The organism is Aeromonas sp. s1(2024) (genome assembly GCF_040908005.1).
Taxonomy (GTDB): domain Bacteria; phylum Pseudomonadota; class Gammaproteobacteria; order Enterobacterales; family Aeromonadaceae; genus Aeromonas; species Aeromonas caviae.
In genome coordinates this window covers 1-56,455 of the sequence record NZ_JBFOCW010000025.1, presented here as the reverse complement: position 1 = coordinate 56,455, position 56,455 = coordinate 1, and the positions used below count along the sequence as shown (strand labels likewise).

At 62.4% G+C, this 56,455-nt stretch carries 47 protein-coding genes, 2 tRNA genes, 2 pseudogenes and 1 other annotated feature (1 of these 52 cut by a window edge); of the genes and pseudogenes, 27 read left to right on the top strand and 24 right to left on the bottom strand.

Annotation, left to right across the window (positions count from 1 at the left end; genetic code table 11):
* The 3 genes from ptsI to cysK all read right to left on the bottom strand — a co-directional run.
* Positions 1-1,611, bottom strand: the 5' portion of a protein-coding gene (gene ptsI, locus AB5Y70_RS06400) for a phosphoenolpyruvate-protein phosphotransferase PtsI (protein ID WP_041213301.1). 117 nt of this gene lie to the left of the window's left edge; 1,611 of the gene's 1,728 nt are visible here — the first part of the coding sequence; the start codon lies at positions 1,609-1,611; its stop codon lies beyond the left edge, outside the window.
* 44 nt (positions 1,612-1,655) lie between these two features.
* The gene (locus AB5Y70_RS06395) at positions 1,656-1,913 is read right to left on the bottom strand and encodes an HPr family phosphocarrier protein (protein WP_005303128.1); all 258 of its coding nucleotides are present in this window, start codon (positions 1,911-1,913) and stop codon (positions 1,656-1,658) included.
* A 443-nt stretch (positions 1,914-2,356) separates the two neighbouring features.
* Positions 2,357-3,325 carry a cysteine synthase A gene (cysK, locus tag AB5Y70_RS06390; protein WP_010673571.1) on the bottom strand — a complete coding sequence of 323 codons (969 nt, stop codon included), beginning with the start codon at positions 3,323-3,325 and terminating at the stop codon, positions 2,357-2,359.
* 163 nt (positions 3,326-3,488) lie between these two features.
* Between cysK and AB5Y70_RS06385 the strand changes: the two genes are divergently transcribed.
* The 3 genes from AB5Y70_RS06385 to AB5Y70_RS06375 are packed head-to-tail and all read left to right on the top strand — an operon-like array spanning position 3,489 to position 6,675.
* Complete coding sequence (locus tag AB5Y70_RS06385; RefSeq protein ID WP_049636619.1) at positions 3,489-4,331, top strand: MoxR family ATPase; 843 nt, start codon at positions 3,489-3,491, stop codon at positions 4,329-4,331.
* A 3-nt stretch (positions 4,332-4,334) separates the two neighbouring features.
* Complete coding sequence (locus tag AB5Y70_RS06380) at positions 4,335-5,498, top strand: VWA domain-containing protein (RefSeq protein WP_049636620.1); 1,164 nt, start codon at positions 4,335-4,337, stop codon at positions 5,496-5,498.
* Positions 5,499-5,553: 55 nt separating this feature from the next.
* Entirely contained in the window at positions 5,554-6,675 is a 1,122-nt protein-coding gene (locus tag AB5Y70_RS06375; RefSeq protein WP_039039348.1) for a beta-ketoacyl-ACP synthase III, read from the top strand.
* Positions 6,676-6,744: 69 nt separating this feature from the next.
* Here the strand turns inward: AB5Y70_RS06375 and tsaA are convergent, their stop codons facing one another.
* Positions 6,745-7,449: a tRNA (N6-threonylcarbamoyladenosine(37)-N6)-methyltransferase TrmO gene (gene tsaA / locus AB5Y70_RS06370; RefSeq protein ID WP_041214760.1), complete on the bottom strand. Its 705-nt coding sequence runs from the start codon at positions 7,447-7,449 to the stop codon at positions 6,745-6,747.
* 315 nt (positions 7,450-7,764) lie between these two features.
* Here tsaA and AB5Y70_RS06365 point away from each other — a divergent pair, with 315 nt between their 5' ends.
* Positions 7,765-8,760: an NAD-dependent epimerase/dehydratase family protein gene (locus AB5Y70_RS06365; RefSeq protein ID WP_049636621.1), complete on the top strand. Its 996-nt coding sequence runs from the start codon at positions 7,765-7,767 to the stop codon at positions 8,758-8,760.
* A gap of 71 nt (positions 8,761-8,831) precedes the next feature.
* Here AB5Y70_RS06365 and AB5Y70_RS06360 read toward each other — a convergent pair whose 3' ends face one another.
* The 4 genes from AB5Y70_RS06360 to cydD form a co-directional block, all read right to left on the bottom strand.
* Positions 8,832-9,218 (bottom strand): DUF488 domain-containing protein, encoded by a 387-nt coding sequence (locus AB5Y70_RS06360; protein ID WP_201890194.1) that lies wholly within the window; start codon positions 9,216-9,218, stop codon positions 8,832-8,834.
* Positions 9,219-9,226: 8 nt separating this feature from the next.
* Positions 9,227-9,598, bottom strand: coding sequence for an Rcs stress response system protein RcsF (gene rcsF / locus AB5Y70_RS06355; protein ID WP_010673578.1), 372 nt, complete (start codon positions 9,596-9,598; stop codon positions 9,227-9,229).
* Between the two features lie 107 nt (positions 9,599-9,705).
* The gene (cydC, locus tag AB5Y70_RS06350) at positions 9,706-11,451 is read right to left on the bottom strand and encodes a cysteine/glutathione ABC transporter ATP-binding protein/permease CydC (RefSeq protein WP_202007341.1); all 1,746 of its coding nucleotides are present in this window, start codon (positions 11,449-11,451) and stop codon (positions 9,706-9,708) included.
* A complete protein-coding gene (gene cydD, locus AB5Y70_RS06345; protein WP_128313645.1) occupies positions 11,444-13,219 on the bottom strand; it encodes a cysteine/glutathione ABC transporter permease/ATP-binding protein CydD in 1,776 nt (591 codons plus the stop codon). The genes cydC and cydD overlap by 8 nt, the downstream gene beginning before the upstream one ends.
* A gap of 201 nt (positions 13,220-13,420) precedes the next feature.
* Between cydD and AB5Y70_RS06340 the strand changes: the two genes are divergently transcribed.
* Positions 13,421-13,494, top strand: a tRNA-Gly gene (locus tag AB5Y70_RS06340).
* Positions 13,495-13,588: 94 nt separating this feature from the next.
* Positions 13,589-13,663 (top strand) — tRNA-Gly (locus AB5Y70_RS06335).
* 147 nt (positions 13,664-13,810) lie between these two features.
* On the opposite strand, the gene arcA is transcribed toward AB5Y70_RS06335, so the two are convergent.
* A complete protein-coding gene (gene arcA / locus AB5Y70_RS06330; RefSeq protein WP_010673581.1) occupies positions 13,811-14,530 on the bottom strand; it encodes a two-component system response regulator ArcA in 720 nt (239 codons plus the stop codon).
* Positions 14,531-14,915: 385 nt separating this feature from the next.
* On the opposite strand from arcA, the gene AB5Y70_RS06325 reads away from it, so the two are divergent.
* Positions 14,916-15,308: a DUF3293 domain-containing protein gene (locus tag AB5Y70_RS06325; RefSeq protein ID WP_080988637.1), complete on the top strand. Its 393-nt coding sequence runs from the start codon at positions 14,916-14,918 to the stop codon at positions 15,306-15,308.
* A gap of 113 nt (positions 15,309-15,421) precedes the next feature.
* Complete coding sequence (locus AB5Y70_RS06320; RefSeq protein WP_048208766.1) at positions 15,422-15,901, top strand: putative 4-hydroxy-4-methyl-2-oxoglutarate aldolase; 480 nt, start codon at positions 15,422-15,424, stop codon at positions 15,899-15,901.
* A 3-nt stretch (positions 15,902-15,904) separates the two neighbouring features.
* On the opposite strand, the gene AB5Y70_RS06315 is transcribed toward AB5Y70_RS06320, so the two are convergent.
* Complete coding sequence (locus tag AB5Y70_RS06315; RefSeq protein ID WP_039039355.1) at positions 15,905-16,381, bottom strand: hypothetical protein; 477 nt, start codon at positions 16,379-16,381, stop codon at positions 15,905-15,907.
* A 166-nt stretch (positions 16,382-16,547) separates the two neighbouring features.
* On the opposite strand from AB5Y70_RS06315, the gene AB5Y70_RS06310 reads away from it, so the two are divergent.
* Entirely contained in the window at positions 16,548-16,937 is a 390-nt protein-coding gene (locus AB5Y70_RS06310; RefSeq protein ID WP_049636626.1) for an META domain-containing protein, read from the top strand.
* Between the two features lie 102 nt (positions 16,938-17,039).
* Here AB5Y70_RS06310 and aceK read toward each other — a convergent pair whose 3' ends face one another.
* Positions 17,040-18,767: a bifunctional isocitrate dehydrogenase kinase/phosphatase gene (gene aceK / locus AB5Y70_RS06305; RefSeq protein WP_128313646.1), complete on the bottom strand. Its 1,728-nt coding sequence runs from the start codon at positions 18,765-18,767 to the stop codon at positions 17,040-17,042.
* A 195-nt stretch (positions 18,768-18,962) separates the two neighbouring features.
* Between aceK and AB5Y70_RS06300 the strand changes: the two genes are divergently transcribed.
* From AB5Y70_RS06300 to AB5Y70_RS06275, 6 genes are all read left to right on the top strand, one after another.
* Positions 18,963-19,670 carry a tRNA/rRNA methyltransferase gene (locus AB5Y70_RS06300; RefSeq protein ID WP_319882057.1) on the top strand — a complete coding sequence of 236 codons (708 nt, stop codon included), beginning with the start codon at positions 18,963-18,965 and terminating at the stop codon, positions 19,668-19,670.
* Positions 19,671-19,742: 72 nt separating this feature from the next.
* Positions 19,743-19,873: a sequence feature (Thr leader region), on the top strand.
* A 57-nt stretch (positions 19,874-19,930) separates the two neighbouring features.
* Positions 19,931-22,390 carry a bifunctional aspartate kinase/homoserine dehydrogenase I gene (gene thrA, locus AB5Y70_RS06295; RefSeq protein WP_049636629.1) on the top strand — a complete coding sequence of 820 codons (2,460 nt, stop codon included), beginning with the start codon at positions 19,931-19,933 and terminating at the stop codon, positions 22,388-22,390.
* A 1-nt stretch (position 22,391) separates the two neighbouring features.
* Complete coding sequence (gene thrB, locus AB5Y70_RS06290; protein ID WP_029314022.1) at positions 22,392-23,384, top strand: homoserine kinase; 993 nt, start codon at positions 22,392-22,394, stop codon at positions 23,382-23,384.
* Entirely contained in the window at positions 23,381-24,655 is a 1,275-nt protein-coding gene (gene thrC / locus AB5Y70_RS06285; protein WP_128313648.1) for a threonine synthase, read from the top strand. Before thrB ends, thrC begins: the two co-directional genes overlap by 4 nt.
* Positions 24,656-24,779: 124 nt before the next feature.
* A complete protein-coding gene (locus AB5Y70_RS06280; protein WP_128313649.1) occupies positions 24,780-25,202 on the top strand; it encodes a DUF4440 domain-containing protein in 423 nt (140 codons plus the stop codon).
* 483 nt (positions 25,203-25,685) lie between these two features.
* Positions 25,686-25,952: a hypothetical protein gene (locus tag AB5Y70_RS06275; RefSeq protein WP_128313650.1), complete on the top strand. Its 267-nt coding sequence runs from the start codon at positions 25,686-25,688 to the stop codon at positions 25,950-25,952.
* Between the two features lie 332 nt (positions 25,953-26,284).
* Here the strand turns inward: AB5Y70_RS06275 and AB5Y70_RS06270 are convergent, their stop codons facing one another.
* Entirely contained in the window at positions 26,285-27,688 is a 1,404-nt protein-coding gene (locus AB5Y70_RS06270; protein ID WP_202007343.1) for a hypothetical protein, read from the bottom strand.
* Positions 27,689-28,151: 463 nt separating this feature from the next.
* Between AB5Y70_RS06270 and AB5Y70_RS06265 the strand changes: the two genes are divergently transcribed.
* Positions 28,152-28,532, top strand: coding sequence for a hypothetical protein (locus AB5Y70_RS06265; RefSeq protein ID WP_045523943.1), 381 nt, complete (start codon positions 28,152-28,154; stop codon positions 28,530-28,532).
* Positions 28,533-28,693: 161 nt separating this feature from the next.
* Here the strand turns inward: AB5Y70_RS06265 and AB5Y70_RS06260 are convergent, their stop codons facing one another.
* On the bottom strand, positions 28,694-30,718 hold the full coding sequence (locus AB5Y70_RS06260; protein ID WP_202007344.1) for a BCCT family transporter: 2,025 nt from the start codon (positions 30,716-30,718) through the stop codon (positions 28,694-28,696).
* A gap of 298 nt (positions 30,719-31,016) precedes the next feature.
* Here AB5Y70_RS06260 and AB5Y70_RS06255 point away from each other — a divergent pair, with 298 nt between their 5' ends.
* From AB5Y70_RS06255 to AB5Y70_RS06220, 8 genes are all read left to right on the top strand, one after another.
* The gene (locus AB5Y70_RS06255) at positions 31,017-31,280 is read left to right on the top strand and encodes a DUF2282 domain-containing protein (RefSeq protein ID WP_010673595.1); all 264 of its coding nucleotides are present in this window, start codon (positions 31,017-31,019) and stop codon (positions 31,278-31,280) included.
* A 59-nt stretch (positions 31,281-31,339) separates the two neighbouring features.
* Positions 31,340-32,182, top strand: coding sequence for a DUF692 domain-containing protein (locus AB5Y70_RS06250; protein WP_102948730.1), 843 nt, complete (start codon positions 31,340-31,342; stop codon positions 32,180-32,182).
* A gap of 53 nt (positions 32,183-32,235) precedes the next feature.
* A complete protein-coding gene (locus AB5Y70_RS06245) occupies positions 32,236-32,988 on the top strand; it encodes a DNA-binding domain-containing protein (RefSeq protein WP_049636637.1) in 753 nt (250 codons plus the stop codon).
* Complete coding sequence (locus tag AB5Y70_RS06240; RefSeq protein WP_049636638.1) at positions 32,985-33,440, top strand: DoxX family protein; 456 nt, start codon at positions 32,985-32,987, stop codon at positions 33,438-33,440. Before AB5Y70_RS06245 ends, AB5Y70_RS06240 begins: the two co-directional genes overlap by 4 nt.
* 60 nt (positions 33,441-33,500) lie before the next feature.
* The gene (locus tag AB5Y70_RS06235; RefSeq protein ID WP_042864187.1) at positions 33,501-33,965 is read left to right on the top strand and encodes a GNAT family N-acetyltransferase; all 465 of its coding nucleotides are present in this window, start codon (positions 33,501-33,503) and stop codon (positions 33,963-33,965) included.
* 200 nt (positions 33,966-34,165) lie between these two features.
* The gene (locus tag AB5Y70_RS06230; RefSeq protein WP_128314234.1) at positions 34,166-35,461 is read left to right on the top strand and encodes a PAS domain-containing methyl-accepting chemotaxis protein; all 1,296 of its coding nucleotides are present in this window, start codon (positions 34,166-34,168) and stop codon (positions 35,459-35,461) included.
* A 144-nt stretch (positions 35,462-35,605) separates the two neighbouring features.
* Positions 35,606-36,163 carry a DUF3332 domain-containing protein gene (locus tag AB5Y70_RS06225; RefSeq protein WP_102948725.1) on the top strand — a complete coding sequence of 186 codons (558 nt, stop codon included), beginning with the start codon at positions 35,606-35,608 and terminating at the stop codon, positions 36,161-36,163.
* Positions 36,164-36,247: 84 nt separating this feature from the next.
* Positions 36,248-37,621 carry an HD-GYP domain-containing protein gene (locus AB5Y70_RS06220; protein ID WP_104451706.1) on the top strand — a complete coding sequence of 458 codons (1,374 nt, stop codon included), beginning with the start codon at positions 36,248-36,250 and terminating at the stop codon, positions 37,619-37,621.
* 69 nt (positions 37,622-37,690) lie between these two features.
* On the opposite strand, the gene AB5Y70_RS06215 is transcribed toward AB5Y70_RS06220, so the two are convergent.
* The 3 genes and pseudogenes from AB5Y70_RS06215 to mobA form a co-directional block, all read right to left on the bottom strand.
* A complete protein-coding gene (locus AB5Y70_RS06215; RefSeq protein WP_045523960.1) occupies positions 37,691-38,770 on the bottom strand; it encodes an FUSC family protein in 1,080 nt (359 codons plus the stop codon).
* A gap of 345 nt (positions 38,771-39,115) precedes the next feature.
* A pseudogene (gene mobB / locus AB5Y70_RS06210) lies at positions 39,116-39,601 on the bottom strand (molybdopterin-guanine dinucleotide biosynthesis protein B); the annotation flags it as partial.
* Positions 39,598-40,212 carry a molybdenum cofactor guanylyltransferase MobA gene (gene mobA, locus AB5Y70_RS06205; RefSeq protein WP_045523963.1) on the bottom strand — a complete coding sequence of 205 codons (615 nt, stop codon included), beginning with the start codon at positions 40,210-40,212 and terminating at the stop codon, positions 39,598-39,600. The pseudogene mobB and the gene mobA, both read right to left, overlap by 4 nt.
* Before the next feature lie 221 nt (positions 40,213-40,433).
* Between mobA and AB5Y70_RS06200 the strand changes: the two genes are divergently transcribed.
* Positions 40,434-42,143 (top strand): NAD-dependent malic enzyme, encoded by a 1,710-nt coding sequence (locus tag AB5Y70_RS06200; RefSeq protein WP_010673606.1) that lies wholly within the window; start codon positions 40,434-40,436, stop codon positions 42,141-42,143.
* 121 nt (positions 42,144-42,264) lie between these two features.
* Here the strand turns inward: AB5Y70_RS06200 and AB5Y70_RS06195 are convergent.
* Positions 42,265-43,476 (bottom strand): annotated as a pseudogene (locus AB5Y70_RS06195) (Hint domain-containing protein).
* A 317-nt stretch (positions 43,477-43,793) separates the two neighbouring features.
* Between AB5Y70_RS06195 and AB5Y70_RS06190 the strand changes: the two are divergent.
* Positions 43,794-45,032, top strand: a complete 1,239-nt coding sequence (locus AB5Y70_RS06190) for a uracil-xanthine permease family protein (RefSeq protein WP_041213272.1) — start codon at positions 43,794-43,796, stop codon at positions 45,030-45,032.
* A 145-nt stretch (positions 45,033-45,177) separates the two neighbouring features.
* Positions 45,178-45,918, top strand: coding sequence for a dienelactone hydrolase family protein (locus AB5Y70_RS06185; protein ID WP_161653701.1), 741 nt, complete (start codon positions 45,178-45,180; stop codon positions 45,916-45,918).
* Positions 45,919-45,981: 63 nt separating this feature from the next.
* Here the strand turns inward: AB5Y70_RS06185 and AB5Y70_RS06180 are convergent, their stop codons facing one another.
* The 7 genes from AB5Y70_RS06180 to hflD all read right to left on the bottom strand — a co-directional run bounded on the left by AB5Y70_RS06180 (position 45,982) and on the right by hflD (position 56,345).
* Positions 45,982-46,980 carry a beta-propeller fold lactonase family protein gene (locus AB5Y70_RS06180; RefSeq protein WP_128313954.1) on the bottom strand — a complete coding sequence of 333 codons (999 nt, stop codon included), beginning with the start codon at positions 46,978-46,980 and terminating at the stop codon, positions 45,982-45,984.
* Between the two features lie 57 nt (positions 46,981-47,037).
* Positions 47,038-47,646: a LysE family translocator gene (locus tag AB5Y70_RS06175; protein ID WP_010673613.1), complete on the bottom strand. Its 609-nt coding sequence runs from the start codon at positions 47,644-47,646 to the stop codon at positions 47,038-47,040.
* 120 nt (positions 47,647-47,766) lie between these two features.
* Positions 47,767-51,084, bottom strand: coding sequence for a mechanosensitive channel MscK (gene mscK / locus AB5Y70_RS06170; RefSeq protein ID WP_319882056.1), 3,318 nt, complete (start codon positions 51,082-51,084; stop codon positions 47,767-47,769).
* Positions 51,085-51,233: 149 nt separating this feature from the next.
* Positions 51,234-52,646 carry a pyruvate kinase PykF gene (gene pykF, locus AB5Y70_RS06165; RefSeq protein ID WP_010673615.1) on the bottom strand — a complete coding sequence of 471 codons (1,413 nt, stop codon included), beginning with the start codon at positions 52,644-52,646 and terminating at the stop codon, positions 51,234-51,236.
* A gap of 403 nt (positions 52,647-53,049) precedes the next feature.
* Entirely contained in the window at positions 53,050-54,180 is a 1,131-nt protein-coding gene (locus AB5Y70_RS06160) for a cupin domain-containing protein (protein ID WP_010673616.1), read from the bottom strand.
* 152 nt (positions 54,181-54,332) lie between these two features.
* Positions 54,333-55,703, bottom strand: a complete 1,371-nt coding sequence (purB, locus tag AB5Y70_RS06155) for an adenylosuccinate lyase (RefSeq protein ID WP_010673617.1) — start codon at positions 55,701-55,703, stop codon at positions 54,333-54,335.
* Positions 55,704-55,733: 30 nt separating this feature from the next.
* Positions 55,734-56,345, bottom strand: coding sequence for a high frequency lysogenization protein HflD (gene hflD, locus AB5Y70_RS06150; RefSeq protein WP_010673618.1), 612 nt, complete (start codon positions 56,343-56,345; stop codon positions 55,734-55,736).
* Positions 56,346-56,455 lie beyond the last annotated feature (110 nt).

Sequence of the window (56,455 nt, the reverse complement as noted above, 5' to 3'; positions counted from 1 at the left end):
GATAAGCTTCTTGATACGCGGTACAGAGATGGCGCTCATGGAGAACTCATCCAGACCCATACCCAGCAGCAGCAGGGTGGCGCGTTCGTCACCAGCCAGTTCACCGCACATACCGGTCCACTTGCCATTGTCATGGGAAGCGTCGATCACCATCTTGATCAGGGTCAGGACGGAGGGTGACAGCGGGTTGTACATGGCGGAAATCATCTCGTTACCACGGTCGACAGCCAGGGTGTACTGGGTCAGGTCGTTGGTACCGATACTGAAGAAATCCACTTCCTTGGCCAGATGATGAGCCATCACGGCCGCGGCCGGGGTCTCGATCATGATACCCACTTCAATGGATTCATCAAAGGCTTTGCCTTCGGCACGCAGTTCGGCTTTCAGCGTCTCCACGGTAGCCTTCAGGCTGCGGAACTCTTCGACGGAGATGATCATCGGGAACATGATGCGCAGTTTGCCGAAGGCAGACGCACGCAGGATGGCCCGCAGCTGGGCGTGCATGATGTCGGTGCGATCGAAGAAGATACGCACGGCACGCCAGCCCAGGAAGGGGTTCATCTCTTTCGGGAAATTCATGTAGGGCAGTTCTTTGTCGCCGCCGATGTCCATGGTACGGACGATAATCGGTTGATCCGGCATGGCTTCGGCCACTTCTTTGTAAGCCTTGAACTGCTCGTCTTCGGTCGGCAGAGCGTCACGGTCCATGAACAGGAACTCGGTACGGTACAGACCCACGCCTTCGGCGCCGTTGCGAATGGCACCCTCGGTATCCTTGACGGTCCCGATGTTGGCGCACACTTCGACCTGGTGGCCATCCAGAGTGATGGCAGGCAGGTCTTTGAGCTTGGCCAGCTCGTCCTTCTCGGCCTGGAACTGGGCCTGGAACTTCTTGGCTTCGTTCAACTGGTCGGCGGTCGGGTTGATGATGACCTGGTTGTTGATCGCATCCAGCACCAGCATGTCACCGTTCTTGACGCGCTCGGTGATGTCGTTGGTGCCCACAACGGCCGGCAGCTCCAGGGAGCGGGCCATGATGGAGGTGTGGGAGGTACGGCCACCGATGTCGGTGACGAAGCCCAGCACGTATTTCAGGTTGATCTGAGCGGTTTCAGACGGGGTCAGGTCTTTGGCGACCAGGATGACCTCTTCGTCGATGGTGCTCAGGTTGACAACGGCGATGCCCAGTACGTTCTTGACCAGACGGGTGCCGATGTCACGGAAGTCGGTGGCGCGCTCACGCAGATAGGGGTCATCCAGATCGGCCATCATCTTGGCGTACTGTTCGATCACCTCGTGAACGGCTCTGTCGGCAGAGGCCTTGTGTTCTTTGATGAAGGATCTGATATCCCCTTCCAGCTCTTCATCTTCGAGCAGCATGATGTGGCCTTCGAAGATGGCCTCTTTTTCTTCACCGAAGGTGCGACCGGCCATCTCTTTGATGGCTTCCAGCTGTGCGGCTGACTTGGTGCGGGCTTCGAGGAAGCGGTTGATCTCGGCATCAATCTGTTCGGCGGGAATCTTGCCCTGATTGATAACGATTTCATCTTCTTTCAGAAGAAGCGCCTTGCCGAATGCGATACCGGGGGACGCAAGAATGCCAGATATCATAATCCTTCCTATTAAAACGACTGTGGGGGAGGAATAAAGCTGGATTACTCCAGCTCGTCCATCAGGGCAACCAGCTTCTCAACGGCTTTCTGAGCGTCCGGGCCGTCAGCCTGGATGGTCACGTTGGTGCCTTTGGTCAGACCCAGGGTCTGGAGCTTGAACAGGCTCTTGGCGCTGGCGGATTTGCCACCGGAGACCACAGTGATCTCGCTTTGGAATTCTTTGGCTTCTTTCACGAACTGAGCTGCAGGACGGGTGTGCAGGCCGTTTTCAGCAGTAATAACAACAGACTTCTCGTACATGGTTTCACCCCATATTATTGATATTGTTTGGAGAGATGGTCGCCAATGAGGCTTCCTGTCTCACCGTGTCAGTATGGATATGTTGTAAAGTAACGAAATCAGACCTGCAATGGTTTAATCCAGGTCAATTTTCTGTGCAGTATTCGGCGTCGTGGCCAGGTATTTTTTCGCTATCAGGCTGCAAGCCGCGTCAGGACTGGCCTGAAATTATTTTATAACGAAAAATAACACTTTGTTACCTTGTGATACCTTGCCAGCAAACACCTCGTGACGCCGCACAGGATATGAGATTTATCACAGAATGTCTGCTTTTTTTGTCATATCCAAGTTTGTTATTTTACCCCAAAAAATAAGGGGCCGAGTGGCACTGGTGGCTAGAGAGTTTAGCGCATAATGAAAACGGCGCTCCTCGGAGCGCCGTCGTTTTGGTGTTGGCTGATCAACTACTGCTGCAATTCCTGCTCGCTGAACACACCGGCGAAGAGGGCGCTGGAGAGGTAACGCTCGGCGGCGCTCGGCAGGATGACGACAATCGTTTTCCCTTCGAACTCCGGCTGCTCGGCCAGACGGTTGGCAGCGACCACGGCAGCGCCGGAGCTGATACCGGCCAGGATCCCTTCCTCTTCCATCAGGCGGCGGGCCATCTCGATGGCTTCGTCACTGCTCACCTGCTCGACGCGGTCCAGCAGGCTCAAATCCAGGTTGCCCGGGATGAAGCCGGCGCCGATGCCCTGGATCTTGTGGGGACCGGGCTTTATCTCTTCACCCGCCAGTTTCTGGCTGATGACGGGGGATTCGCTGGGCTCGACCGCCACGGAGACGATGGCCTTGCCCTTGGTCTTCTTGATGTAGCGGGAGACCCCGGTGATGGTGCCGCCGGTACCGACGCCCGCCACGAACACATCCACCTCGCCATCGGTGGCGTCCCAGATCTCGGGGCCAGTGGTCTGCTCGTGGATTTCCGGGTTGGCCGGGTTTTCAAACTGTTGCAGCAGCACGTACTTGCCCGGTTCGGATTCGAGGATCTCGTTGGCCTTGGCGATGGCGCCCTTCATGCCGAGGGGGCCTTCGGTCAGCACCAGGTTGGCACCCAGGGCCTTGAGCAGTTTGCGGCGCTCCAGGCTCATGGTGGCCGGCATGGTCAGGGTGATGGGATAGCCGCGGGCCGCAGCCACGAATGCCAGGGCAATGCCCGTGTTGCCGCTGGTGGGCTCAATGATCTCCTTGCCCTTGGTCAGCACGCCGCGTTTCTCGGCATCCCAGATGAGGTTGGCACCGATCCGGCACTTGACGCTGAAGCTCGGGTTGCGGCTCTCGATCTTGGCCAGCACGCGGCCCTTGGTAACACGGTTGAGACGAACAAGCGGGGTGTTGCCTATGGTCTGGCTGTTGTCCTCAAAAATTTTGCTCATGGTGCTATCCCTGTGTTTGTTAAGGCGATGAAACAAGATTACCCTGTGGTTTCTGAATGAGAAGTGACGAATCGTTATAACAATATGTTATTACAACATATAGAACTTATTCTCTCTTGCCGAGGGGGCTCCCGCTGCCTGGGCATCCAATGGAAGGGATCTCATGGGATTTGCAGGAAGCGATCGCTATCTCGCATCACAGGCACTGAAGATGGCCGTCGATGCCGCCATCGTGCTGGAGAAGCCGCTGCTCATCAAGGGGGAACCCGGTACGGGCAAGACGGTGCTGGCGGAGGCGGTGGCCGAATCCCTGGGCGCCGAGCTCATCAGCTGGCACATCAAGTCCACCACCAAGGCCCAGCAGGGGCTTTACGAATACGATGCCGTCGCCCGGTTGCGAGACTCCCAGCTCGGTGACCCCAGGGTCGGGGAGATAGGCCACTACATCCGCCGGGGCAAGCTGTGGCAGGCCTTCAGCGCAGAGCAGCGGCCAGTGCTGCTCATCGATGAAATCGACAAGGCGGACATCGAGTTTCCCAACGATCTGCTGCTGGAGCTGGATCGGATGGAGTTCGATGTCTACGAGACCGGCGAGCGAGTCAAGGCCCGCCAGCGGCCGGTGGTCATCATCACCTCCAACAACGAGAAGGAGTTGCCGGATGCCTTCCTGCGCCGCTGCTTCTTCCACTACATTCGCTTCCCCGACAAGGCCGAGATGCAGGCCATCGTCAAGCTCCACTACCCAAACCTCAAGGAGAGCCTGCTCGGTGAGGCGATGGAGCTCTTCTTCGAGCTGCGCGAGGTAGAGGGGCTGCGCAAGAAGCCGTCCACCTCGGAGCTGCTGGACTGGATCCGGCTGCTTTTGGCCGACGATATCGCCCCCGAGGCGATGCGCACCCGCGAGCCGGGCAAACTGGTGCCTGCCCTCTACGGCGCCCTGCTCAAGACCGAGCAGGACCTGCATCTGTTTGAGAAGCTCGCTTTTCTGGCCAGACGCGGCAGCTGACCCATGCTGATCGACTTTTTTACCCATCTGCGCCGCCACAAGCTTCCTTGCAGCCTGCGGGAGTTGCTCGACCTGCACGCGGCGCTGGCAGTCAGACTGGCCAGCCTCGACATGGACGAGTTCTACCAGCTATCCCGCTGCCTGCTGGTGAAGGATGAGGCGCACTACGATCGCTTCGATCGCGCCTTCGCCGAGTATTACGAGGGATTGGCCGCCATCCCCCTGTTGCCGGAGAGCCTGCCTGACGACTGGCTGCGCCAGGAGTTCGAGCGACTGTTAAGCCCGGAGGAGAAGGCGTTGCTCAGATCCCTGGGCGGGCTGGACAAACTGCTAGAGACCCTCAACCAGCGGCTAAGCGAGCAGAAAGCGCGCCACGCGGGCGGCAACAAGTGGGTCGGCACCGGGGGCAGCAGCCCGTTCGGTCACGGTGGCTATCACCCGGAAGGGATCCGCATGGGGGGAGAGGGCCAGCACGGGCGGGCGACCAAGGTGTGGGAGGCGCGCCACTTTCGCAACTTCAGTGACGACTCGCCCCTGGGGCAGCGCGCCATCCAGCTCGCCCTGCGCAAGCTCAGGCGCTGGGTGCGCCGGGGCAATCCCGACGAGCTGGATCTCGACGACACCATCCAAAGCTCGGCCAGGCAAGGTTGGCTCGATGTGAAGCTGCGGCCCGAGCGCCACAACGGGGTCAAACTGCTGGTCTTCTTCGACGTAGGGGGCTCCATGGATGCCCACGTGGCCGAGGTGCAGCGCCTCTTTTCGGCCCTGCGCCACGAGTTCAAGCACCTGGTGTTCTTCTATTTTCACAACTGCCTCTACGACTTCGTCTGGCAGGACAATGCCAGGCGCCATGATGATCGGTTCGATACCTTGCGGCTGCTGCGCACCTACGGCAGCGACTACAGGGTGATGGTGGTGGGGGATGCGAAGATGGGCCCCTATGAAATCACCTGGCCAGGTGGCAGCGTAGAGTACTGGAACGAGGAGCCCGGCCAGGTGTGGCTCGGGCGCCTGCAACAACATTTCCCCAAGATGGTGTGGGTCAATCCGCTGCCAAGGCAGGAGTGGCTGTGGCACCCCTCCATCAAGTTGATGAACGAATTGATCGGCGGGCGGATGCACCCGCTGACCCTGGCGGGTCTGGCTGCGGCCATCGACCAGCTGTGACCCTCTGAACCCTAAAAAACAGACAAGCCGGGATTGCACCCGGCCAGGAGCAAAGATGACCTCTATCGTAATCAGTGGCTCAGGCCTCTATACCCCTCCCTTTGCCGTCAGCAATGAAGCGCTGGTGGCGGCCTTCAACCAGTACGTGGATCTCTACAACGAGGAGAACGCCTCCGCCATCGATGCAGGGCAGCTGCCTGCCAAACAGCACTCGAGCTGCGAGTTCATCGAGAAGGCCTCCGGCATCAAGAGCCGCTATCTGGTGAGCAGCGAGGGGGTGCTGGATCCCGACATCATGCAGCCGCTCATGGCGGAGCGCCCGGACGATCAGCCCTCCATCATGGTGGAGATGGCGGTGGCGGCCGCCGAGCAGGCGCTGATTGCCGCCGGTCGTGAACCGGGGGAGATCGATCTTGTCATCGTCGCCGCCTCCAACATGCCGCGCCCCTACCCGGCGCTGGCCATCGAATTGCAGCACTATCTCGGCGCCAGCGGCCTGGCATTCGACATGAACGTGGCCTGCTCTTCCGCCACCTTCGGGATCAAGACCGCCGCAGACATGCTGGCGGCAGGCACCGCCCGGCTGGCGCTGGTGGTCAATCCGGAGATCTGCTCGGGTCACCTCAACTTCCGCGATCGGGACAGTCACTTCATCTTCGGTGACGCCTGTACCGCCGTGCTGCTGGAGCGGGAGGCCGATTGCCAGGTTGCCAACCCCTGGCAACTGGTGGCCAGCAAGCTGGTGACCCAGTACTCCAACAACATCCGCAACAACTTCGGCTTCCTGAACCGGCTCAGCCCGCGCACCCGCTACGGCGATGACAAGCTGTTTCGCCAGCAGGGGCGCAAGGTGTTCAAGGAGGTGCTGCCCCTGGTGTGCGATCAGATAGCCTCCCAGCTGGCGGAGCAGGGATGGGCGGCCGATGGCTTGAGCCGGCTCTGGCTTCATCAGGCCAACCTCACCATGAACCAGTTCATCGGTCGCAAGTTGCTGGGCCATGACGCCAGCCAACAGGAGGCGCCTGTCATCCTCGACCGCTACGGCAACACCAGCTCGGCGGGTTCCATCATCGCCTTCCACCTCTTCAACCAGGATCTGCCGAGCGGGGCTCGCGGGGTGCTCTGCTCCTTTGGCGCCGGTTACTCCATCGGCAGCCTACTGCTGCAGCGGCGCTGAGCACCCTGTTTTGCCCATAGAAAAGCCACCCGGGAGGTGGCTTTTTTCATGCTGTCCGAGAGGCTTTTTTCAAGCGGGTTCGATGGCCAGTACCTGACATTGCGGTTCTTTTATCTGAAATCGCACGTTCACATCGAACAATCTGACACCGTACACCTTGTCATCCGGCTTGCCCTTCTTGTAAGCAGGGCGGGGATCCTGGGCCAGCACCTCCCTCACCAGTTCGCGCAGCTCCGGGTGGGCCTTGAGCCAGGGGGCGAGCTGCTGCTCGGCCTGGGCGCTGAAGCTCACCGCCAGCGGCGGGGTGGGGGCATCGGGGGCGAAACCGCCACGGGCGTGGGGCAGGCTGTCGGCATAGGGGACATAGGGCTTGATGTCGACGACGGGGGTGCCGTCAAGCAAGTCCACGGCGCCCAGCTCGAGCCAGAGCTTGCCGCGCTCACGTCCCACCCCGTGCAGTTCGACCACGGAGAGGCCGAGGGGGTTGGGGCGGAAGGTGGAGCGGGTGGCAAAGACCCCGACCCGCTCGTTGCCGCCGAGGCGCGGCGGGCGCACCGTCGGGTGCCAGCCCTGATCCATGGTCTGGTGAAACACGAAGCTGATCCAGAGATGGGAGAATTGCTCGATGCCGCGCAGCACATCGGGCTGATCATAGGGAGGAAGCAGTTCGAGGCGGGCGCGAGCCGCGCTGACCAGACCGGGCTGGCGGGGTATGGCGAACTTCTCCTTGTAGGGAGAGCGGATGATCCCTAGGGTATCGATATCGAACTTCATGGCGGATCCTGGCTGAAAACCCGGGCAATGTAGCACAGGCACGCCGAAAACGCAGGGGGAGCACCAGGACGCGGCCCCTGTGATCCCGATCCCAGACCCGGTGCCTGGGGGCTGTGTCCTGGTGCCAACTTGCGTAGGGTGGGGCGGCAAAAGGGGTGGCGGGGGAGCGGGCAAGGAGCCTGCTGCCCCACCATGACGATATGCCTGGCGGCATCAGGGCGTGCCTGGGACGTGTGCTCACCATGCCAGGCCATGGCCGTTTCGGCTGCCCGTGGAGGGGCTGCAAGGAGAGGGCGCCATAGAGGAGAGACAGGGATGAAATTGTTGATTATCGGCGGCACCGGCTTTCTGGGTCGCCACCTGACTACGCTGGCCCTGGATTGGGGGCACGAGGTAACGCTGTTCAATCGTGGCCACCGCCAGCACCCGGATTGGCGGGAGCTGACCCAGCTTCACGGGGACAGAGACGGGGACCTGGCCCCCTTGCGGGGCGAGGGGCGGCACTGGGATCTGGTCATCGACACCTGCTGCTATCGCCCCGAACAGGCTGAAGGACTCTCTGACGCCCTGCTGGGGCGCTGTGATCAGCTCATCTTCATCTCCACCATCAGTGTCTATCGCGATTTTTCCCAACCCGGCATGGATGAGTCGGCCCCCCTGCACGAGATGGCTGGAGCGCCCACCGACTACGGCCCCCTCAAGGTGCTGTGCGAGTCGGTGTATCGCGCCCGCTGGGGAGATCGCCTGTGCACCCTGCGCCCCGGCGTGCTCTGCGGCCCCTTTGATCCGACCGCTCGTCTTGCCTGGTGGGTGAGGCGGGTGCAGCGGGGCGGGCCCTGGCTCTTGCCGGGGCTGGGGGAGGACAGGCTGCAATACCTGGATGTGCGCGACTGCGCCGAGTTCGTGCTGCGGGCTGCCGAGCAGCGACTCGCTGGGTGCTTCAACCTGATCAAGCCCGGCATCGCACTGAACGACTGGGTGGAGCGCCTCGCTGCCCGGCTGACGCCAGCGACCCCCTTGCAGCTCGAGTGGGCTCCCTGGCGTGACCTGATGGCGGCAGGGGTGGCGCCCTGGCAAAGCTATCCCACGCTGCTGCCAAACGAGCTGCCCGAGTATGCTGGGTATGGCACCATCAGCGCCGAGGCCGCCATCGTCCATGGCCTGAACTTTCGCCCCCTGGAGGAGACGGTTGACGATCTGGTGGTATGGCTTGCCAGCAACCCCCGGGGGCCGCTGCCGGGCATGACCCCTGATGAGGAACAGGCCCTGCGACGACGGGGGGCGCTTCCCCTGTCATCGAATGCGTACTAGCTGACATCATAAAGAAGAGGGCACCCCGGGGTGCCCTCTTCTCATGTGGGGTGTTCATCCATGTCGGGCGCTCAGCGCAGCAATGCCCCCGCCTCGGCCAGCAGGGTCCTCAGCACACTGCGATGACAGCGGGACTCCTGTTCGCAGTAGCATCCCACCGAGAAATGGGTGGTGTGGGAGAGGGCGGCCAGCAGTGCCAGATCGTGTCTCGCGGCCGGGGCGGTCATCTCGGCCTTGTACTGCTTGCAGAAGGCGGTCCACCGGGCCGGGGTGTCGGCAGTCTGACCGAGTTTCATGGTCTCGGCGCTGGGGGCCAGATTGGGGAACCAGACGTCGTACCAATCCTGGCTGGCGAACGCCGCTTCGGGCACGCCGCGAGGGGGGCGACGCACGGTGCCGATGCGAAGCCCCTCATCCTCGAGGCGGGGGCTGCCGAGTCGCACGATGGCGATCGCCATGGCAGGACTTACTTCTCTTCGGCCACTTTCAGCGCCTGACCGTAGCAGATCACCTGCTTCAGGCAGCCGGGCACGTCGCTGAACTCGGCGCACTTGTCGAAGCTGACGCCGTTGCCCCCCATGTCCGCCACGCGGCGGCGGGCCAGGGTGCGGGCTTCACCGGCATTGGGCACCGCCTGGTTGGCATCGCTCTGGCAGGATTCCCCCTCGACGGTGCCGAGGTAGAGGTAGTTGAGGTCGGCGAGCTCGCTCTGCTCGTAGATCCGCACGCTCCCCGGCTTGAAGTACTCGTCGAAGTTTTCCTTGTCCAGATTGCTGTTGAAGGCGAAGTCGGCGCAACCGGAGGCAATCAGGGGCATCATCAGGATCAGGCGTTTCATATCGGCATCTTGTTGGGTGGCGAGTGGGCCATTATAGGGGGCAGTCGCCGATGGCGACCAGCCCCATTTTTAGCCATATCAATGGATTGTAGCGAGACGATCCCGGATCAGGCGGGGGCCAGCCGCCGGTGCAGGCTGCGGTAGTGATCATCTTCCAGCAGCTCCTGGTGGGGGGCACACAGACGGATGCGACCCTCTTCCATCAGGGCTACCCTGTCCATCCGTTCCAGCCCCAGCAGGCGGTGGGAGATGAGCAGCAGGGTGCGATCCGCCCCCAGGGTCAGCAGCAGATCCATGATCTCCCGTTCGGTCTGGGTATCGAGCCCTTCGGTGGGCTCGTCCAGCAGCCAGAGCGGTGCATCGTGGAGCAGGGCGCGGGCGATGCCGATGCGGCGGCGCTCTCCGCCGGAGAGCGGACGCCCGCCATCCCCGAGCCAGGCATCCAGTCCCTGTTCGGCCTGCTCACCCTCATCGCGCAGCAGAGTCCCGAGCCCCACCTGGGTGAGCACCTCGATGAGCCGTTCGTCGCTGGCTCCGGGGGCGGCCAGGGTGAGGTTGCCACGCAGGGTATCGGCAAACAGGTGGACCCGCTGGCTCACCACGGAGCAGGAGGCGCGCAGCGCCTCTTCGCTGTAATCGGTGAGGGGCTTGCCATCGAGCAGGATCTCCCCCGATAGGGCCGTCCATTCCCGGGTCAGCAACCCCATCAGGGTGGACTTGCCACAGCCGGTCTGCCCCAGCAGCGCCAGCTTCTCCCCGGCATGCAGTTGCAGGGCGCACCCTTGCAGCACGGGAGCATCCTGGCCTGGATAGGTGAAATGCAGGTCGCTTATCTGCACGGCACCCCGGGCAGCGGGGGCTTGCTGTGCTCCCCACTCCGGCGCCTTGGCCTCTTGCAGGATCTCGTTGAGACGGCGGGCGGAGGTGAGGCTGGTGGAGAGGTGCTGGAAGGCACCGGCCAGCGGCAGCAGCGCCTCGAAGCTCGCCAGGGTAGCGAACACCATGAGTGCCGTGATGGGGTCAGGGGCACTGCCACCGACGCCGTGACCGGCCAGCCAGAGCATCAGGGTCAGAGTCCAGCCGCTCAGCAACTGCACCGAGAAGGCGGCCAGGCCGCTGACGCGGGCCATGCGGGCCTGGGCCCGGATCAGGGCCTGCTCCGCCTGCTGCAATCCGGTGAGCGCCTCGGGAGCGGCGGCGAACATCTGCAGTTCGGCCTGGCCGTCCAGATAGTCCACCATGCGGGTGCGCAGGTTGGACTTCTCGGCGATGAGCTGGCGGCCCGGCGCGCGCCCGGCAAAATAGAAGACCAGGGGCAAGGCCAGCATGCCAAAGAGCAGAATGGCTCCCAGCGTCAGCGCCAGGCGACCATCGAAGAAGGAGAGGAAGAAGACCAGCCCGGCGCAGCTCAGCAGGGCCGCCCCAATGGGGGTGATGAGGCGCAGATAGACGTGATCCATGGCATCGATGTCGGCCACCAGACGGTTGAGCAGGTCAGCCTGGCGAAAACCGGCAAGGGAGCCGGGGGAGAGAGGGGAGAGTTTTTGCCAGAACCAGACCCGCAGCCGGGTCAGCACCCGGAAGGTGGCGTCGTGGCTCACGACCCGCTCTCCCCAGCGACTGGCGGTGCGCACGATGGAGAAGAAACGCACGCCCCCCGCAGGGGTCATGTAGTTGAAGGTGTCTCGAGTGGCGACCGCCAGCCCGGCGACGGCGGCGGCGGAGAGGAACCAGCCGGAGAGGGAGAGCAGGCCCATGCCGGCCACCAGGGTGACCAGGGCCAGCAGCAGGCCGATGGAGAGGCTGAGCCAGTGCTGGCGATAAAGGCGCAGGAACGGCAATAGATCAGTCATCGAGAGAGTCTCCGAAACCTTGGGATTGCGACAGGAGGCGGGCGAAGGGGCCCTGGGCCTCGCCGAGTGCGGCAAAACGTCCCTGCTCCACCAGCTTGCCGTGCGCCAGCACCAGGATGTTGTCCACCTGGCTGAGCTGATCGAGGCGGTGGGTGATCATCAGCAGGGTCTGACCTTGTGCGGCCTGTTCGAGGGCGCTCATGACGGCTCGCTCAGAATGGCGATCCAGGCTGGCAGTGGGTTCATCCAGCACCATCATCTGGGTCGTTTTGAGCAGGGTACGGGCAAGGGCGATGCGCTGGGCCTGGCCGACGGAGAGACCGCCCGCCTGATCCCCGACCCGATAGTCCAGCCCCTTCTCATTGACGAACTCCCAGGCCTGGGCGCGCTTGAGCGCGGCTTCCAGCTCGGCGTCGCTGGCGGATGGTCTGGCCAGCAGCAGGTTGTCCCGCAGGGAGCTGTGGAAGAGTTGGGGATTCTGGGAGAGCCAGCCTAGCTGCTGGCGCCACTGGCTGATGTCCAAGGTACGAAGCTCCACTCCGTTGACGCACAGGGAACCGCGATAGGGGGCAAAACCGAGCAGGGCATTGACCAGGGAGCTCTTGCCCGCGCCGCTGATGCCGACCAGGGCGGTACGCGTGCCGGCTTCCAGCGTGAAATCGAGGGGACCGACCAGCACCTTGCCCTCGGCGCTCAGCACTTCCAGGCTGCGGGCTTCTACCTTGACGGGGCCATCCGCATGGAAGGGGAGCGTCCCGGAGGCGGGTTCGCTCACGTCGGCCTCGAGAAATTCCAGCAGTTGTTCGGCGGCGCCAATGGCCTGTGCCTTGGCGTGATAGTGGGCACCGAGTTCCCGCAGCGGCGCGTAGAACTCGGGGGCGAGGAAGAGCACGAACAGGCCGGTAAAGAGGGTGACCTTGACGCCATAGCTGCCAAAGTTGAGGTGATCGATGTAGGAGAAACCGAAGTAGACGGCCACCAGGGCCACCGCGATGGCGGCGAAGAACTCCAGTACGGCCGTGCTCAGGAAGGCGAGGCGCAGCACCTCCATGGTGCGCTCGCGAAAATCTTCCGATGCATCGCGGATGGCCTCCCCTTCCGCCCGGGTGCGCATGAAAAGCTGCAGGGTGCGCAGCCCCTTGAGGCGATCGAGGAAGTGGCCTGAGAGGCGCGCCAGCGACTGGAAGTTGCGGCGGTTGGCATCGGCGGCGCCCACCCCTACCAGGATCATGAAGAGGGGAATGAGGGGGGCCGTGCCGAGCAGAATGAGGCCCGCCGCCCAGTTGACCGGGAACACAGAGACCAGGATCACCAGGGGAATAAAGACGGCGATGGCCATCTGGGGCAGATAGCGGGAGAAGAAGTCCTGCATCTCTTCGATCTGCTCGAGCAGCAGGCTGGCCCAGCTACCGGCGGGGCGACGCTGGATATAGGCAGGGCCGAGCCTGGCGAGGCGGGTGAGCACCAGCTCGCGGATGGCCTGGCGCACCGCACTGCCCGCCTTGAAACTCGCCACCTCGCGGCCATAGGCCAGGGCCGCCTTGGTCAGGGTCACCAGCAACAGACTGATGAAGAGGGGGGCGGAGTGTTCCGGCGTGGAGCCTTCGATGATGAAACCGTGCAGCAGGGTCGCCAGCAACCAAGCCTGCATCACCATCAGGACGCCCTGACCCAGCCCGAAGGCGATGGAGATGCCGATCCAGCGCCGACCTTGGCCCGATTGTTTGCGCAACCAGCCATAGAGATGTTTCTGTCTGTTCTTGTCCATTACCACCCTCCTCAAACGAGTGGCGCAAGACTATCGTCGCCCCCACGGCTTGGCAACCTTGCAGAACCGGGCGGAGGAACATCATTGTGTGAAAAATCGGCTTCATGCTCATTAGTTGGCCGAACAGCTTGATTTATGGCAAAAAATGCGAGGTCGGTGATTGCGCTCGGCAGCAAAATGCATATAGTAGAGGCCACTGACGCGGGTGTAGTTCAATGGTAGAACGGTAGCTTCCCAAGCTGCATACGTGGGTTCGATTCCCATCACCCGCTCCACATTCCAGATAGCGGCACGCGCCGTTGTCCATATCAGCCAGATGGCTGTCTGTCGTGGGGATTCCCCATCACACCAAGCAAGTTTTGATGCCTAGCGGGCATCGTATAATGGCTATTACCTCAGCCTTCCAAGCTGATGATGCGGGTTCGATTCCCGCTGCCCGCTCCAGTCTTCACACAAAAAGCCCACTCCTGCGAGTGGGCTTTTTGTTGTCTGTTTTTTGATGCCGGCGAGAGTGCCAGAGCGGCCAAGCTGAAAGGCGCAGACATGGAAAAGGCGCCACAGGGCGCCTTTTCAACTCGGGAGTGGGGAGGATTACTCCTGCTCCAGCTCGCCGCAGAAGCGATAGCCTTCGCCATGGATAGTGGCGATGATCTCCGGGGTGTCGCCCACGCTCTCGAAGTGCTTGCGAATACGGCGGATGGTCACGTCGACGGTGCGGTCGTGGGGCTTGAGTTCGCGGCCTGTCATCTTCTTGAGCAGCTCGGCACGGGTCTGGATCTGGCCGGGGTTCTCGCAGAAATGCAGCATGGCGCGGAACTCGGAGCGGGGCAGCTTGAACATGTCCCCTGCCGGGCTGACCAGGGCGCGGCTGTTGATGTCCAGGGCCCAGCCATTGAACAGATAACGTTCCACCAGCTTCTTCTCTTCGCCACCGGCGGCCACGTTCATGGTGCGGCTCAGCAGGTTGCGGGCACGGATGGTCAGTTCACGGGGATTGAACGGCTTGGTGATGTAGTCATCTGCACCGATCTCCAGCCCCAGGATCTTGTCCACTTCGTTGTCGCGACCGGTCAGGAACATCAGGGCGATGTTGTCATCTTCACGCAGCTCGCGCGCCAGCAGCAGGCCGTTCTTGCCCGGCAGGTTGATGTCCATGATCACCAGGTTGATGGTGTGGCTGGTCAGGGCCTGGTGCATCTCGTCACCGTTGTTGGCTTCCAGCACGATGTAGCCTTCGGCTTCGAAGATGCTCTTGAGGGTGTTGCGGGTGACCAGCTCGTCTTCGACGATCAGAATATGTGGTGTTTGCATGAGTATTCCCAGATTCTTATCAGTTAATTATCGAAATTTTAACACTCTTTGGCGTTATCCGACCGGTCCTGAAAATTTATTACGTCATCCTGGGTATGAATATCAGGTCGAATCATCGCGAATTTGGTAACTATGTCGGCAAGCATCCCTGTGCCGTACATGGGCTCTCAACAAGTCTGAACAAGAGAAGCCCGGAGAGGTAGTCCATTACAAAAGTTGCTGCATTTTATCAGTTAACAGGCGCATAACAACACTCTTTGCCGTCAGATAGCAACTTTTTAACTCAGCTTTGATATAAGTCAATCCCCGAGTTCGCTGCATCATACTTGGGCTGACCCGCTTTTTCGCCCTTAATAAATGTAATGGGATGTAACATGTGGTTGACATGACTTTGTGGGAAAACTACAGAAAAGTGTGCTTCATCGCCCCCTTTGCGCCTCCCAGTTGCCCAGCCTATGCCATTGTCACGGCCTGGAACCCGGCCAGCCGGTGGGTGGGGCTGCGCCGCAATGCCCGTCGCCAGCGAGCCCTTGTCCGGCAAATGGGCGAGTGTCCCGTCATGGGAGAGGTCTGGGGGAGCGATGAGGATGAGCGCTGGCAGGAGGCGTCGCTGTTGTTGCCGCTTTCGCAGCCAGAAGCGATCCGGCTGGCCGCCCGATTTGGCCAGAATGCCCTCTATTGGGTGCGTGAAGGAGAGCTCTGGCTGGTGCCCGTGTTGCTGGAAGGGACGCCCTGTCATCTGGGGGCGCTTGCGTCCCGCTGGCGGTTCAGGCCTTAGGGCTGACATGGCCCCCCGCCATCCGGACAGGGCACCCGGCCGGTGGATTGTCAGCGCCCCGACATGATGAAATAATGAGCGGACACATTTCACTCCATGGAAGGATGATGATCATGCTGGACCTGCTGCCCGACCTTTGCGATGAACATGGCGATGCCCTTAGGATCGCTGACCCCCTGTTTCAGGACTATGGCGGCAAGGCGCTGTTTTACGGCGAGGCCGTGACCCTCTCCTGCTTTGAAGACAACAGCCTGGTGCGTGATCTGGTCAATCGTCCCGGCCATGGCAAGGTGATGGTGATCGACGGGGGCGGCTCCCTGCGTCGGGCGCTGCTCGGGGATCAGCTGGCCATCAAGGCGGTGGAGCAGGGGTGGGAGGGGATCCTCATCAATGGTGCCGTGCGGGATGTGGGGACGCTGGCGACCCTGGCGCTGGGGGTCAAGGCCCTGGCCCCCTGCCCGGTCAAGACCGAAAAACGGGGCCTGGGCACGCTGGACACCGTGGTCTCTTTTGCCGGTGTGACCATAGCGCCCGGCGACTATGTCTACGCCGACCTCAACGGTGTGCTGGTGAGCGGCGCCAGGCTCCTCTGAACCTCAGAAGTTGAAGCCCACTCCCAGAGTGAGAAAGTGTTCCGTGCTGAAGGCACTGAGTCCGTAATTGGCGGTGATGGCCAGGGAGGGTGTCACCAGCAGGCTGCTGTTGAGCTCAACCAGGGTGCTGGCCTTGCTCACCTCCAGTTGCTTGAGCTGGCTGCCGATGTTGAGTGACGGGGAGAGGCGATAGCGCACCCCAGAGCTGATATTGAACCCGGCCTGCCCGCTCTGGGGGCCGATGGCGGGGCCGGCCTCCATGTAGAGGCTGATGTCATCCTGAAGCGGGTATTGGTAGCCGGTATTGATGAGCCAGAGGTCGAAGTTGTCGCCAAGATGGCTCTGGTTGCCGAGCAGTACGCCGGAATAGCTTTTGACGTAGAGCGGGTTGTCCGATTCGGTCTGGAGAAAACTCCAGTCGGCGGCCTGAGCCGAAAAGACGAGGCTGGATGCCATGGCGATGACGAGAGACTTGACCATTCGTTTCCCCTCCCTGGGTCCGAACAGGACTACAAGCATGGCACATGCCAGCGGGGAGTAAAGGGAACCCCGATCACAATAAAAGAGTTTTGATTGACGCCGCAGTCATGGTACACAGGCCCCTCACTCCGTGTCGTTACAACACGCTCCATCACGAGGTGAACTGATGAACAACAAACTGATCCTGCTGGCCGCTCTGGCCCTGGGAGGCTGCGCCATGACTACGGGTTCCACGCTGGCACAATTGCAGGCATCGACCTGGCAACTGCAAGGGGCGAGCGGTGATACCTTCACCCTGCTGGTCGCCGGTGACAAGGTGGCGGGCAAGGGCGGCTGCAACCGCTACTTTGGCGGCATCACAGAGCAGGGTGACGGCGTGTTGACGCTGGGCGCCATGGGTTCGACGCGCATGATGTGTGCGGGGGATCTGGCCGGCAAGGAAATGAACTACCTGCAGACCCTGGAGAAGGTGGCTAGCTTCCAGATCAGCGGCAAACAGCTGGTACTCAAGGATGCCGACAAGGCCACCTTGCTGACCTTTGACGCCGTGAAATAAGCCGGAATCTCGTCAAAGGCTGTCGCAGGCGCCCCCTGCGCCAGCGTGCAGAAGAATGTGAAAAGGGACGCCATGGCGTCCCTTTTTGTGCCTGATGTCGGGTCATCCCCCTCGCTGGAAGCGAAACCGCTTCTTGCGCCGGTAGGGATAGACATCCTCGAACATCCCCTCCTTGATGTTGCTCTGCAGTATCTTCCAGTAGTTGGCATCGAAGAGCTCCTTGTGCAACTGCATCATGATCTCCCGCACCTGGGGTTTTTGCAGCAGGAAGGTGGCGAACTCCTCCGGGAAGATGTCGTTGGGTGCCACCGAATACCAGGGTTCGGCGCTCCACTCGTCCTCCGGGTAGCGCGGCGGCGGGATCTGGCGGAAGTTGCACTCCGTCATGTAGCAGATCTCGTCGTAGTCGTAGAACACCACCCGGCCGTGGCGAGTCACCCCGAAGTTCTTGAACAGCATGTCGCCGGGGAAGATGTTGGCCGCCGCGAGCTGGCGGATGGCGTTGCCGTACTCCTCCAGGGCGAGGCGGGTCTGCTGTTCGTCCGCCTGATCCAGATAGAGGTTCAGGGGGATCATCTTGCGCTCGGTGTAGAGGTGTTTGATCACCAGCTTGTCGGCGGTGAGGGTAAGCGCAGAGGGCGCCACCGCCTTGAGCTCGGCCAACAGCTCCGGCGAGATGCGATCGAGGGGAAACTCGAAGTTGGTGAACTCCTGGGTATCTGCCATGCGGCCCACTCTATCGTGCTGTTTTACCAGCCGGTATTTCTCCTTCACCTGCTCGTGGCTCACCTCCTTGGGCGGGGTGAACTCGTCTTTTATCACCTTGAACACCACATCGTAGGAGGGGAGGGTGAACACGCTCATCACCATCCCCTTGATGCCGGGCGCGATGACGAACTGCTCCCGGCTCTGGGCCAGGTGCTGCTGGTAGTGACGATAGAGCTCGGTCTTGCCGTGCTTCTGGCAGCCGATGGCGTTGTAGATTTCATAGTCCGGCTTGCGGGGCATGATCTGGCGAAGGAAGGCCACAAAGAGCGCCGGTACCGGGGCATAAACCATGAAGTAGGCGCGGGCGAAGCCGAACACGATGGAGGCCAGCTCCGGCTCGAAGATGACGGTGTCCACATAGATGCTCTGACCGGTGCTGAGCAGGGGCAGGATGAAGGGATAGACTTCTCCCTTCACCCGGATGAGCCCCACCAGATAGGCTCCCTTGTTGCGATAGAACACCTCCCTGAGCAGCTCGATGGCGAAGGGCTCCTCGTGCAGGATGGCCGGGCCGCTCTCTGCCAGATGGCGGTGGATGTCCATGATGTCCCGCTGCTTGTCTTCAAAAGGGAGGGTGAAGCTGTAATCCCCGAGCAGCTGGCTCAGGGTCTGGGGCAGGTGGGAGAGATCGGTGCGATAGATACGCAGCAAGGATCCCAGGTCAGGCTTGTCGCCCCGGCTCACGAAGGGGTGGATATAAAGGTTCTCGTCGCGGATGTTGCGATGGCGGAAGATGCGGCGATAGACGGAATTGAAGAAGGACTCCGCCACCTCGAAGTTCTCGCAGCGGGGCAGGAGATCGCTGAAGGCGCCTTTCACCTGCTTGAGCAGGGCCTGGGTCGGCAGCTGCTCCCCCATCATCTGTTTGATCTGCGCCGTGGTGGCGCCGACATGGTGATCATAGAGGCGGATGCGCTCTCGACCGGCGAGCTGCACCCCCAGCCAGTCGCTGTTCTCGAAACGGCTCTTGCTGCCCTGGGTTATCTCGAGAAAGCGGCTGTAAAACGACTCAAAACGTTGCAGGATCGTCTCGGCGACCGCCTGCTCCAATGGCTGCTGCATCTCTCTCTTCCTTGTGAACTGTCGGGCCCATGGCGTCAGTGCCCTGAGGCGGCGGACTCGCGTCCAAGGCCACTATGGCAACATCCAAACATCTGTTCAAGTGGCAATATTTCGGGATAAACGGTAGATTGCGCCCCTGTTTTGCCGACGGTTCGCCGCAGTTCGCGGCGTCGGCCTCATCCTGGAGAGAACCCGATGAAACTCTATTTTGTGCTGGTGTCGCCAGCCCGTGCCGCCAACGTGGGGGCTGCTGCTCGCGCCATGAAAACCATGGGCTTCGACGCCATGCGACTGGTGGGGAGCCGGGTGCACGAAGAGGAGGAGGCGAACTGGGTTGCCCACGGGGCGCAGGAGATCCTGACGGATGCGCAAGCCTTCGACACCCTGGAAGAGGCCCTGGCGGACATGGATTTGGTGGTCGCCACCACCGCCCGGCAGCGCGGCCGCTACCAGCACTACCTCACCCCGGCGGACATTCGCGACCAGATCCGGGCCAAGCCCTCCCTCGAGAAGGTGGCCATCGTGTTTGGCTGCGAGGAGTCGGGACTCTCCAACGAACAGCTCGCCCAGGTGGATCTCATCAGCTACCTGCCTCTCAAGGTCTCATACCCGTCCCTGAACCTGGGTCAGGCGATCATGCTGTATGCCTATGAGCTGAGTCCGCTGCTCGATGACCAGAAAGTGAGCGACGAGAAGGACGTAGCAGAAAATTTCGAGAGTGCCGGGCAGGTTCGCGTGCTGAAATCAAAAACAGCAGAATTGCTTGGTGAACTCGGAGTTTCGCAGGATGAAAAACTGCATCAATGGGTGATGGACCGGGTGCCCATGCTGCCGCAGCGGGATCTCAATATGCTCCATCTGCTCTGCAAAGACCTTGCCCGCAAGTTTGGCAAGGAGGTTTAGGTTGACAGCCCCTCGCCGGGCGCGGTATTGCTAACAACCAGATTCGTTCAAGAGTGTTCGTCATGCAGCTATTCACCAACATCATCACCACCACCATTATTACCGGTACCACCACAGGTGGCACTGGGGCCGGTTGATGCGCTGACGAACAAGCACAGAAATCAGAAAAAGGCCCGTACCCACCCAGTACGGGCCTTTTTTGTTGGATTGTTTTTAGACCAATTAGCAGATCAATTTGCAGGGAATACAGGGAGATAGCGATGAGAGTGTTGAAATTTGGCGGGTCGTCACTGGCCGACGCAGAGCGTTTCTTGCGGGTTGCCGATATCGCGGTGAATACCCATGGCCAATCCCAGGTGGCCCTGGTGCTGTCGGCACCGGCCAAGGTGACCAATCACCTGGTCGCCCTGGTGGAGCAGACCAGTCGCGGCATGGATGCAAGCAGTACCCTGTTCGAGATCAACGGTATCTTCTCCCGTCTGCTGGCCGGCTTGAAGGCCGCCTATCCCGCGCTGGATGACAAGGCGCTGCAGACTCGTCTCACCGCCGAGCTGGATCAGGTCGAGCGGCTGATGCAGGGCATTCGTCTGCTGGGGCTGTGCCCGGACAACGTCCAGGCCCGCATCCTGAGCCGTGGCGAGAACCTCTCCATCGCCTTCATGCACGAGCTCTTGCGGGTGCGCGGCATCGAGCTGGATCTCATCGTGCCCGAGCAGTTGCTGGTCACCGATGGCGGCTACCTCGAAGCCCATGTGGACATCGAAGCCTCCCGGGTGCGCTTCGCTGCCAAGGGCCTGCGCTCTGATTGTCTCTACCTGATGCCGGGCTTCACCGGTGGCAGCGACAAGGGCGAGACCGTGCTGCTGGGCCGCAACGGCTCCGACTATTCCGCCGCCGTCTTGGCCGCCTGCGTCGATGCCGAGTGCTGCGAGATCTGGACCGACGTGGAGGGCTGCTACAACTGCGACCCGCGCCTGGTACCGGATGCCTACCTGCTCAAAACCCTCTCCTATAAAGAGGCGATGGAGCTCTCCTACTTCGGTGCCAAGGTGTTGCACCCGAAGACCATCGCCCCCGTGGCCCAGTTCCACATCCCCTGCCTCATCAAGAACAGCTTCAACCCCCAGGGTCCGGGTACCCTCATCGGGGTCGATCAGGGGGATGACGATCTGAAGGTGAAGGCCATCTCGGATCTCTCCGGCATGTGCATGTTCAACGTCTCCGGTCCCGGCATGAAGGGCATGGTGGGCATGGCCGGCCGCATCTTCTCCGCCGTCTCCCGCGCCGGGGTCAGCATCGTGCTGATCACCCAGTCGTCCTCCGAGTACAGCGTCAGCTTCTGTATCCACAGCTACGACAGCGACAAGACCCGCAAGGTGCTGGAGCGCGAGTTCGAGCTGGAGTTCAAGAACCAGTTGCTGGACCCGCTCGAGATCATGACCGATCTGGCTATCATCTCCCTCATCGGCGACGGCATGCGTACCTCCAAGGGGATGGCGGCGCGCTTCTTCACCTCCCTGGCCCAGGCCTCCATCAACATCGTCGCCATCGCGCAAGGGTCGAGCGAGCGTTCCATCTCCGCGGTCGTGCGCTCCGGCAAGGTGGCGGAAGCCATCAAGGCGTGCCATCAGAACTTCTTTGGCAGCCAGCAGTTCATCGATCTCTTCGTGGTCGGGGTGGGCGGCGTCGGTGCGGCCCTGGTGGATCAGATTGCCCGCCAGCAGCCGGTACTGGCCGAGCAGGGCACCGGCCTGCGAGTAGTAGGTATCGCCAACAGCCGTCAGATGGCGGTCAACAAGGATGGTCTGGCCCTCGCCAACTGGCGTGAACAGCTGGTGGAAGCACAAGGCAGTTTCAGCCTGGAGGCGGTGAAGAAGCTGGTGGAAGAGAGCCACCTCATCAACCCGGTGATCGTCGATTGCACCTCGAGCGAAGCCGTGGCCGTCCAGTACGCCGACTTCCTCGGGGCCGGTTTCCACGTGGTCACCCCGAACAAGAAGGCCAACACCGGGTCGCTGGATTACTACAAGGCGCTGCGTCGCACCGCCCGCCAGACCCGCCGCAAGTTCCTGTACGAGACCAACGTGGGCGCTGGCCTGCCGGTCATCGAGAACCTGCAAAACCTCATCAAGGCCGGCGACAAGCTGCGCGCCTTCGACGGCATCCTGTCCGGGTCGCTCTCCTTCATCTTCGGCAAGCTGGACGAGGGGATGGCCTTCTCCGAGGCTACCCAGATCGCCCGCGGCAACGGCTTCACCGAGCCGGATCCCCGCGATGACCTGAACGGCATGGACGTGGCTCGCAAGCTCCTGATCCTGGCCCGCGAGGCCGGCATGGCGCTGGAGCTCTCCGATGTGGAGGTGGAGCAGGCACTGCCGCCGGGCTTTGACGTGAGCGGCGACGTGGAAGCCTTCATGGCCCGCCTGCCCGAGGCCGACGGCTGGTTCCGCGACCAGTTCGCGGCGGCCCAGCGTGAAGGCAAGGTGCTGCGTTACGTCGGCTCCATCGAGGGTGGCAAGTGCAAGGTGGCCATCAAGGCGGTGGGTGGCGACGAGCCCCTGTTCAAGGTAAAAGACGGGGAGAACGCGCTCGCCTTCTTCTCCACCTATTACCAGCCCATCCCCCTGGTGCTGCGCGGCTATGGCGCAGGGACCGAAGTGACTGCGGCGGGCGTCTTTGCCGACGTGCTGCGCACCCAGAACTGGAAGCAGGAGCTGTAACATGAGTTCAGAGATGAACCCGAATGTAGAAATCGGCGGCAGCGTGGTGGCCTATGCCCCGGCCTCCAGCGCCAACCTGAGCGTGGGCTTTGACGTCCTGGGGGCGGCGCTCGCCCCCGTGGATGGCTCCCTGCTGGGTGACCGCGTCCAGGTCAAATCGGCAGAGGTGCCTTTCGCTCTCTCTTCCGTGGGCCGTTACGCCCACAAGTTGCCGGACGACCCGAAAAAGAACATCCTCCACGACTGCTGGGTCGCCTATGGCGAGGCGCTGGAGAAGCGCGGCCTTGGTCTCAAGCCGCTGGAAATGGTGCTGGAGAAGAACCTGCCGGTGGGCTCGGGCCTGGGATCGAGCGCCTGCAGCGTGGTGGCGGCGCTGGAAGGGCTCAACGCCTTCCACGGCGCGCCCCTGAATGAACACGACCTGCTGCTGTTGATGGGGGAGATGGAGGGCAAGATCTCCGGCTCCGTCCATTACGACAACGTGGCGCCCTGTTATCTGGGCGGCATGCAGCTGGTGCTGGAGGAGGGGGGCGTCATCAGCCAGGGCATCCCGGTGTTTGACGAGTGGTACTGGGTGGTCTGCTACCCGGGCACCGTGGTCTCCACCGCCGCCGCCCGCGCCATCCTGCCGGCCCAGTATCGCCGCCAGGACTGCCTCACCTATGGCCGCCGGCTGGCCGCCTTCGTGCATGCCAGCTACAGCCGCCAGGAAGGGCTGGCCGCCAGCGTCCTGAAAGACGTAATCGCCGAGCCTTATCGCGCGGCCCTGATTGAAGGTTTCAACGAGGTGAGGGCCCAGGGGGCCCAGAACGGGGCGCTGGCCACCGGCATCTCGGGGTCCGGTCCCACCGTGTTCGTGGTGATGAAGGATCTGGCCCAGGCCGAACGGATGAAAGAGTGGATGGAAGCGCACTTCGTGCGCAATGAAGATGGATTTGCTCGGGTCTGCAAACTGGACATGGCCGGGGCACGGGTAACAGGAAGCGAGCTATGAATCTTTACAACATCAAGGACAAGAGTGAACAGGTGAGCTTCGCGCAGGCGGTGCGTCAGGGTCTGGGCCGCGAGCAGGGGCTGTTCTTCCCAGAGACCCTGGAGCCGCTGGCCGACGTGGATGCCCTGCTGGATCTGCCGCTGGCCGAGCGCTCGGCCCGCATCCTGAGCCACCTGCTGGGTGACGAAGTACCGGCTGCCAAGGTGAGCGAGCTTATCGACGCCGCTTTCACCTTCCCGGCGCCCCTGGTGAAGCTCAAAGATGGCACCTATGCCCTGGAGCTGTTCCACGGCCCGACCCTGGCGTTCAAGGATTTCGGCGGCCGCTTCATGGCCCAGTGTCTGGCTGCGTTCAGAACCAATGACAAGATCACCATCCTCACCGCCACCTCGGGCGACACCGGCGCCGCCGTGGCCCACGCCTTCTACGGCCTGGAGGGGATTGAAGTGGTGATCCTCTACCCCAAGGGCAAGATAAGCCCCTTGCAGGAGGCGCTTTTCTGCACCCTCGGCGGCAACATCCGCACCCTCGCCATCGACGGTGACTTCGATGCCTGCCAGGCGCTGGTCAAAGATGCCTTCGACGATGAAGGGCTCAAGACCGCCATCGGCCTCAACTCCGCCAACTCCATCAACATCAGCCGCCTGCTGGCCCAGGTTTGCTACTACTTCGAAGCCGTGGCCCAGTTGCCGAAAGCCGATCGCGCCAAGGCGGTCATCAGCGTGCCGTCCGGCAACTTTGGCAACCTCACCGCAGGCTTGATTGCCAAGGCGCTGGGGCTGCCGGTGAAGCGCTTTATCGCCGCCACCAACGCCAACGATACCGTGCCGCGTTATCTCAAAACCGGTCTGTGGGAGCCGCACCAGACAGTGGCAACCCTGTCGAACGCCATGGATGTCAGCCGCCCCAACAACTGGCCACGGGTGGAAGAGCTGTGCCGTCGCAAGGGCTGGGCGCTGGAAACCTTGGGCTCAGGGATGCGTGATGATGCCCAGACCCGCGATGCGCTCAAACGCCTGCATCAGCTGGATTACCTGTGCGAGCCCCACGGGGCGATTGCCTGGGATCTGCTGAACGAGCAGCTTGGGCAAGACGAGGTCGGGGTGTTCCTCTGCACCGCCCATCCTGCCAAGTTCAAGGAGTCGGTGGACGAGATCCTGGGGCTGGATGTGCCGCTGCCGGGCCCGCTCGCCAAGCACGCCGCGCTGCCGCTCCTGTCCCACGATCTGCCCGCCGACTTTGGCCGCCTCAAGGCCTTCCTGCTCGGTTAAGCCGTCATGAGACGCTGACGATCCCCCGCTTTTTCACGAGAGCGGGGGATTTTTTTATGTCCGGTATTGATGTCCGGTATAGGGCGGGGAACCCGCCCTATACCCCTGAAACAAGGAGCACGGCATGAGCCCGCATCCCCTTCGTACCCTGATCGAGACCTGTGACGCCGCCATCTCCCGGCGCGACTTCGACGCCCTGATGACCTTCTATGCCGAGGACGCCGCCCTGGTGGTCAAACCCGGCATGGTGGTGCGTGGCATTCCCGCCATCCGCCGCGCCTTCACTGCCATCTCCGATTACTTTGACGGTCAGCTTGAGGTGACCCAGGGGGCCATGGAGGTGATCGAGGGGGCAGACAATGCCCTGGTGATCATGGAGACCCGGCTGCGATACCCGGTCGGGGAGGGGTGGATCGACGAGACCCGCCGCGCTACCTATGTGTTTCGCAAAGAGCCCGGCGGGCAGTGGCGCTGCACGGTGGACAACTCCTACGGCACCACGCTGCTGGGGGGGCAGCAGCCCGGCGATCGACCTGCAATCGACTAGCGCAGTCACACAGGCTCGACGTAGCCAGAGTGCGTGTATAGCGTGCGTAATCAAGGCGCACCATCAAGGCCGTGCAGCCAGATCGGCTAGCCAGATTGAGTAGCAAGAGCCAAGCCATGCAGGCCGGGGAACCCGAGCCGCACGCAGGGCACCGCTCTGCCTGGGAGGGGACATCACAGCTCAGCCCACGGCGCAACTCCCCGTTTTGGTTGTACCTCACAACCTGCTGGCAGAAAGTGCGCCGACAGTGATTGCTTCGACGTTTTTGCACATTTGATTTGCACTCTCGTTGTTATTCTCGCCCCTGGCAGCACAACCCTGTCTGTGGGTCATTTCCGGCCCCCCGGAGCCCGTTGACCCGGCCTGCCGTGGCTGCTAATCAGGGGACTGCTTGACACCCTTCATGGACGAGCAGGGCCGCAGATGCCTCGACGGCGCGGCCTATCGACAACAACAACACCACAGTGCAGGGAGCAGACCATCATGTGGCCGTACCGAAAAATAGTGACCCAGTCCCTCAAAACCCCCCTGATGATCGCTAGGATCACCTTTTACTTCGCCCTGATATTACTGTTGCCGCTGCCTTTTATGGTGTCTGCAGACACCGTCCTGGCAGAAATCGGGCGCACTTATTACGCCCTGTTCTCATTGCCCATCGCCATGGTGCTGATGCTGATATCGAGCCTGATGGCCATCCTCATTGCCATGGTGGAGTCGCGCAACCAGCAGCCACCCCAGGGACGGTGGTAAGAAGGTCCCTGCCTTTCAAGCCATCCAATAAAAAACCATCCCGGGCGGGATGGTTTTTGGACTTCCAAATTGGGGCTCCCACCTTTTTGCCAGCAATTCGCCCAGCACTGTGGTCAGCGACGATGCCATCAGCCACCTTGTTAATTCGATAGATCCCGTTTTACTCCCTTGGCATTTGTTTGGTGTCAGGCCTTGCCATGTCTGAACACGCGACCCCACTGGGTAAATTTCACTCATGTACAAGGTATTTATCGGGTTCCTGGAAGATCAGTGTGTGATGAGAGATATAGCCAGCCAGGTAACGGCTGGCTGAAAAAGGTGGGGGTCCTAGGTTAGAAAAATAGTTTTCTTAGATCTGAGAATGAATTTAATCCACCTCGATGATCACTTCCTGTTTTAGATAATATGAAAGGAAGTCGTGTTTCATTCCGGAATATAAGTTTATAATGTTTTCCATCTTCAGCAACATCAAAGCCAATTTTCTCAAGTGCTTTTTTTATATTTGCATTCATGGATGTATAGTTTCGCAATATTTCTTTCATGTGTGCTAGAAGAGAGTCTTTTTCATCACTACGGTTGTTAAGACTTAATATATCGGAGATAATAATCTGCCTTCTCTCATGAGAACCGCAAGAGTCTCTGTAAAGTTCTAAGGCTTCAATAATTATTCCAATCTTCTCAGCTTGATAGATTTCACTTTCGCTACTATTTATCACGATACAACCTGGAGCATCAATACTGGATTCATTTATTGTTCTTTTGCTATATTTCAGTCTATTTATTTCCGCCTCTAATAATTGTATCTCATCATCCTTTGACTTTATTTCTAGTTCAAATAGCTTGATGAAATCTTCAACTTCTTTTGAACCTGAAGCCATTAGCGCCTTAAGTTCTACTCTTGATTTTTGTTCTTGAACGAAACCCCAGCGACATTCACTCTTGGTTCTTTGTGATAATAAAGAGCTTCTTATTTTTCTTGCGATTGATATTTGCATCTCACGAGGATCGGAATAATTTCCATTGGGCAAGAACGACCATTTCCCAATTCCATCTGGCCAGTATATTGCAACCGCACCACCATAGGCATTTTCATTGTATACCTCATCCATTAATTCAAAGGAAAAAGCTCTGGTTGGTTCAACTACAACATGAGCCATGCCTGATAGCCATTGTGATAATTGAACAGGATCTACATGGGGTAAATTGTTATTATTTGCACTAACATAAACTATGGGCATACTACAATTGGCATTAGCCGTAATTAAATCGGCGGCCAAACTAATATCACCCTCACTTAAATAATGTGGGGCATCCAAAACTTTTAGCTTTCCATCAACACCCCCACCAATATCTCTCATTATTACTTTTAATATGTGGGGCCTTTTCCCTTGGTCAACTCTTTCAACTGGTAATTCAGAGTCGACACTAAGTTGAACTGAGATCCAGAAGTTATCCTGCTCTTTGAAGCTAACGACTTCTGTAACCCATCTAACGCCATTTAAATCTAGGTTTTCATGACGAAATGCACCTAAATCATAATCATTTTTTAATATGTTAAACGTTATGGATTCATTAATGGATTCAAGAGTGAAGTCATTGTCTATTTTTAATCTATTTTCCATTAGCTCAGCTAATGTCGAGTGCGGGCTCTTCGCTAACCAAACGCGCCCGGCTTCAATAACATCGTTAGTACTTTTTTCATTGCTTATAGGGAACTGTGTTTTAAATGTGAGCATACCTTATATTTCTCCATGTAATTAAACTATAACTAATATAAATACTCATCACGCATATTCTGGCATAGTCAATTATGGCGAATACCCTTTTCAAGGTTTTCCCCATGAAACCAGCCTACAGAGCTGCTTCTGGATTACAGCTTCCAATGCGCTCCATCGACCAGCGGGCGGGGCCCGAATGGTGCAGTAGGCGCCGAATGGCCAGCATATCCTCAAGCCTCATACGCAAACCAGTCAAAAGTTGACGCAACCGCAGGGAATGACTGGATTTTTGCGCCAGCTCAACAATTGAGCGAAGGCGCCGGGTGGCCGGAGGGAGGGACTGGGAGGGGATTGTCGGCAAGGAAGGGGCATTTTGTTGTCACGGGGGAGGGGGACTATAGTGCAGCGAGGCGAGGGTGCCTCGTTTGGCCCGCGTGAGTGGGGGCTAACCACAATGGATAGAACGATGGGAGTGTGACATATGAAGCGGATCCTGATGGTGTTGAGTCTGTGTGTGACGGTCATGGGCATGGGAATGGGGGTCGCCCAGAGCGCGACCTCTGGCGCGCAGCAAGAGTGCGAGGCCCAGGCGGCTGTGAAGAAGCTGGCGGGCGCCGCCAAGACCAGCTTTGTGGGCAAGTGCGTCAAGGATGCCTCCGCCAGTGCCAAGGCGAGTCAGTGTGAGAAAGCGGCCGCCGACAAGAAGCTGGCCGGGGCTGCCAAGAACAGCTTCGTGCAAAAGTGCGTGAAGACGGACGGGGCCGCCGACAAGGCGACCCAGTGCGAGAAGGCGGCGGCGGACAAGAAGCTCGCCGGGGCGGCCAAGAACAGCTTTATCCAGAAGTGCGTGAAAACCGCCTGAGCCGGTTGAGGCTCTGACACCAACGCTGGTTGAGGCAGTTGACGAGAAAGGGGCCCTGGGGCCCCTTTCTCTGTTGTGATGGGGGGTGGGGGCAGCCCTCGCCGCCAGTGTGCCCGGCCATAAGCTCCGGGCGGGGAGCTGACTTGATCCCTGCCTGGTCATCACTCTCCCTGGGTTGGCTGGGTATGTTCGGGGGCGCTGCTCAGCAGATCCTGCCCCTCGTCCTGGCTCAGCACCAGATAGCGCTCGTACTGGCGCAAGACGTCGGCACTCAGCTCGTCCCGGGTCAGGTACTGGATGTCGTAACCGGCACGGCCATCGGCAAAATAGGTGATGGGCTCGAAGATGCGGGCCTCGGGATCGTGGTTGTGGGCCGCCTCCAGGGGGTTGAAGGCGGGTGCGGGGCGGGCCTCGATGCGCACCCCGTAGCAGAAGTCCCGGCGACCCTGCTGGGGTACCAGCAGATGGCACTGATCCGGCCCATCCTCTTCGACCCGGCTGGTGATGCCCCGGGCAGCGAACTCCTGACTCAGGGCCGTCAGGGCGGGCAGGGCGACCTTGTCCACAAAGGCGCGGGCTTCCTGCTCGGTGGAGGGGCGCAGCAGGTGATCCATCCGGGTGCGCCACTGCTTGCCGTTCCAGAAGTCAGTGGCGGGGGAGAGGCGCCTGGCCGAGTGCTCCTTGTCTGCGACAAGGCCGCGGCAGAGTCCGAGGCAGAGCAGCACCATGATGAAGGCAAACGGCAGGGCGGCGATGAGGGTCATGGACTGGAGCGCCGCCAGCCCCCCTGTGCTCATCAGGGTACCCGCGGTGACCCCGAGCAGCAGAGCCCAGAACAGGCGCTGCCAGACCGGTGAGCCCTCCTTGCCCTGGGTGGCGATGTTGTCGATGACGAAGGCTCCCGAGTCGGCGGAGGTGACGAAGAAGACGCTGATGAGGATCACCGCGAGGGCCGAGGTGATGTCCGCTCCCGGCAAGAGGTCAAAGAAGTTGAACAGCAGGGTGTCGATGTTGCCGACCGAGTCGATGAGGCTTGTGCCCCCCTCATGCTGGCTGGCCCAGATGGCGGCGTTGCCGAACACCGTCATCCAGAGCAGGTTGAAGGCGGTGGGTACGAACAGGACGCCGAGGATGAATTCGCGCAGGGTGCGTCCGCGGGAGATGCGGGCGATGAAGAGGCCGACGAAGGGGGACCAGGAGATCCACCAGGCCCAGTATAGCAGGGTCCAGTTGCCGAACCAGCCCGCCTGGCGGGTCTCGCTGTAGGTGAAGGTGCGGAAGGTGAGCTGGCTTAAAGAGGAGACATAGTTGCCAATGTTCTCCGAGAGGGCTCCCAGCAGGTACTGGGTGGGGCCGGCCACCAGCACGAACAGCAGGAGCACGATGGCGAGAAAGAGGTTGAGCTCGGAGAGGCGCTTCACCCCCTTGTCGAGACCGGTGACCGCCGAGATGCCGGCGAGGGTGATAACGACCCCGATGAGGCCGAAGCGAAACAGCTCCCCTGAGGTGTCCATGCCGGTGAGGCGGGTGATCCCCGCCGAGAGTTGCATCACGCCATAGCCCAGGGTGGTAGCGATGCCGAAGATGGTGCCCACCAGGGCGAAGACGTCCACCGCGTGGCCGAGCGGCCCGTGGATCTTCTCCTTGAAGATGGGATAGAGGCCGGAGCGGATGGTCAGGGGGAGGTTGTAGCGAAAGCCGAAGTAGGCCAGCACCAGGCCGACGATGGCGTAGATGGCCCAGGCGTGAAAGCCCCAGTGGAAGAAGGTGGTGACCATGGCCTCGCGGGCGGCCACCTGGGTCAGGGGCGTCGCCTGGGGCGGGGAGACGAAGTGACTCATGGGCTCGCCCACCCCGAAATACATGAGCCCTATCCCCATGCCGGCGGCAAACAGCATGGCGAGCCAGGAGGTGAAGCTGAACTCCGGGCGGGCATCGTCCGGCCCAAGGCGAATGTTGCCAAAGTGGCTGAAGGCGATCACCAGCAGCAGGATCAGGAACATGCCGACCACCAGCACATAGAACCAGCTGAAGTGCTGGGCTATCCAGCTCTGGCCGCTGCCGAAGAAGCGGGCGGCGGCCTCCGGGGCCAGGGAGCAGATGGCCAGCAGCGCCAGGATGAAGAGCAGACCAGGGATGAAGATGGGCAGCGACAAGGTGCATCTGGAGGGACGGGGAGCGTTCATGGGACACCTTTGGGTGGAAGGACTCAAGACACTATAGGCCCCTCGGGTGCAAAGCAGACAAGGGGTGGACGGCGAGTGACGGGGTCAACGGCCATGAGCACCGTGGGGGAGGCACTCGTCGCCCTGTTTTTTTTATCGTATTTTATGCCTTTAAATCAGATGGTTACCGCTTTCTTGTTTGTTAATAGCGAGTTGATGCCGTTTTTTGGGAAATCTTTTCCCCCCTCGTCCGGTTCTATTGAACGTAGCCGGATGAGATGCGCCGGAGACATCACTCTCGACAACAAGGAATAGAGACATGAACGTGAAAAAAAGTACTGCCATCGCCTCTGCCATGACGGGTCTGCTGGCCCTGGGTGCCCAGTTCATCGCCGCGCCGGCCATGGCTGCGGATGACAAGGAGAAGTGCTACGGCGTGGTCAAGGCGGGCAAGAACGACTGCGCCACCAAGGGCGGATCCTGCGCCGGCACCGCCAAGATGGATGCCCAGGGGGATGCCTTCGTGGTGGTGCCCAAGGGGCTGTGCGAGAAGCTCGCTGGCGGGTCCCTGCAACCCAAGTAAGCCGCATGCCATGGTGTGGCGCCCGCCACATCATGGCCCTATCTATTGAGAGCCCAGCCATGAACCCCTTGATCGGTATCGGTTTACGCCCCCCGCACTACGACGAGATCCGCCACACCCTGCCCCGAGTGGGCTGGCTTGAGGTACACAGCGAAAACTACTTCGAGCGCCACAGCCAGGGCTTCGAGGTACTGGCGGAGCTTGCGAGGCACTACCCCGTGAGCCTTCACGGAGTCGGCATGTCGCTGGGCTCCGCCGATCCTCTCGATGCCGGGCACCTGCGCCAGCTGGCAGCCCTGGTGGCGGCCATCTCGCCGGTGCGGGTGTCGGAGCACCTGAGCTGGGGCAGCATCGGCGGGCGCTATTTCAACGATCTGCTGCCCATGCCCTACACCCGGGCCGCTCTTTTGCACATGAGCGACAAGATAGATCGGGTGCAGCAGACACTGGGCAGACAACTGCTCATCGAGAATCCCTCCTCCTACCTGCAACTGGCGGGGGAGATGGGGGAGGCCGAGTTTCTGGCCGAGCTGGCTGGGCGCAGCGGTTGCGGCGTCCTGCTCGATCTCAACAACCTCCATGTGAGCGCAGTCAATCACGGCCTGGAGGTGGACGACTATCTGGCGACTATCGACCTCGACACGGTCGGCGAAATTCACCTGGCCGGTTTTACCGAGAAGCACCTGCCTCAGGGGCCCCTCTATATCGACACCCACAGCACCCCCGTGGCCGAGCCCGTCTGGGCGCTCTACGAGCAGGTCTGCCAGCAGCGCGCCATCCCCACCCTGATTGAATGGGATCTGGCGATCCCCCCGCTGCCGGTGCTGCTGGGAGAGGCGCAGCGTGCCAGCGAGATCCTGAGCGCGGCGCAGCAAACATCCAGGGAGGCCGCCCATGTCTGAGCTTGTTTCCCCGCAAGGTACTTTTGTGAGCGGGCTGCTCGGGGAGGCCGCCCATGTCTGAGCTTGCTTCCCTGCAACGCGCTTTTGCGAGCGGTCTGCTCGGCCAGGATGATGCCATCCTCGGGCACATCCAGCCGGGACGCTTTGCCCCCGACGCCCTGTTGCAGATCTATCGCAACAACTTCATCCTCGGCCTCACTGAGGTGCTCGCCAGCAGCTACCCCGCGGTACGCGCCATGGTTGGCGAGACCTTCTTTGAGGCGGCGGCACGAGGGTTCGTGCTGGCGGCACCTCTGGAGGAGGGGAGCGTCATGGACTACGGGGGGGGCTTTGGCGACTGGCTGGTACGCTTGCCCACCACGGCCGCGTTGCCCTGGCTCGGGGATCTGGCCCGCTTCGAGTGGGGGCTGGAGCGGGTCTCGCTGCTTGCGCCAGAGACGCGGCGCTGGCCTGCCGAGCGGCTTGCCGCCATGACCCCTGAGCACTGGGAGCGGCTGGTGCTGCATCCTGCCTGCGATCTGCAACTCCTGGAGAGCCCCCATCCGGTGCTGGCGCTCTGGCAGATGGCCCTGCACGGCGGTGAGACGGTCAGGGAGCTGGATGCAGTCTGCTCCCTGGCACTCAAGAAACGCCCCGGACACCGGGTCGACCCCATTCCCCTGGATGCCGCCGCCTGGCGTCTGCTGCAAGGTTGCCTGCAGGGCAGGCCGTTGGCCAGCCTGCTGGCTCAGGATCCCGCCATGGCCGAACACCTGGCCCCCCTCATCACCCTCGACCTGCTGGTCGATCTGGAGCTTGCCCCATGACAACGCAAACCCTTGCCAGGCCCCTTGGCCCCCTTGTTGAACGCATCTTGCCCTGGTGCAGCGGTGGCCTGTTGCTGCTTGCCAGGCTCTGGGTCGCCACCATTTTTCTGCGATCCGGCTGGCTCAAGTTCACGGCCTGGGACAGCACCCTCTATCTGTTCGAGTTCGAATATCAGGTGCCCCTGCTGCCCTGGCAGTGGGCGGCCTATGCGGGCACGGCGACCGAGCTGTTGCTGCCCCTCTTCCTGCTGGCGGGCCTCTTCACCCGTCCGGTCGCCTTGCTGCTGTTTGGCTTCAACGCCATGGCGGTCATCTCCTACCCGGCCCTCTGGGCGGGGGGCTTTCACGATCACCAGTTGTGGGGCGGGATGCTGCTGACCCTGGCCGTGTGGGGGGCGGGCCCCCTGGGGCTCGACAGCTGGCGCCTTGCCCGTCGCTCGCCTCCGGCGTAAGGTGGCCGCACACGAGCCCTGCCTGACTGACGGGCGGGAAAGGAATGTAAAGGAGAAGAGATGAAGGTACGCGAGGCCCTGGCGGCCGATATTCCTGCCCTGACGACACTGCGCATGGCGCTCTTTTGCGAGGTGGGGGAACTTGCCCGGCCCGATGAGGATCCGGTCCTCAGGGAGGCGACGCAGGCCTACTTCATTCAGGCGCAGGAAGAGGGCAGCGCCCGTAGCTGGGTGGTGGAGGAGGAGGGCGAGGTGGTGGCGTGCGCCACCCTGGCACTCTTCGTGCGCCCGCCCTACCCGGGCAATCTGGCGGGGCGGGAAGGGTACCTGCTCAACATCTACACCCGGCCGGCCTGGCGCAGACGGGGAATGGCGAACGCCCTGCTGGTGGCCATGGTGGCGTATGCCCGCGAGCAGCAACTGGGCAAGCTGTGGCTCCATGCCAGCAGTGATGGGCGCGCTATCTACGAACGGTTCGGCTTTGCCGGCAATCCCGCCTGCCTCGAGTGCGTTCCCGCTCGTTAGCCGCCTTTTTCACCGCCGGGCTGATCCTCTTTGACCTGGGCTGCGTATTGGGAGCCCTTGGCGGCATCGCCGCTTTTCTATACACTGAGCGCCCCATTCGTTTCAGTCGTCCGACCACTTATGTCGGCGCTGGCGGTGCCGATACCCTCTGTGGGTGAGGCCGTGGTGCCCATGGGGATGGTCAACGAGGAAGAAGTGTCATGTTCAATCAGAAGCTCAAAGCGCAGTTGCAGGCATACCAGACCCGGCTCGACGAGGAGCAGGGCATCATAGAGGCGATCAAGGCGGGCGCCGCCACCGTCATCTTCAGCCCGGAGGGGATCATCCAGGAGGCGAGCACCCCTTTCCTGGCCCTGATGGGATATGGGGCCGCCGAACTGATTGGGCAGCCCCACAGCCAGCTCTGTCCGAGGGCCTGGGGGGAGTCCGGTGACTATCGCCAGTTCTGGCGGCGTCTCGCTCAGGGGGAGGTGCAGTCAGGCACCTTCGAGCGCGTGAACCGGCAGGGGGAGACGCGCTGGCTGGAGGCGACCTATTTCCCGGTGAAGCACCAGGGCCGGGTGACCCGGGTACTCAAGATTGCCAGCGACGTCACCGAACAGCACCAGCGGCTTGGGCGGCTCGAGGCGCTGACCGAGGCGTTGGACCGCTCCCGGGCCATGATCGAGTTCACCCCGAACGGCGACATTATCCATGCCAATGCCAACTTCCTGAGCGTCATGGGTTACACCCTGGGGGAGATCGCGGGCAGGCACCACAGGATCTTCTGTGACGAAACCTTCCTGCGCGAGCAGCCCCGTTTCTGGGAGGAGCTGGCCCGGGGCCAGTTCAAATCCGGCCTCTTCATGCGCCACGACAGCCGGGGGCAGGCCGTCTGGCTGGAGGCGACCTACAACCCCATCCGGGATGGCAGCGGCAAGGTGGTGCGGGTGGTGAAGTTCGCCAGCGACATCACCGCGCGCATCGAGCAGAACCACGCCACCCGGGAGGCCGCCCGCCTGGCCCACAGCACCGCCCAGGAGACCCTGCACAGCGCAGAGGAGGGGGCGGGCTTGCTGCGCGCCGTGGTGCAGACCTCTTCCCTCATCGCCTCCCAGGTGGATGAGGCCATCGCCCTCATCGGCCAACTCAACGAGCAGTCCAGAAGCATCGAGGCCATCGTCTCGACCATCAGCGCCATCGCCGATCAGACCAATCTGCTGGCCCTGAACGCCGCCATCGAGGCGGCGCGGGCGGGTGAGCAGGGGCGCGGGTTTGCGGTGGTGGCGGACGAGGTGCGCCAGCTGGCCGCCCGCACGTCGCTCTCTACCGACGAGATCGCCAGGGTGGTGCAGAAGAACCGCGAGCTGACCGCCAGGGTGACCGACGACATGGCCGGGGTGGCGGGCAGCGCCGAACTCGGCAAGCAGCAGATCGCCGGAGTGGACAAGCTGATGAGCGAGATCCACCAGGAGGCGGACAGGGTCTCCCAGACGGTGTCGGCCCTCTCCATCTGAGGGGCTGACCGCAAGATTGCCAACAGAGTGAGCGATCGGACGGCCAGGCTGAACCCTGGCTGTATGATGCCCCCCTTCGTCATTGTGCCGCCCGGCCCCCTTGTTTAGGCTGCCGCCTCCTTTTTATTGAGCAGGTAGACAACAATGGCAGTACGACAGAGAGGCAGGGCACTGGCCCTGCTGCTGGGAATGGGGGCGAGCCTGGGGCTCGGTGGTTGCATGGGTCAGATGGGCCTCTCTTCCATGGTGACCAAGGGCAACCTCAGCGTGGTGGACAACCGCTACGGCCGTGCCGGCGTCTTCGTGCTGCTCTCCCCCGTCTATGGCCTGGCGGCCACGGCGGATCTCTTCGTGTTCAACACCATCGAATTCTGGTCCGGCAAGAACCCCATCACCGGCAAGGCGCCCGCCCTGGTGGATCAGAAGAGCGATGCGATCATCAAGGTGAACCAGCACCTGGATCCCGCCCTCAACCAGGTGCCGCTGGCCCTGCTGCCTCAAGGGGTGCGCGAGGTGCAGGTGAGCTACCCGGACGAGCGCACCGCCCAGATGGAGATCCACTACATCGACGGTCAGCGCAGCCTGATGCGGGGAGAGATGCGCGGGGAGCGACTGGATCTCTATCTGGACGACAGACTGGTCTCGACCCTGAGCCGCGAGCAGCGCGATGCGGCGGCAAGTCGGGGAGCGGGGCAGGTATAATTTGTCGCGCCCCTGATCCTTTACTCCCGACAAATGCTATACATGCCTGCGGGCAAGTACGCCCCGATGTAGAGGGAGTGGGCTATGACGGTAAATGGATTGCGTTTGGCAGAGCTGATTGGTTCTCTCAGCCATGCCCTGGACATGACGGAAGGGCAGCCGAGAGGCCACTGCATCCGCTGCTGCTGGATAGGCTCTCGTCTGGGGGAGCAACTGGGACTGGATGCCCGGCAGCGCCACGACCTCTACTACACCCTGTTGCTCAAGGATCTGGGGTGCAGCAGCAATGCCGCCCGCATCTGCGAGCTCTATCTCACCGACGATCTTCACTTCAAGCGCGACTTCAAGCTGGTGGATGGCTCCCTCTCCGAGGTGGTCAACTTCGTGCTGGGCCACACCGGCTTGCAGGCGGATCTGCTGGGCCGTTTTCGCAGCCTGTTCCACATCTTTCGCAACGGGGATCAGATAGCCAACGAGCTGATCCTGACCCGCTGCCACCGGGGGGCGGACATCGCCCGCCAGTTGCGTTTCAGCGACGAGGTGGCCCAGGGGATCCTCTCCCTGGATGAGCACTGGAGCGGCAAAGGGCGGCCGCAACAACTGGCGGGGGAGGCCATCCCGCTCTTCTCCCGCATCGCCCTGCTCTGTCAGGTGGTGGACGTGTTTCACGCCGCCGCCGGGCCGGACGCGGCGATGAGGGAGCTGCGCGAGCGCAGCGGCAACTGGTTTGATCCCGCCCTGGTCAGGGCCTTCGAGGCGCTGGCCGACGACGCCTTCTGGCAAGGGCTGGCGGATCCCGCGTTGGCGGAGCGGGTCTTCGCCCACCCGGCGGGGCAGGGGGAGGTGGCGCTGGATGAGGATTATCTGGACGAGATAGCGGCGGCCTTCGGCCAGGTGGTGGACTCCAAGAGCCCCTATACCGCGGGGCACAGCGGCAGGGTGGCGCTCTATACCGACATCCTCGCCGCCCAGATGGGGCTGTCCGAGGCGCGGCGACGCTGGCTCAAGCGGGGTGCCCTGCTCCACGACGTGGGCAAGCTCGGGGTGAGCAACGCCATCCTCGACAAGCCGGGCAAGCTTGACGAGCAGGAATGGGCGGCGGTGCAGATGCATGCCGCCTACACCGAGGAGATCCTGAGCCGCATCGGCGCCTTCGAGGAGCTGGCCCTAGTGGCTGGTGCCCACCATGAGCGACTCGATGGCAAGGGCTACCCCAAGGGGCTCAAGGGGGAGGCGATCACCCTGGAGACGCGCATCATCACCACCGCAGACATCTTCGATGCCATCACCGCCAAGCGCCCCTATCGGGATGCCATCCCGGTGCCGCGGGCCCTGGAGATGATGGCGGAAAACCTGGGCACGGCCATCGACCCCGACTGCTTTGCCGCCCTGAAGGCGGGGATAGAGGACTTCTCCCTCTACCTCACTCCGGAGCAGCCCCTGGCTCGTGCAAGCTAAGGCGCGAGCCCGAGACAAACAAGCCCCGCATCGGCGGGGCTTTTTTGTGGGCGGTTGCAGGCGGCGCGATCAGGGGCGGGCCGAGGGCTTGGCATAGGGTTGCAGCACCAGCCCCAGCAGGCGATGGAGGTGGGCGAGCTGCTCGATGAGATGGAGATTGAGCCAGAGGTAGCCGCCAAGGGTGGGGTCGTGTCCCTGGCCTGGCGCCTGGCTTGCGTCCCCATCGAGCCGGGCGGCGGCCTCTTGCAGGCGGCCGATGGCCTGGTCGGCCGCCGTGGTATCACCGCTCTTGAGCATGAGGGCGAGTTCGGTGAGCACCGACTCCGTCGCCTGCTGGCAGGCGCGAAGCCCCGGGTGGCTCTGCATCAGGAAGTGGCTCTGGCGATCCCGCCAGTAGGTGTTGGCCAGCATCTCCAGGGTGCAGACGCTGTTGCGAAGGGTGGTCTGGGTCGCCTCGAACAGCGGGCTGCCAAGGCGGGTCTCCTTGACCGCCGGGGCCAGCAGGGGGCGCAGGCTGACTATTTTGGCGAGCAGGCGGGCATGGCTTCGGGTGAGCTTGGGGCGCTCCAGCACGTTGGGGGAGAGGTGGGTGTGGTAGAGCCGCCCGGCCTGCTGCAGGGTGTCGTGCATCTGCAGACGCCAGTGGGTATAGGCCCGCTGGGGGTAGATGCTGCAAAACAGCAGTGCCAGCACCGATCCCAGGATGACGTCGCCGCTGCGCCAGAGCGCGGTCTCGATGTCCCCGGGCACCCCGCCGACGATGACCCCCAGGGTGATGCCGATGAGCAGCCCCACATAGGGGCGCTTGCCGAGCGCCAGGTAGCCGCACAGGAACATGATGGCGCAGCACCAGGCCAGCATCAGGGGCAGGGAGTAGAGCTCCAGATAGAGGGCCACCACCCCGCAGGCGGCGCCAAAGACGGTGCCCACCACCCGTTGCAGGGCGCGCGACAGCACGTTGCCCCAGAACGAGATGGGGCCCATCACCACCACCAGGGTGATGAGGGGCCAGGTGCTCTCCGGCAGCTTGAGCTCCCGGGTCAGCAGGAAGGTGAGGGTGAAGGCCAGGGCGATGCGCAGGCCGTGGACCAGGCGGTAGCGGCCATAGATGAGCAGATCGAAGCGGGAGAGCGGGGCATTGAGGCGCAAGGGCGTTCTCTTATCTCGGGTCAGGGTTGTGAGGATAGCAAGGGGGACGGCATTCGCCTTGACCTGCGTCGTTTCTCCGGTTCATGGGGGCGCACCTGTCGGCAGGCGCACCATGACCCGCTCGCCGGGGGGAAGGGCCGCGCTACCCGGCGCCCGTTCGATGCGGCAGTTGGCACCGTCGTGGCCCCCATCCACCGGGCGCACCAGCAGGGTGCCCGCCTCGTCCTGACTGAGCAAGCCGGGCACAACGCCCTGCTCTGCCGATGGGGGCAGGGCCGCCAGCAGCCGGGCGCAGAGGCGAAGAGGCGGCGGGGCCTGACGGGGGGCGTGCGGGGGCAACCGGGCGCAGATGAAGTCGGCGATGGCCTCCAGATCCTCGAAGGGGAATCGGGGCAGGGTCGTGGCCTGGGGAGCGTCGCTCACGAGGGCGACGATGTCAGGATCATCGGGGAAGAGCAGGGGCCGGCCGATGGCGGCGCGATACAGCTCCACCTTGGGAAAGCGCCTGTGCTTGAACCCCTCGACCAACAGCAGATCCAGGGCGCTCGTATCGAAGCGGGCCAGCAGCGCCTCGAAGGGGGGCTCCCCCTCCGGGGTCTCCCGGATCAGGGCGTGGCGCCGGTCGGAGGCCGCCATCACCTGGGTGGCGCCCGCCTGGCGCAGGCGGTGGCTGTCCTTGCCGGGCTGGTCCATGTCAAAGGCGTGGTGGGTGTGCTTGAGCACCCCGAGGCGCAGACCGCGCGCCACCAGGCGCGGGATGAGGCGCTCCAGCAGGGTGGTCTTGCCGGTGCCGCTCCAGGCGACGAAGCCGAGCAGGGGCAGGGGGCTCATGGCGCGCCCCCTTCCCGCAGCCTCGCCTCCCAGGCGGCGAGTTCGGCCGGGCTGTTGAGGTTGACGAAGGCGTCGGGCAGATCGGCAAAGGGCACCACCGCCATCCGGTGGCGGGCAAACCAGGCCCCGGTCTTGCGCTCCCCGTCCGCCAGCGCCTGGCTCAGGGAGGGGCGCAGGGCGCGGCGCAGCAGGGCGACCACGGGCTGGAGGTGCTCCCCGTCGTGGGCCACCACCAGATCGGTGTCCGGGGTGATGGCGGCGCGAAAGCGGGTCATCAGATCAAGGGGCAGGGCGGGGCCGTCACAGGGGACGAACAGCACCCAGTCGTGACGGGCCGCCGTCAGCCCCGCCAGCATGCCGGCCAGCGGCCCTTGGAAGTCGGCCTGCGCGTCCCCGATGACGGGGGCAAGCTGCCGGTAGCGAGCCTGGCTGCGGTTGGCGTTGATCAGCACCTCGTCCACCTGGGGGCGCAGGCGGGTCAGCACGTGTTCGATCAGGGGAGTGCCCGCGAGGGGCACCCAGCCCTTGTCATCGCCCCCCATGCGGGTGGCGCGACCGCCCGCGAGGATGACGCCGCTGACGAGAAAAGCGGGGGAAGAGGAAGGGGTCATGGTGCTCCGTTGCTCGCAAAGGGATGCCCACAGGGGCGTGTCGGGATCTTGCGCCAATGCGGGCGCGGGAGCAACCTTCGGCTGCCCCGGCAAAGGCGCCTTTGGCCGCAGGGTTTGTCCAAGCTCACAAAACCGGATCGGCAAACGTCATATGATCCCCAGCATTCTGAGTCTTGCTCTCCTGCCTGATGGCAACTTCATGTAAATCAAAGAGAATGACTATGGCTACCGGACAATATCTGCTGTGGAAAGATGCACAGGGTCACGATTTTCGCCCCGTTGCACTGACGGGCACCAATCTGCTCAACGATCGCAACCTCAACAAGGGTACCGCCTTCACCGAACAGGAACGGGCCGATTTTGAGCTGGGCGGCCTCTTGCCGCCTCAGGTGCAGACCTTCGAAGCCCAGCTGGAGCGGGTCTATGAGGCCTTCCTGAGCGCCTGTAGCGACATCGAGAAGTACCAGAACCTGCGAGCCCTGCAGGATCGCAACGAAACCCTGTTCTACGCCCTCCTGTCCCGCCACGTGGAGGAGATGACTCCCTACATCTACACCCCGACCGTGGGCAAGGCGTGCCAGGAGTTCAGCCACCGCTTCCAGAAGCCGCGCGGCCTCTACATCACTCCGAAGAACGTCGATGACATGGGCTCCCTCGCCCGCCACATGGATGCCAAGGCGGTGCGCATCATCGTCGTGACCGACAGCCAGGGGATCCTCGGCATCGGCGATCAGGGGGTGGGGGGCATGGGCATTCCCATCGGCAAGCTCGCCCTCTATACCCTGGGGGCGGGCATCCACCCCGCCTGCTGCCTGCCCATCGCGCTGGACGTGGGCACCGACAACCAGGCGCTGCTGGATGACCCCATGTACCTGGGTCAGCCCCACAGGCGCATTCGCGGCAAGGAGTACGACGACTTCATCGACAAGTTCGTGGCCGGGGTCAAGCGCCACTTCCCCAACGCCGTGTTGCAGTGGGAGGACTTCAGCAAGTCCAACGCCTTCAACAACCTGGCCCGCTACCAGCAGGCGCTGCCGTCGTTCAACGACGACATCCAGGGCACCGGGGCCGTGGTGCTGGCGGGCATCATAGGGGCCGTCAAATCCAAGGGGGAAACCCTGGGCCAGCAGCATTACCTGGTCTACGGGGCCGGGGCTGGCGGGGTCGGGGTGGCGGATCAGATCTGCGCGGGGATGATCCGCGAGGGGCTTGACCCGCAGGCGGCGCGGGATCGCATCTACATCCTGGATACCCAGGGGCTGGTGTGTGACAACCGCGAGGGGCTGGATGAGTACAAGCGTCGCTACGCCAAGCCGGGCCTCTTGCTGGCCCAGTGGGATCTGCAGGGCAAGGCGGGGCTGACCGAGGTGCTGCGCCACGTGCCCATCACAGTGCTGCTCGGCACCAGCGGCGCCGGTGGCGCCTTCCAGGAGGAGCACATCCAGCTGATGCTGACCCACTGCGAGCGCCCCATGGTGTTCCCCCTCTCCAACCCCACCGCCAACTGCGAGGCCCTGCCGGAAGACATCTTCCGCTGGAGCCAGGGGCGCGCCATCGTCGCCACCGGCAGCCCGTTCAAGGACGTGCACCATGAGGGGCAGGATTATCGCATCGGTCAGGGCAACAACGTCTTCATCTTCCCCGGGGTGGGGCTGGCGGCCATCGTCAGCCAGATCCGCGAGATAAGCCCGGACATCTTCACCACCGCCGCCTTTGCGCTCGCGGAGTGCGTGAGCGAGGCGGATCTCGCCCGGGGCACCGTCTACCCGAGGATCAGCGAGCTGCGCAACATCTCGGTGCACGTGGCGACCGCAGTGCTCAAGGATATCGTGCGCCGCGACCCCTCCCACCCGCTCATCGGTCAGGATCTGCAAGAGCATATCCTGAGCCATATGTGGGAGCCGGTCTACCTGCCCTATCGCCGGGTCTGAGGCACGCGCCCGGCCTGACGAGATGGCCGGGCCGGACGACGCCGCATAAACAAGAGAGGGTGGCCCAGGCCACCCTCTCATTTTTCCGCCCTGCTGTGTTTGCGGGGCAGGACGTTGCCACCTATTGGGCGGGCGGGGGCACCAGGCGATCATCGACGCTGCCGTCCCCTCGAAGCTTGTTGCCGTTGGCATCGACGGCGTCCACGCCGTTGTCATCGACGCTGCCGTCGCCCCTGAGCTTGTTGCCATTGGCGTCGACGGCGTCCACGCCGTTGTCATCCACGCTGCCATCGCCTCAAAGCTTGTTGCCATTGGCGTCGACGGCGTCCACACCGTTGTCATCCACCCGGCCATCGCCTCGAAGCTTGTTGCCATTGGCATCGACGGCGTCCACACCGTTGTCGTCCACCCAGCCACCGGCATGACGCTCCCCGCCTGCATGCTTGTCGCCACCGCCGTGGCGATCGCCGCCAGCGTGCTGGTCGCCACCGGCATGTTCGCCCTGACCACGGTCATCGCCGCCGTGGCCGCTGTCGTCCCCGCCATTGTTTCCGTTATGGCTACTATCGCCTCCATTTCCGCTATTGTTTCCACTGTGGCTACTATTGCCCCCACCACTGCTGTTGCTGCCTCCGCCGCCGCTGTTGCTGCCTCCGCCGCTGCTGTTGCTGCCTCCGCCGCCGCTGTTGCCGCCTCCGCTACCACTGTTGCCGCCGCCATCCCCCCCTTTGTTGTGCACGATCAGCCCATTGGCCACATAGCTGTGGCTGCCATCGAGGATCAGGTTGAACAGCGCCGTGGCGGGCGGGGCATCAACCCAGGAGAGGGAGGCCACCGGCAGTTCGACAGGGTGCGGCGCCAGCGCCAGGTTGCCCGCGCTGCCCCCCTCTGACCAACCCAGCAGGTGCATGCCGGTAAAGAGCGGCAGCACGGCGAGGGCCGGGTTTTCGGTGCGGGTCATGGCCGGTGCGATGGCCGCCCAGCCCCGGGTGGTGAGGAAGGGGTGCTCGGCGGTAAAGAAGGGGGGCAGATGATTGAGCCCGTAGAGCCTGCGCGCCCCCAGCGCCACCCGCTCGATGGCCTGGATGCGGTTGCTCTGCCCGTGCCTGTCCCGCACCCGATCGCCGACCCGCAGGGTCTCGATGGGGCGTTCGCAGCCATCGGCCATCAGGATGCGGGTACCGGCAATGAAGCAGGACTTGGCATGGGCCTGGTTTGCCTGCCACTGGTGGTGGTCGAAGTCATAGCTTAGCGGGGTGGCGAACAGGGCCAGGGCGATGGCCGAGCCCAGCAGCAGCCGGCGCTGGCTGGGTTTGAACGAGGGCAGTGACATGGGGAACTCCTTGTCGGTGTGGGGTCACGCCTTCGAGTATAGAGAGGGGATTGGGGCGATATCTGCGTCGACCAGTTGAAAGCCTTGTCATGTCAACTCGCCGGAAAAACGATTGGCGTTGGCCATAAAAGTGCGTAAAATCGCATCCTCGATGCTTGTAGCAGCGAATCCCGCCTAAAAAGCCAGTTTCATGCCCTCCCCAAGCAGTAAAAGGCAACAAATGACGCCATTTGGTCCGTTGGCTGCCTTGAAAACGTCTTGTGATGACTGAAAAGTGTCAAATATCCCTGTCAGTTATCAAAAAATTAAGGATACCCATGTTTTCCTTGGTCAAGCAAAGCGTCGCCGGGCTGCAAATTCTGTTTGTCGCCTTCGGTGCCATGGTGCTGGTGCCCCTGCTCACCGGTCTGAATCCCTCCATGGCCCTGCTTGGCGCCGGTGTAGGCACCCTGCTGTTCCAGCTCTGCACCCGTCGTCAGGTGCCGATCTTCCTCGGCTCCAGCTTCGCCTTCATCGCCCCCATCATCTATGCCACCCAGACCTGGGGCCTGCCCTCCACCATGTTCGGTCTGTTTGCCGCGGGCTTCATGTATTTCATCCTGGCGGCCATCATCCGCGCTCGTGGCATGGGCTTCGTGCACAAGCTGCTGCCCCCCGTGGTCATCGGTCCCGTCATCATGGTGATCGGCCTGTCGGTGGCCCAGGTAGCCTGCAACATGGCCATGGGCCGTGCCGGCGGTGAGCAGGTGGTGCCTGCCACCACGGCGCTGACCCTGGCGGGCATCTCCCTGGCGGTCACCCTGATTGCCGCCGTGTTCTGCAAGGGCTGGATCAAGCTCATCCCCATCCTGTGCGGTGTCATCGCCGGTTATGTCTCTGCCGTGCTGATGGGCCAGGTGAGTTTCGACGGCATGGTCAACGCCCCCTGGCTGGCGCTGCCCCATTTCGAGACCCCGGAGATCAACTGGGCCGCGGCCCTCTTCATGCTGCCGGTGGCCATCGCCCCCTGCATCGAGCACATCGGCGGCGTGCTGGCCATCGGCGGCGTGACCGGCAAGGACTACACCAAGGATCCCGGCCTGCACCGTACCCTGGCCGGTGACGGCATCGGCGTCTGCTTCGCCGGTTTCATCGGTGGTCCCCCCGTCACCACCTATGCGGAAGTGACCGGTGCCGTGATGATCACCCGCAACTTCAACCCGGTCACCATGACCTGGGCGGCGGTGTTCGCCATCATTCTGGCCTTCTTCGGCAAGTTCAACGCCCTGCTCACCTCCATCCCCATGCCGGTGATGGGCGGCATCATGCTGCTGCTGTTCGGATCCATCGCCGCCATCGGTCTCAAGACCCTGGTGGAGTCCAAGGTGGATCTGGGGCTGTCCCGCAACATCGCCATCGTGGCGGTGACCCTGACCGTGGGTGTCGGCGCCCTGGAGATGAAGATCGGTGACTTCGCCCTGGCGGGCGTGGGGCTGGCCTCGGTGGCGGCCATCCTGCTGAACCTCATCCTGCCCCAGCACTCCGAAACGGGTGCCATGGAGAGCGCCAAGGATTAAGCGCCTGGCTTGCTGTACGTTGAGTTGATGAAAAAGAGGCCACCTTCGGGTGGCCTCTCTTTTTTTGCCTGCCCACCACTGAACCCGGGCTCCCCATGTGAAGCGGCTACACTCAGGGGCACCATTGACGGGAGAGGACGAAAGGATGAAGAGGGCATGGATCCTGGCTCTGCTGGGGCTGATGGGGAGCGGCGCGGCCGAGGCCGGTGCGGTGCGCTACGAGGTCGAAGGCAAGCCGTTCGAGGGCTATTACCTGGCGGGTGCCGACAAGCAGGCCCCTCTGGTGGTGCTGGTGCACGACTGGGACGGGCTCAACGGTTACGAGATCAAGCGGGCCGAGATGCTGGTGGCCCTGGGCTACAGTGTCTTTGCCGTAGATTTGTTCGGTGCCGGGGTCAGGCCGAGCACGGTGGAAGACAAGAAGCGCCTCACCGGGGCCCTCTATCAGGACAGGCCCAGGATGCGCACCCTGCTGCAAGGGGGATTGGCGGAGGCGGGCAGGCAGGGGGGGCGGCTCGACAATGCGGTGGCCCTCGGTTACTGCTTTGGCGGCGCCGCCGTACTGGAGCTGGCCCGCAGCGGGGCGGATCTCAAGGGGGTGGTGAGCGTGCACGGCGGGCTGGAGACCCCGGCCGGGCAGGACTACAAAGAGGTGAAGGGAGAGTTGCTTGTCCAGCACGGCAGCGCCGACGAGGCGGTCTCTCTGGGTCAGTTTGCGGCGCTGGTGGCCGAGCTGGAGAGCGCCGGGGTGAAGCACGAGGCGACCAGCTACAGCGGTGCTCCCCACGCGTTCAGCGTCTTTGGCTCGGACAACTACCGCGCCGATGCCGATGCCAAGTCCTGGCAGCGTTTCACCGGTTTCCTGAAGGAGGTGACCGGCTCCTGAGGGGGCCGGCTCACGCAGGCCATGGCAGTGCCATGGCTTTTTTTATGCCCGTTTTTCGCCAGCTCAGGGGAGGGCGAGCACCCTCACCCACATGGCCCCCTTGCCCACCTCGCTCCGTGGGCCCGGGGTGAGCTGGCCGCTTTCGGGGTCGATGGCATGCAGCGCCACCTCATGGGAGTGCTGCCCGGTCGCGATGAGCCAGTGGCCGCTGTGGTCGATGGCAAAGCCCCGGGGACAGGCCTCGGTCGGGAAGTGGCCGAGGGGGGTGAGGGCGCCATCTTGGGGGGAGACGCCGAACAGGGTGAGCAGGCTGCTGGCCCGTTCGCTGGTGTAGAGAAAACGTCCATCCGGGGTCAGGTGCAGGTCGGCGCCCCAGCGCTCCCCTTCATAGCCTGGGGGCAGCATGTCCAGGCTCTCGCGCGCCACTATCTGTCCGTCCGCCTCCCTGTGGTAGCGACTGAGGGTGGCGTCGAGTTCGTTGAGGCAATAGAGATCGCCGTTGTCCGGGTGCAGTGCCAGATGGCGGGGCCCGGCGCCGGGGGCGGTGTGAATGTCCCCCAAGGGATGGGGAACCAGCTTCTCGTCCACCAGGGCAAAGCGGCGCACCCTGTCCTCCTTCAGGCAGGCCACCAGCAGCTCCTGCTCCCCGTTTTGCCCCGCAAGCCAGGTGACCGAGTGGGCCGCCATCAGGTGGTCGAGACGCTGGTGAGGGGGCTGCATCCGGCCCGCCTGATCCTGGCGGGAGACGGTGACGTGGTTGAAGGCGTAGGAGGCGGTAAAGAAGAGGCGGCCGCTGTCGTCCATGCAGGTGTGGGAGGCGCTGCCGAGCAGTGGCGCCGAGGTCGGGGCCCCGAGCCGCCCATCGGCGGAGATGGGGAAGCTCAGCACCCGAAAATCGGGGCGCCCCCCCGCATGGAGCCAGCGCCGGTCCGGGCTGATGACCAGGGGCTGCACCTCGCCGCCGGTCTGCACTTCCTGCAGCGGGGCGAGGGTGCCTGCTTCGAGGCGAAACACATGGATCAACCCGCTCACCGGGTTGGCCACATAGACCACTTGTTGCATTGCATCTCCTTTGCGACGGCCATCCGTCGGGTCAAGGGAAAGGGGAGTCCCGGCGTCTCAGGCGGGGATCAGGATCTCGCGAATGACGGGCACCACTGACAGTACCAGCAGGGCCGCCATCACCTGGTTGAAGCGGCGACGGGCAAGATCGTTTGCCAGCCAGCGCTTGAGCAGGGAACCGCACAGGAGCCAGAGTCCGACGCAGGGGAAAGAGACGATGAAGAAGGTCAGGGCGATGACGAGGTGCTGCTCAAAGGGGTCGCTCCCCGCGCTGGTGAAGGCGGCGATGGCGCCGGTGGCAACCACCCAGGCCTTGGCATTGACCCACTGGAACAGGGCACCCTTGAAAAAGCCGAACGGGCGGGTCCCGTTGCTGTCAGCCATCCCGTCCGTCGGGCGGGCGATGAGCCAGGCAAGATAGAGCAGATAGAGGGTGCCCGCGCACTTGATGAACATGTGGAGTTCGGGGAAGCGGGTAAAGAGCTGGCCAAAGCCCAGCCCCACCAGCAACAGCATCAGGGTGAAGCCGACGCAGATCCCCATGAGCAGGGGCAGGCTCTTGCGTATCCCGACGCTGGCGCCGGCGCTCATCACCATGATGTTGTTGGGGCCGGGGGTGACCGATGCCGAGATGGCAAAGAGCACCACGGCGTAGAGAGAGTCCATTGGGTTCCTCGTGCAGACAGTCCGTTGTCTTCCCTATATTGGGGGCGATCTGCGCTTTCCAAGGCGGGGGGCGGGCAGAAAAAAACAGGCCCCGTGACGGGGCCTGTGAAGCGGGCGGGATCAGACGGGCTGGTTCCCTGCCGGCGGCAGCGCCGGGCGGGATTCCACCTTCTGCTCTTCGCCCTGCATGTTCTTGATATAGACATCCATCTGGTTGAAGGCGATCTCGATGCCGTTCTCGCGGAACAGCTGGTCGATCTTGCGGTTCAACTCGTCCACTGCCGGGTTGCGATCACCCAGTTCGCTCACGAAGAAGCGCAGCTCGTGATCCAGGGTGCTGGGCCCGAAGGTGAGGAAGTAGACGATGGGGGCCGGGTCTTTCAGCACCCGGCTGTTCTCCATGGCGGCCTGCATCAACAGCTTGCGGGTCAGATCCAGATCCGAGCCATAGGCCACCCCGACCCGGGCGATGACCCGGGTGACGGTGTCGGACAGGGACCAGTTGATGAGCCGCTCTATCATCAGCTGCTGGTTCGGGATGATCACCTCCTTGCGGTCGAAGTCGGTGAGGGTGGTGGAGCGGATCCTGATCTTGTTGACCGTGCCCGAGATGGTGCCGATGGTGACGGTGTCGCCGATCCGCACCGGGCGCTCGAACAGAATGATGATGCCTGAGATGAAGTTGGAGACGATCTGCTGCATGCCGAAACCGATACCGACCGAGAGACCGGCGGCCAGCCACTGCAGCTTCTCCCACTGGACCCCGAGCATGGCCAGCGCCGTCAGGCTGCCCACCCCGATCAGGGCGTAGTTGAGCATGGTGGTGAAGGCGTAGGCCGTGCCCTGGGCGAGGCGCAGCTTGGAGAGCACCAGCACCTCCAGCAGGCCCGGCAGGTTGCGGGCCAGCGACAGAGCCGCACCAAACACGAAGAGGCCGGTCAGCACGTCGCTCAGGCTGATGGGATAGAGCACGGCGTTGGCCCCGGTCCCCTCGCTCTTGTGCCACAGCACCACGCTGTCGAGGTAGGTGAAGACCGCCACCAGATCAGACCAGAGCCAGTAGAAGGCGACGCCGAACACCAGCAGCAGCATGATGCGGGTCAGACGCAGGGACTGCTGGCTGACCTCTTCCAGATCCATGGGCTGCTCTTCGATGGCTTCGCCCCCTTCCGCATCCTCCTGGGTCTTGTGTTCCCGCTTGGCGACCGCGCGGCGATAGGCCAGACGACGGGCCGCCAGCTCAAGACCGCGCAGGGCGGTGCGATAGACCAGACCCCAGATGATGATGAGGTAGAAGGACTCGATGAGCCTGCCGGTGAGTTTCAGGGCCGTGTAGTAGTAGCCAAGGGCTGCCAGCACCATCAGGGCCACCGGCGCCAGCGCCAGGGCGACGGCGGTCAGGGTCTGCAACATGCTCGCCTCGCCCTTGATGCGGGCGCGGGAGATGGGCAGCACCAGGTAGGCGGTCAGCCCCAGCAGCAGCATGGTCATGCCCTGGCCGATGACGTCGTTGCCAAGGGAGGAGGGCTCCACCACCGCCTTGGTCGACAGCATGATGAGGGGCAGCAGGGGCAGCCAGAGGTAGCGCATGCTGTTGCGCTTGGCCTGCAGCTCGTCCCGCGGCATGCGGAAGTGGGTCTCGCCGATGCCCCCCGGTCGCATCACCGACAGGTAGACACTGAACACCAGGTAGCCGAGGGCCAGGTTCAGGGTGATCTGGAAGATGAGTCTCGGGCTCAGCAGGCCGCAATAGGCGAGCAGCAGGCCGGCGGCCAGGATGAAGAGGGTGCCCGGCAGGCGTTGCAGCACGGTGAACAGCAGGGCTCGGGGGGTGTGCCACTGGCTGTCCTGACGAAAACGTCCCAGATCCTTGACGATCTTCTTCTGGCGCTCGAGCAGGGTGCCGCGCTTCCACAGCAGCAGGCCGCCCACCAGCAGCAGCGGCAGGGAGAGCAGGGAGACCGCCAGCAGCATGTCGCCCCAGCCGCTCCAGTCCGGTTTCAGCACCCAGTCGGAGGCCTGCTTGAAGGCCTGGGCCGGCCAGGTGATGAACCACTTGGCATCGATGGGCTTGTTGCTGCTCACCCAGAAGATGTGCTGCTGCAGGGTGAACTCGATGGAGGCATAGACCCGGGTCAGCTGCTGCTGGGTCAGTTGCAGGCTGATGGCGTTGGTGAGCTGGGCATCCATCTGGCGGTTGAGCTGATCCAGCAGGCCGATGCGGGTGTCGATGAGCTTGGCAAGGCTGGCCCTGTCTTCGTCGCTCACCGTCTCGCCGCTGCTGGCAATGAGGTTGTCCAGATACTGGTTCTTCTGGAACAGCTGGTCACGCTGCTGGCTCAGTTCGAACTGGGCCAGATGCAGGTCGGCGATCTGCTCCTCCAGGTTCTTCACCAGGGTGGAGGGGGCCGCTTCCAGTTGCTGGTAGAGCTGATAGAGGATGCGCGAGAGCAGCAGGTTGCCCTTGAGCATCTGCACCTGTTCGTTGAGGTTGCGCTCGGTCTGGGTGCCGCGCTCCAGCATGCTCTTCGCCTGCAGGTTCTTCTGGGCCAGGGTGTTGAGGCTGTTGGTGGAGCTGATGAGTTGCTGGCTGAGCTGGTAGTTGAGCTCCTGCTCTTTTTGCACCAGGGGGTTGTCTTCGGCGGCCACCAGTTCGCCGGTCTCTTCGGCGGTCTTCTCGGTATCCCCCAGGCGCTTGGCGCTGCTCTGCTCCTGCAATGCCTGCAGTTTCTGCTCTTCACTGGCAAGACGGGCACTCTGGTAGTCCCGTTGCTTGACCACCAGATCCTGCATGCTGGTGCGGTTGTCCAGCTCCTTTTGCAGGTTGGCCAGTTGCAGATCCAGCAGGGCCAGTTCGGCATTAAGCTTCATTTTCTCGGCGCTGCTCACCCCGTCCCCGGCGTTGAGGCGGGTGCGGATCTCCTGGCTGCGCTGATAGGCGCGGCTCATGCTGGCCTGGGCCCGCTCCGGCAGGGTCTGCAGGTTGGTGATCTGGCTGCCGATGGTGCCAAGGGCCTCCTGGGCCGCCTGCATGTTGGCCATGATCTCGGGTTGGCGGGCATCGAGCTCCGCCAGGCTCATGGTGGCGTATTCGCTCTTGAGCTGCTCCGGGCTCTTGCCCTGGGTCAGGGCGTCGAGCTTGGCGCCGATCTCCTTGAGCTCTGCCGGCAGGGTGCGCAGGCGTTCGCTCTGGGTTTTGGCCTTGCTCTTCTCCTTGTCGATGCTGTCGAGGAGGGAGAGGGTGTCAGTCAGGAACTTCTGGTCCGCCTGCTGGCTGGCCGTGGGGGTGTCCGATTTGCCGAGGGCGTCGAGCGCCCGCTGCACGGTGGCGCGCTGGGGCAGATCCTGCGCCAGGGTGCTCGGGGTCCAGAAGGTAATGAGTAAACAGAGCAGCGGCAGCAGGGTGGCCGAGGCTCTTTTGAAGCGTGTTGAGAGCATAAAGCGTCCGGGTGATTATGCGATGTTCGGGGGATTTTCCACCAGGGTAAAATCCGCGTGGATTCTAGCACCGGCGCAAGAGGGGCAGCAGGGGGAGAGATAAAAAAAAACGGCGCCCGCAGGCGCCGCTTTCATCGGTTCAGGACTGATTACAGTACGTGAACGGAGGCGGTGTTGGTGGTACCGCTCGGTACCAGGGCACCGGAGACCATGACAACCACGTCACCCTTCACGCCCATGCCGATTTCCAGCGCGGCTTCTTTGCCGATGCGATAGAAGTCGTCGGTGGAGGCGATGGAGTCAACCACGTGAGCAACCACACCCTTGGTCAGCACCAGCTGGGCAGCGGTCTTCTTGTTGGTGGTGATGGCCAGGATCCAGGCTTTCGGGAAGTACTTGCGGATGGCCTTGGCAGACTTGCCGCCTTCGGTGGCAACCACGATCAGCGGGGCGTCCAGCTTCTCGGAGGTCTCTACCGCGCCTTTGCAGACCGCTTCGGTGATGCGCAGCTTGTTGCTGTCGTTGGCAGCAGACAGGTTGGACGGCATCACGGCATCGGTACGCTCGCAGATGGTGGCCATGATGGTCACGGCTTCCAGCGGGTACTTGCCCTTGGCGGACTCACCGGACAGCATGACTGCGTCGGTACCGTCCAGGATGGCGTTGGCCACGTCGCCGGCTTCGGCGCGGGTCGGACGCGGGTTCTTGATCATGGAGTCCAGCATCTGGGTGGCGGTGATGACCACTTTGCGGGCTTTGTTGCACTTCTCGATGATCATCTTCTGGGCGAAGATCACTTCTTCTACCGGGATCTCGACACCCATGTCGCCACGGGCAACCATGATGCCGTCGGAGACAGCCAGGATCTCGTCGAAGTTGTCCAGGCCTTCCTGGTTTTCGATCTTGGAGATGATCTGGATGTTCTCGCCGCCGTGGGCTTTCAGGTGCTCACGGATTTCCAGCACGTCTTCTTTCTTGCGAATGAAGGAGGCGGCAACGAAATCAACGCCTTGCTCGCAACCGAAGATGAGGTCGCGCTTGTCTTTCTCGGCCAGGGCCGGCAGCTTGATGGAGACGCCCGGCAGGTTGATGCCCTTGTTCTCGCCCAGGTCACCGTTGTTGAGCACTTTACAGATCACTTCGCGCTCGGTGATTTCGATGACGTCCAGGCCAATCAGGCCGTCGTCAACCAGGATGCGGTTGCCGACGCGCAGGTCGCTGGCAAAACCGGCATAGGTGACGGCGACTTTGTCTTTGTTGCCCACCACGGTCTGGTCGGTGGTGAAGGTGAAGGTCTGGCCGGCGACCAGGGAGACGTCGTTGCCGCCTTCGAGCTTGATGGTGCGGATTTCCGGACCCTTGGTGTCCAGCAGGATGGCTGCGTGCTTGCCGGTTTCGGCCATGACAGCGCGCAGGTTGCTGATGCGACCACCGTGTTCGGCGTAGTCGCCGTGGGAGAAGTTCAGGCGCATGACGTTCATGCCGGCATCCAGCATCTTGCCCAGCATTTCTTTGGATTCGGTCTTGGGACCGATGGTGCAGACGATTTTGGTCTTTTTCATGTCAGTCTTCATGGTTAAGGAATTTCCGCCGTGCAATATACACCAGTTTTTGGATACTTTTTATGATCCAGAAACAACGTTTTGAGCGAAAACGGCCTCAATTTGAAAGATAACGTTTTCGCTCACAGCTCATTTTAGGGGCTAAAATAATTGATTTTCCGCAACTGAGGCCATTTGGTTCCCATTTCTGGCCCCGCATCCTGCCCGATCCCATGTTGTTAAATGACAAACAACAGGGCCCCATTGCGGGGGCGATCCGGCCCGATGCCGTTGGCCGTCATCCAGTGTAGTCACTCCCTCCCGCGGCGTCAGGGCGAAGCAATGCAGGGCAGGAGCCGGTTGGCCTACAGCGGAAAAAACGCCGCCCCTCCCGGCACGCCGGGAGGGGCGGCAGCCCTCTGGATCAGCCGAAGAACCAGTAGCCGCGGTTGACCAGCCGGGTCAGCAGTTGCAGGAAGCCCGCCTGATCGGCCAGTTCCACCAGCGCGTCCTGGGTGATGATGTCCTTGTCGCACAGGAGTGCGATGGCGGCCGGATCCTCGCTTGGCAGGGTCCAGGCTTCGCCGTCGATGTAGCAGGTGCGGCTCTCGCCGCTGAACCAGACGCTGCGCAACCCCGGCACCTTGATGGCGGGCTCCCCCTGACTCAGCAGGTCGGCCACCTCGTCGGCGCTGTAGTCCGGCTCCACCGGATTGACGTCCAGATCGTGCTTGGCCTCGGAGATCATGGTGCCGAACCACTCCTTGAACAGGGTCTCGTCGTCGAGGGCCTGTTGCATCAGCTCCCGCAGGCGGTGCAGCTCATGGGGCTGGATTTCCCCGTGGCGGGCGCGGGGCTGGAGGTCCGGGTCGCCGTAACGTTCGGTGCGGATCTCGTTGTCGATCAGGTGATCGGCAAAGGAGGAGACAAGGGCCTTGGCGTCCGGCGCGCGGAAACCCACCGAGAAGTTCAGGGAGGGCTCGATGGCGTAGCCCTCGTGGGGGAATCCAGGCGGGATGTAGAGGATATCGCCCGGCTCCATGATGACGTCGATGATCGCCTCGAACGGCTCGCAGTGCAGCAGGGCCGCGTGGGCGGCGAACTCGTTCAAGGGCTTGGCATCGCCGACCCGCCAGTGGCGCTTGCCCTGACCCTGGGTGATGAAGACATCGTAGTTGTCGATGTGGGGGCCGACACCGCCGTGAGGGGTGGAGAAGCTCACCATCACATCGTCAAAGCGCCAGCCCGGGATGAACTGGAAGGGCACCGCCAGCTCGTGCACCTCGGGTACCCAGTGGTTGCACGCCTGCACCAGCACGGTCCAGTTCTCTTCCCCCAGGTGATCGTAGGATTCGAAGGGGCCGTGGGCCGCCTCCCACTTGTTGTTGAAGCGGGTGACGAGGCGCGATTCAATCACCTCCTCCATGGCCAGACCCGCCAGCTCGTCCGGGCTGATGGGATCCTGAAAGTCGGTGAAACCGCCCTTGATGAGGAGCGGGCGCTTCTGCCAGTAGTGCTCGAGGAAGTGAGCGATATCCAGATTGAGTTGGTACATGGTGCTTCTCGTATCTTGTGAGAGGGCTTGCCCAAGGCGGGCTTGGGCAAGGGCTCTGAAATGGCCCGATAGAGGGTGATCATATCAAATGGGCCAAAACCAACGGGGGCCCTGCCGTCATGACAGAGCCCCCGCCGGTTCGGTTACATCACTTATTTCAGCAGATCGACCAGACGCTGGGCGTCGCCGATGTAGTTGGCCGGGGTCAGCTTCTTGAGCTCGACCTTGACCGCTTCCGGCAACTCCAGGGTGTCGATGAAGGTGCGCATCCCTTCGGCGTCGACGCGGCGACCACGGGTCAGCTCTTTGAGCTTCTCGTAGGGCTTCTCGATGCCGTAGCGGCGCATCACGGTCTGGATGGGTTCCGCCAGCACTTCCCAGTTGGCGTCCAGATCGGCGGCCATGGCGTCCGCGTTGGCTTCCAGCTTGGAGATGCCCTTCAGGGTCGCCTGATAGGCAATCAGGGAGTAACCCACCGCCACACCCAGGTTGCGCAGCACGGTCGAGTCGGTGAGATCACGCTGCCAGCGGGAGATGGGCAGTTTGCTCGCCAGGTGCTGGAACACGGCGTTGGCCAGACCCAGATTGCCTTCGGAGTTCTCGAAGTCGATGGGGTTGACCTTGTGGGGCATGGTGGAGGAGCCGATTTCGCCGGCGATGGTGCGCTGCTTGAAGTGGCCCAGGGAGATGTAACCCCAGACGTCACGGTCAAAGTCGATCAGGATGGTGTTGAAGCGGGCCAGGGCGTCGAACAGCTCGGCGATATAGTCGTGGGGCTCGATCTGGGTGGTGTAGGGGTTCCAGGTCAGGCCGAGAGAAGTGACGAACTCCTCGGAGAACTGGTGCCAGTCCACATCCGGGTAGGCGCTGATGTGGGCGTTGTAGTTGCCCACGGCACCGTTGATCTTGCCCAGCAGCTCCACCGCCATGATCTGCTTGAGCTGGCGCTCCAGACGGTAGGCGACGTTGGCCATCTCCTTGCCCATGGTGCTCGGGGTCGCCGGCTGACCGTGGGTACGGGAGAGCAGCGGCATGTCGCGGTACTCGACGGCCAGGCGCTTGATCTCGCTGATGAGCTTTTCGCAATAAGGCTTGATCACCTCTTCCCGGGCGGTCTTCAGCATCAGGCCGTGGGAGTTGTTGTTGATGTCTTCCGAGGTGCAGGCGAAGTGAATGAATTCGCTGACGGCGGCCAGCTCCGGGTTCACTTCCACCTTCTCTTTCAGGAAGTACTCCACCGCTTTCACATCATGGTTGGTGGTGCGCTCGATCTGTTTGATGCGGGCGGCATCCTGCTCGTTGAAGTTGCTGACGATGCCGTCAAGCACGGCATTGGCTGCCTCGCTCAGGGCAGGGACTTCCGGGATCCCGGCGTGGCTGGCCAGTTTTTGCAACCAGCGCACCTCGACTTCGACGCGAAAACGCAGCAGACCGAATTCGGAGAAGATAGGGCGCAGGGCATCGGCCTTGTCGCCATAACGACCGTCAATCGGGGAAACGGCAGTCAGCGCGGACAGCTCCATGGGGTGAACTCCTGATGATTGGTGTGGGGGTTAAAATCGTTTGGCCAGTTCCACCATCTTCTTGCGGGCGAAGATGATCTGGGTACGGCTGCCGCCGAGCTGGCGCCACAGCACCACGGCGCGGATGCCTGCGAGCAGCAGGGCGCGCACCTTGTGCTGCACCAGGGGCTGCTGCAGGAAGAGCGGGGTGCCCGCCACCTGGATGCGCGGCCCGATGGGGCTGATAAGGTCGCTGTAGATGCTCGCCATGTTGGCCAGGATCTGCTCGTCGAGCAGATCGAAATGCTGTTGCTGGCGGCCGATCTGGCTGATCCGCTCCCCCAGCATGTTGAGGATGTCCTTGCGCTTGGCGAGCTTGCGCTCCAGCGCGATCAGGCTCACCACGTAGCGGGTCAGCTCGGCATTCTTCTGGCTGCCGTCGGCCCCCAGCTGTTCCACCAGGGCGCGATAGCCGTCGCGAATGGCCAGGTGGCTGCCGAACACTTCCAGCGGCTGCGTGGGGTTGGTGACCAGAATGCTTTGCAGGCTCTCGCGCAGGGAGGCTTCGTCGCAGGAGCCGTCACGGGCCACTTTCTGCACCAGATAGGCGGCCTGGCAGATGCCTGCGAAGGCCATGGTTCTGTCTTGGAATTTGTCGCTCATATCTTCACAGCCCTGTTCTGTTCTTTCACCGGCCGATGCCATTATCCGGCCTGGAATGTGTCGGCCATGTCTTCACAGCCCTGTTCTGTTCTTTCACCGGCCGATGCCAT

Excerpts from the sequence above, each read along its gene's own strand:
- AB5Y70_RS06310 (WP_049636626.1), top strand. The coding sequence starts at position 16,548 with ATGAACAACAAACTGATCCTGCTGGCCGCTCTGGCCCTGGGAGGCTGC.
- AB5Y70_RS06325 (WP_080988637.1), top strand. The coding sequence starts at position 14,916 with ATGACTTTGTGGGAAAACTACAGAAAAGTGTGCTTCATCGCCCCCTTT.
- AB5Y70_RS06185 (WP_161653701.1), top strand. The coding sequence starts at position 45,178 with ATGAAGAGGGCATGGATCCTGGCTCTGCTGGGGCTGATGGGGAGCGGC.
- mscK (WP_319882056.1), bottom strand. The coding sequence starts at position 51,084 with ATGCTCTCAACACGCTTCAAAAGAGCCTCGGCCACCCTGCTGCCGCTG.
- AB5Y70_RS06365 (WP_049636621.1), top strand. The coding sequence starts at position 7,765 with ATGAAATTGTTGATTATCGGCGGCACCGGCTTTCTGGGTCGCCACCTG.
- AB5Y70_RS06360 (WP_201890194.1), bottom strand. The coding sequence starts at position 9,218 with ATGGCGATCGCCATCGTGCGACTCGGCAGCCCCCGCCTCGAGGATGAG.
- AB5Y70_RS06235 (WP_042864187.1), top strand. The coding sequence starts at position 33,501 with ATGAAGGTACGCGAGGCCCTGGCGGCCGATATTCCTGCCCTGACGACA.
- aceK (WP_128313646.1), bottom strand. The coding sequence starts at position 18,767 with ATGCAGCAGCCATTGGAGCAGGCGGTCGCCGAGACGATCCTGCAACGT.
- arcA (WP_010673581.1), bottom strand. The coding sequence starts at position 14,530 with ATGCAAACACCACATATTCTGATCGTCGAAGACGAGCTGGTCACCCGC.
- AB5Y70_RS06250 (WP_102948730.1), top strand. The coding sequence starts at position 31,340 with ATGAACCCCTTGATCGGTATCGGTTTACGCCCCCCGCACTACGACGAG.
- AB5Y70_RS06225 (WP_102948725.1), top strand. The coding sequence starts at position 35,606 with ATGGCAGTACGACAGAGAGGCAGGGCACTGGCCCTGCTGCTGGGAATG.
- AB5Y70_RS06180 (WP_128313954.1), bottom strand. The coding sequence starts at position 46,980 with ATGCAACAAGTGGTCTATGTGGCCAACCCGGTGAGCGGGTTGATCCAT.
- purB (WP_010673617.1), bottom strand. The coding sequence starts at position 55,703 with ATGGAGCTGTCCGCGCTGACTGCCGTTTCCCCGATTGACGGTCGTTAT.
- pykF (WP_010673615.1), bottom strand. The coding sequence starts at position 52,646 with ATGAAAAAGACCAAAATCGTCTGCACCATCGGTCCCAAGACCGAATCC.
- AB5Y70_RS06395 (WP_005303128.1), bottom strand. The coding sequence starts at position 1,913 with ATGTACGAGAAGTCTGTTGTTATTACTGCTGAAAACGGCCTGCACACC.
- AB5Y70_RS06300 (WP_319882057.1), top strand. The coding sequence starts at position 18,963 with ATGAAACTCTATTTTGTGCTGGTGTCGCCAGCCCGTGCCGCCAACGTG.
- AB5Y70_RS06245 (WP_049636637.1), top strand. The coding sequence starts at position 32,236 with ATGTCTGAGCTTGCTTCCCTGCAACGCGCTTTTGCGAGCGGTCTGCTC.
- hflD (WP_010673618.1), bottom strand. The coding sequence starts at position 56,345 with ATGAGCGACAAATTCCAAGACAGAACCATGGCCTTCGCAGGCATCTGC.
- cysK (WP_010673571.1), bottom strand. The coding sequence starts at position 3,325 with ATGAGCAAAATTTTTGAGGACAACAGCCAGACCATAGGCAACACCCCG.
- AB5Y70_RS06265 (WP_045523943.1), top strand. The coding sequence starts at position 28,152 with ATGAAGCGGATCCTGATGGTGTTGAGTCTGTGTGTGACGGTCATGGGC.
- tsaA (WP_041214760.1), bottom strand. The coding sequence starts at position 7,449 with ATGAAGTTCGATATCGATACCCTAGGGATCATCCGCTCTCCCTACAAG.
- AB5Y70_RS06380 (WP_049636620.1), top strand. The coding sequence starts at position 4,335 with ATGCTGATCGACTTTTTTACCCATCTGCGCCGCCACAAGCTTCCTTGC.
- AB5Y70_RS06230 (WP_128314234.1), top strand. The coding sequence starts at position 34,166 with ATGTTCAATCAGAAGCTCAAAGCGCAGTTGCAGGCATACCAGACCCGG.
- thrB (WP_029314022.1), top strand. The coding sequence starts at position 22,392 with ATGAGTTCAGAGATGAACCCGAATGTAGAAATCGGCGGCAGCGTGGTG.
- AB5Y70_RS06255 (WP_010673595.1), top strand. The coding sequence starts at position 31,017 with ATGAACGTGAAAAAAAGTACTGCCATCGCCTCTGCCATGACGGGTCTG.
- mobA (WP_045523963.1), bottom strand. The coding sequence starts at position 40,212 with ATGACCCCTTCCTCTTCCCCCGCTTTTCTCGTCAGCGGCGTCATCCTC.
- AB5Y70_RS06280 (WP_128313649.1), top strand. The coding sequence starts at position 24,780 with ATGAGCCCGCATCCCCTTCGTACCCTGATCGAGACCTGTGACGCCGCC.
- AB5Y70_RS06315 (WP_039039355.1), bottom strand. The coding sequence starts at position 16,381 with ATGGTCAAGTCTCTCGTCATCGCCATGGCATCCAGCCTCGTCTTTTCG.
- rcsF (WP_010673578.1), bottom strand. The coding sequence starts at position 9,598 with ATGAAACGCCTGATCCTGATGATGCCCCTGATTGCCTCCGGTTGCGCC.
- AB5Y70_RS06220 (WP_104451706.1), top strand. The coding sequence starts at position 36,248 with ATGACGGTAAATGGATTGCGTTTGGCAGAGCTGATTGGTTCTCTCAGC.
- AB5Y70_RS06175 (WP_010673613.1), bottom strand. The coding sequence starts at position 47,646 with ATGGACTCTCTCTACGCCGTGGTGCTCTTTGCCATCTCGGCATCGGTC.
- thrC (WP_128313648.1), top strand. The coding sequence starts at position 23,381 with ATGAATCTTTACAACATCAAGGACAAGAGTGAACAGGTGAGCTTCGCG.
- thrA (WP_049636629.1), top strand. The coding sequence starts at position 19,931 with ATGAGAGTGTTGAAATTTGGCGGGTCGTCACTGGCCGACGCAGAGCGT.
- cydC (WP_202007341.1), bottom strand. The coding sequence starts at position 11,451 with ATGACTGATCTATTGCCGTTCCTGCGCCTTTATCGCCAGCACTGGCTC.
- AB5Y70_RS06275 (WP_128313650.1), top strand. The coding sequence starts at position 25,686 with ATGTGGCCGTACCGAAAAATAGTGACCCAGTCCCTCAAAACCCCCCTG.
- AB5Y70_RS06190 (WP_041213272.1), top strand. The coding sequence starts at position 43,794 with ATGTTTTCCTTGGTCAAGCAAAGCGTCGCCGGGCTGCAAATTCTGTTT.
- AB5Y70_RS06385 (WP_049636619.1), top strand. The coding sequence starts at position 3,489 with ATGGGATTTGCAGGAAGCGATCGCTATCTCGCATCACAGGCACTGAAG.
- AB5Y70_RS06260 (WP_202007344.1), bottom strand. The coding sequence starts at position 30,718 with ATGAACGCTCCCCGTCCCTCCAGATGCACCTTGTCGCTGCCCATCTTC.
- AB5Y70_RS06200 (WP_010673606.1), top strand. The coding sequence starts at position 40,434 with ATGGCTACCGGACAATATCTGCTGTGGAAAGATGCACAGGGTCACGAT.
- cydD (WP_128313645.1), bottom strand. The coding sequence starts at position 13,219 with ATGGACAAGAACAGACAGAAACATCTCTATGGCTGGTTGCGCAAACAA.
- AB5Y70_RS06160 (WP_010673616.1), bottom strand. The coding sequence starts at position 54,180 with ATGTACCAACTCAATCTGGATATCGCTCACTTCCTCGAGCACTACTGG.
- AB5Y70_RS06270 (WP_202007343.1), bottom strand. The coding sequence starts at position 27,688 with ATGCTCACATTTAAAACACAGTTCCCTATAAGCAATGAAAAAAGTACT.
- AB5Y70_RS06320 (WP_048208766.1), top strand. The coding sequence starts at position 15,422 with ATGCTGGACCTGCTGCCCGACCTTTGCGATGAACATGGCGATGCCCTT.
- AB5Y70_RS06375 (WP_039039348.1), top strand. The coding sequence starts at position 5,554 with ATGACCTCTATCGTAATCAGTGGCTCAGGCCTCTATACCCCTCCCTTT.
- AB5Y70_RS06240 (WP_049636638.1), top strand. The coding sequence starts at position 32,985 with ATGACAACGCAAACCCTTGCCAGGCCCCTTGGCCCCCTTGTTGAACGC.